Source organism: Ruegeria sp. HKCCD4315 (assembly GCF_013112245.1).
GTDB lineage: Bacteria > Pseudomonadota > Alphaproteobacteria > Rhodobacterales > Rhodobacteraceae > Ruegeria.
In genome coordinates this window covers 461144-518814 of record NZ_WVRN01000002.1, presented here as the reverse complement: position 1 = coordinate 518814, position 57671 = coordinate 461144, and the positions used below count along the sequence as shown (strand labels likewise).

Below are 57671 nucleotides of genomic sequence, written 5' to 3'. Positions count from 1 at the left end.
TGGACGGTAATTGGTCAGCCGCTGCAACAAACGGTTGTCAGCCCATGTCGCATGAACGTCGCCCATCTGCATCGGCATAAAGTTCTTGATTGCCTTCTGTCCAACCGCCTCTTCGATAGCTTCGATGAAATCCATCAAGCGCACTTTGTCGCCGTTTCCAATATTGACGATACGATAGGGTGCTACGGGTGACAGGCTGTCGCCGTCCTCAATGTCTTCACGGCTGGCCGGCCGGACCGGGGGCACATCGATTAGCAATCTGATCCCGCGCACAAGATCCTCAACATGGGTGAAGTCCCGATACATGTCTCCATGATTGTAGATATCAATGGGACGACCTTCCAAAATGGCGGCCACAAACTTGAAATAGGCCAGATCGGGCCGCCCCCAGGTGCCATAGACCGTAAAGAACCGAAACATCGTGGTCGGCAGCTTCCACAGATGCGCATAGGAATGCCCCATCGCCTCATTCGCCTTTTTGGTGGCAGAGTAGATGGTCAATTGCGTGTCCGCTTTTTCCGTTTCGGTAAACGGCATTTCTTCGTTGGCACCATAGATGGACGAGGTCGAAGCCATCAACAGATGCTCGACCTCATGCTGACGCGCGATTTCCATTACGTTGAACGTGCCAACGACGTTAGATTCGATATAGCTTCGGGGGTATTCGAGGCTGTGCCGAACACCGGCTTGGGCCGCCAGGTGGACGATGAAATCGGGTTGGAACTCGTCCGCCACTTGCACCAGACGGTCATAGTTTTCCAGCCGATCTTCGGTCGCGGTAAACCCTGGGGTTTGCAATAGGATCTGATGTCTGCGCTGTTTCAGGGTCACATCGTAATAATCGGTCATTCCGTCATAGCCATGCACCCGGAACCCTTCTGCCAGAAGCAGCTTGGCCAGGTGGAAACCGATGAACCCCGCAGAGCCCGTAATCAATACCCGCTTCATAAAACCCTCTGAACGCTCTGCAAAACCATGGCTGACCAAACGGCTTTGGTCCATGAACCAGACCAATGGCGTTTGACGACTTTCAAGGCCATATCGGACAACCTATGGCCGTTGGTCAACACTTTGCCTGCTCAATCAGTTGTTCATTGCCGCCAATAGGCGAGAAGGGTAGGGAACAGACCGTATGATAAGCAATTGGATCAGACAGCGACTTCAACGCAAAACAGGGCGAGCAACCGATACCTTCCCCTGTGACATCGCCCCCACCACGCGAGTGACGGCGGTGGCTGATATTCATGGCCGTCTGGATTTGTTGCATGCGTTGTTGCCACGCTTGGATGATCAAAGCCCTCTGGTTTTTGTTGGAGACTACATTGACCGGGGGCCTTTCAGCGCGCAAGTGTTGCGCCATCTGCACCATCTGAGCGACGCATCAGATCGGAACGTCCATTGCCTCCTTGGTAACCATGAAGAGATGTTGTTGCATTTCTTGGATGATCCAGAACGCCATGCACGGCTCTGGTTTCGAAACGGAGGTCTGCATACGCTGGCGTCATTCGGGCTCAAACCAACTGGAGACCTGGAAGAAAGCCGGAAAGTCAAGGAACTGGCCGAAGGCCTACGACAAGCGATGGGTCAGGAATTGCTGGAATGGCTGACAAAGCGGCCCCTGACCTGGACCAGTGGCAACGTCACTATTGTTCACGCGGCTTTGGACCCTCGTCGCCCTGTCGAAGCTCAGGATCGTCAGATCTGCCTTTGGGGACATCCCATGTTCCCAAGAACCGCGCGCGGCGATGATCAATGGGTGGTGCACGGTCACACAATCGTAAACCAGCCCCGTGTCAGAAACAGGGTCCTGTCGATTGACACGGGCGCTTTTGCCTCAGGCCGGTTGACGGCCGCGGAGATCGAGGACGGAGGCGTCAGGTTCCTTTCGACGGGCTGATCCTAGCCGACAATCATCTGCTTCATTCGAAGGGCTTCGTATTCCAGCTCTTTCAATCGGAAATGCACGACGTCTCCGATAGTGATGACGCCACTCAAATGGCCGTCACGCAGAACGGGCATATGGCGGAAACGACCTTCGGTCATTGTCTTCAGCACATCGTTTAGCAGATCGTCTGGTGTACAGGTCTTGACCTCTTTGGTCATCAGGTCTTCGACCGCTTGCGGCAAGGTCTGGCCGGGTGTGTCTGCCATGCGCCGCACAATGTCGCGCTCTGACAGGATGCCTTGCAAGGCTCCGTTTTGATCTGTCACCAAAACGGCCCCGATCCGCTTGTCCTTAAGCGTGTTGACCACCGAATGGATCGTATCGTTTGGCCGCACCGAAAATACCGCGTCCCCTTTTCCCTCAAGCAGTTTGGCCACGGTGGTCTGTGAGTGCGACAAGTTCGATTCTGCCGATTGGCTATACGTCGTCTTGTCTGCCTTGTCGCCGCGTGTTGGTGACTGGTAAGAGGTTGGGGCCATGGGCAATCTCCTTATGGTTCTTGCAATGTCTTTCCCTTTCACCTTAGCGCAGCTAAACGACCTGTATAGGGTGCAAATGCCCGAATGCACGAAATCTGGGTCAACAAAGGACGATCAAGCTTGTGAGTGGACTCTACCTTACACCGCCTGTGGCCGCTTTGATCTTCTTTGCGGTTGTCGTGTGTGGTCACAACTTTCGCATGGCCTGGAAGCACCAGGCCCCGGGGTGGCAGAAGCGAGCGTGGTTGTTTGGAGTTCCGGCTGGGGTTGGGCTTTTGGTATTGGGTTTTCTGCCGTTAAAACTCTGATGTCGATTTGACTCTGACGAGGGTCACTGGCATATGCCGGGCACAGAAATTCCCGGAGCTCGCCCTATGCGTCTTTTGCCTTTTGTGGCCCTTGTTGCCCTTCTTTCCGGCTGCTTTTTGGACAAGGAGCCCGAAGTGGTTCGCCTGTCCGGTGAAACGATGGGGACAACCTTCAATATCACTGCCATAGGCGACGATCTGGACGAGGCCAAACTTGCAGCCTCGGTCGATGAGACATTGGCTGAGGTCAACGCGAAGATGTCGAACTGGGACTCGAATTCCGAGGTCTCTGTCTTTTCGGCGTCGGCCAGTACAGAGCCGATGACTATCTCGGACGAATTCGGTTTGGTCATCGCTGCTGCCAACGACGTGCACGAAAAAACCGGTGGAATTTTCGATGTGACCCTTGGCCCACTGATCGAATTATGGGGGTTTGGCCCTCGTAAGCCCGAAGATCCGGTGCCGTCTGACGCTGACATCCAGGCCGCGTTAAACGGCGTCGGCCAAAGCCGTCTGCTGACGCTGGATGACGAAGCCGGAACTCTTGCGAAATCTGACGCCAGCGTCGGTATCAACCTGTCTGCAATTGCCAAGGGATATGGCATCGATGCGGTTGCCGAAACCTTAAGGGACGCCGGAATCGAGAATTACCTGGTTGAAATTGGTGGTGATCTGGTTGCCATGGGTCAGAACGAAAAGGGCGAAGCTTGGCGCATCGGCATCGAAAAACCGGAAACGGGCAGTCAGAGCATTCAGCTGATCGTGTCAGTGAATGACCTGGGCATGGCCAGCTCGGGCGACTACAAGAATTTCTTCGAACAGGACGGCGTGCGCTATTCGCATATTATCGATCCCACGACCGGACGCCCGATCACGCACCGGACGACCTCTGTCACTGTTTTGGCCGAAAACGCGATGATGGCCGATGCATGGGCCACCGCGATGCTGGCCTTGGGTCAGGAAAAGGGCCTGAAACTGGCGGAAGAGCATAAACTTGCCGTGTATTTCATCTCGCGGGATGTGACAGGCGGTGAAGAAGCTTATATTACTGCCCATAGCACCGCGTTCAAAGACGCGCTGGAATCGAACTGACTGGAGGAGCTGAGATGAGCACTTTTATTCTGGCTTTTATTCTTCTCGCCCTCGTTATGGTGGGTATGTCACTCGGCGTCATGCTGATGGGCAAGACCGTCAAAGGCAGCTGTGGTGGTCTGAATGCCATATCGGGTGCTGATAAATGCGTTGTCTGCCAAAAAGACGTGGATCCCAACAGCCCGTTGCGCGATCAGCTGCAATGCAAGCGCGCCAAGAAGATGCTGGAGCAGATGGAACGTCAGGCCTGAAGCAAAGTTTTGCTTCGCACTGCGGACGGAAATGGCTAACTAAGTTTCCGTAAGGTTTAGGGGCGTCGCGTTGGCCAAGGCAAAAAACATCCTGTTCATCATGTTCGACCAGCTACGCTGGGACTATCTGAGCTGTTACGGGCATCCGCACCTGCACACGCCAAACATAGATCGCCTGGCAGCCAAAGGCGTGCGGTTTAACCGGGCTTACATTCAGTCACCAATCTGCGGCAGTTCGCGCATGTCGACCTATACCGGGCGCTATGTGCATTCGCATGGGGCGTCTTGGAACGGTATTCCGCTCAAAGTCGGCGAGATCACGATGGGTGATCATCTGCGCAAGGCGGGAATGGACTGCTGGCTGGTCGGCAAAACCCACATGCGCGCCGATGCCGAAGGCATGGCGCGGTTGGGGCTGGAACCCGACAGCCTGATTGGTGCCCGGGTTGCCGAATGCGGCTTTGACGTGTTCGAACGCGATGACGGTATGCTGCCCGAGGGTCCCGACGGGTTTTACGATCCGCACGGAGCGAAGGAGTACAACAAGTTCCTCAAGGCCAAGGGGTACGAGAGCGACAATCCATGGCATGATTTTGCCAATTCAGGTCTGGATGCCGAGGGCAACGTGCTGTCCGGCTGGTTTCTGAAGAACGCGCCCGAAGCGGCCAACATCGCCGAAGAAGACAGTGAAACGCCTTATCTGACAGGGCGCGGTATTGAGTTCATGGAATCACATAACGGACCGTGGTGCTGCCACTTGAGCTTTATCAAACCGCATTGGCCTTACATCGTGCCAGAACCTTATGCCTCAATGTTCGGTCCAGAACATGTTTTGCCCGTAGTGCGATCCGAGGCTGAACGGCAAAATGCGCATCCGGTGCTCAAGGCGTTCATGGACACAAAGATTGGTCAGACCTTTTCGCGACAGGATGTGCGTGAGGCGGTGATCCCAGCCTATATGGGCTTGATCAAACAAGCCGACGACCAGATGGGGCGTCTGTTCGACTGGATGGAAAAAACCGGGCGGATGGACGACACGATGATCGTTCTAACCTCGGATCACGGTGACTTTCTTGGTGATCATTGGATGGGTGAGAAGACGTTTTTTCACGATGCTTCGACCAAAATGCCGCTGATCATTTATGATCCATCGCCTGAAGCAAATGCGACCCGTGGGACGGTCAGTGATGCGCTGGTCGAGTCCATCGATTTGGCTCCAACCTTTGTTGATCTGGCAGGCGGTGACGTTGCCACTCATATCCTTGAAGGTCATTCGTTGCTGCCCATCCTGCATGGGACCGCAGAAGAGGTGCCCCGGGACTTTGTCATCTGCGAATATGATTACTCAGGCTCACCGATCGCTGATATCGTAGGAGTGTCGGTTCGCGAAGCGGTGATGTTCATGGTGGCCAACAAAAAGTGGAAACTGATCCATTGCGAAGGCGGGTACAGACCGATCCTGTTTGATCTGGAAAACGATCCTCAGGAACTGAATGATCTGGGCAACAGCGCAGAGCATGCAAACGTGATCGCTGAAATGTATGATCACCTGTTCGCATGGGCGCGGCGACCGTCACAACGCACCACGAGGTCGGAACAGCAATTGATCGACATGCGTACCAAAAGTAGAGGCCGAGGCATTGTCTTGGGTGTGTATGATGAAAATGACGCGCCTTTGGACCTTACTGTGAAGTACCGAAATCAAAAGGCACGTCCATACAAGAGCTACCTCAAGGAATAGCGCCTCTGCGTCTATTAAATCTTTTTCACCTGCCCAAAGGTGGTTCACCCGCCGAAGGCAAGGCGATAGAAGAAGCGCACGAGCAGTAATCGGAGAAATTCTATGGCCGCGCCCAAACCTGTTGTCTTGTGCATTCTCGATGGGTGGGGTCTGTCCGAAGACACCAAAGCCAATGCGCCGTTTCTGGCAAATACGCCGACTTTTGATACGATCATGGCCAATGGCCCTCATGCAACGCTGATCACCCATGGCCCCGATGTAGGTCTGCCAAGTGGACAAATGGGCAATTCAGAAGTTGGCCACACCAATATCGGCGCAGGTCGCGTTGTCGCCATGGATTTGGGTCAGATCGATCTGGCGATCGAAGACGGCTCATTTTTCGAAAATGAAGCCCTGCAACAATTTATCTCCAAAGTGAAAGCGGCGGGCGGGACAGCGCATCTGATGGGGCTGGTCTCGGACGGTGGCGTGCATGGGCATCTGAACCATATCGTCGCCGCGGCGACTGCGATCACCGATGCTGGCGTCCCTGTTGCGCTGCATGCAGTCACCGATGGGCGGGACGTAGCGCCAAAATCGGCGCTGACCTATATCGCGGAACTGGAAGAGCGCCTGCCTGAAAACGCGCGCATTGTGACCGTCTGCGGACGCTATTTTGCCATGGACCGGGACAATCGCTGGGAACGTGTCAGCGAAGCCTATGTCGCAATGATCAAAGGGCAGGGAAGGGCGGCGCAAAGCGCCCATGGTGCGGTCGATCATGCCTATAACCAGTCCGAGTCAGACGAGTTCATCACCCCGACTGTTCTTGATGGTTACACGGGCGTTCAAGACGGCGACGGGTTTTTCTGCCTCAATTTTCGTGCTGATCGGGCACGGGAAATCCTGCGCGCCATTGGAGAGCCCGGGTTTTCCGACTTTGACACAGGGCCGCGGCCCTCTCTCTCGGCACTGCTGGGCATGGTAGAATATTCGGACGGTCACAACGCCTACATGACCACGGTTTTTCCCAAACGGGCCATCATGAATACTCTGGGGGAATGGGTGGCCAAACAAGGGCTGCGCCAGTTCCGGTTGGCCGAAACCGAGAAATACCCACACGTAACTTTCTTTCTGAACGGCGGCAAAGAGACGCCTGAACAGGGTGAAGACCGTTTTATGCCGAAATCGCCAAAGGTTGCGACCTATGATCTGCAGCCCGAAATGTCGGCGGCTGAGGTGACGGCCAAATTTGTTGAGGCTATCGAAGATGGGTATGACCTGATTGTCACGAACTATGCCAATCCTGACATGGTGGGCCATACCGGTGATTTGAAGGCGGCGATCAAAGCGTGTGAGGCTGTGGATCAGGGTCTGGCGCAAGTTGTTGCTGCACTGGAAAAGGCCCGCGGTGCGATGATTGTCACCGCAGATCATGGCAATTGCGAAATGATGGTTGATCCCGAAACGGGTGGTCCACATACCGCTCATACACTGAACCCTGTGCCTGTGGCGCTGGTCGGTGGGCCAGAAGGGGCGCAGTTACGGCAGGGGCGTTTGTCGGATCTGGCTCCAACCTTGCTTGAATTGATGGGCCTGCCAAAACCACCAGAGATGACCGGAGAAAGCCTTTTGTCATGAAACTGGCGACCCTTGCGGCTTTCCTGATTTCAGCCGTTCCGGCGCTGGCCCAGTCAGATTCATCGCTGGCGGCATTGAAAGCCGCAGAGATGTTGGAGGACGCCTCAATCTCGCTAAGCGAGGCTGACGGTGCCCGAGACCGCGTACGTGCGCTTACCCAAACGATCCAGGCCTACGAGGCGGGATTGAGCGCGATGCGGGAAGGGCTGCGCCAGGCCGCAACCCGCGAGGCGCAGCTGAGCGCCGAGTTGCGGGCGCGCGAAAAGGACGTCCGGCAGTTGATCGGCGTTTTGCAAACCATTGAAACAACGGCGCCTCCGGTTTTGATGTTGCATCCATCGGGCCCATTGGGCGCGGCGCGGGCCGGTATAATGCTGTCCGAGGTCACTCCGGGCTTGAACGCCAAAGCGCAGGCTCTGGCAGATGATTTGAACGAAGTGCAGACACTGCGTCTGTTACAACAAAGCGCTTCGGAAACACTAACCGAAGGTCTCAGCGGGGTGCAGGATGCGCGCACGCGTCTGAGCGAGGCCATCGCCGATCGCACAGATCTGCCCAGACGATTTGTCGAAGATCCGGTACGCACGGCCATTTTGATTTCTTCAACGGAAACGTTGGATGGGTTTGCTAGCGGTCTGTCCGAAATCTCGGAAGGTGAGATTGTTGAAACCGATGCGGATATTTCGGGTCAGAAAGGGCAGATTTCTTTGCCGGTCCAGGGCGTCTTGTTGCACAAGGCTGGAGAAACGGATGCTGCGGGGGTGACACGCGCCGGTTTGGTGCTGGGAACCCGCCCGCGCGCCTTGGTCACATCACCCACTGCAGCGACGATCCGATACCGAGGCCCCCTGTTGGATTTGGGGAATCTGGTCATTCTTGAACCGCAGCCCGGGCTGCTTTTTGTGTTTTCCGGCTTGCAAGAGGTCTATGGCAACCCCGGGCAAGTGATCCCCGAAGGCACTCCGGTGGGGTTGATGCCCGGTGAAACGCCCGAAATTGGCGCAATATTGTCAACAAGCGGTGATGGCACTGGAACTGATCGCTCAGAAACGCTCTATATAGAGGTAAGAGAAGACAATAGCTCCGTGGACCCGGAAACATGGTTCCGGACCGACAAGGATGGATAAGCGAGTATGAAGAGATTTGTGATGGCCGGTCTGGCCGGAACTTTGGCAGGTATTCTTGCAACGACACAGATTGCAGGACCCCTGCTGGCGCAGGAGGCCGAAAACAAGGCCAGCGTCTATGAACAACTGGATCTGTTTGGCGACATTTTTGAACGCATCCGCGCGCAATATGTTGAAGAGGTCGAACCCGAAGAACTGATCGAGGCCGCCATTGACGGCATGTTGACCTCGCTTGATCCGCATTCCAGCTATCTGTCGCCCGACGATGCCGAACAGATGCGTGTTCAGACGCGGGGTGAGTTTGGTGGGCTTGGCATCGAAGTCACGCAGGAAGACGGTTTTGTCAAAGTCGTATCGCCGATTGACGACACTCCTGCCGACGCAGCCGGAATTGAAGCCGGGGACTTCATCACTCATGTCGATGGCGAAAGCATTCTGGGCCTTACGCTGGATAAGGCTGTTGACCTGATGCGTGGCCCGGTGGGGTCCGAGATTGTGATCACCGTCGTTCGTGAAGGTGAGCCGGATCCTTTCGACGTTACAATCATCCGGGATACGATCAAACTGACGGCTGTTCGTGCGCGCACTGAAGGCACCAGTGTGGTTCTGCGTGTGACTACGTTCAACGACCAGACCTTCCCGAACCTTAAAGAAGGTTTGCAGGAACAGATCGAAGAAGCCGGTGGCATTGACAAGGTCAATGGATTTGTCCTCGACCTGCGCAATAACCCGGGCGGTTTGCTGACGCAGGCGATCAAAGTGTCGGATGCGTTCCTGAACGAAGGCGAAATCGTTTCGACTCGTGGCCGCGACCCGGAAGAGGGCGAGCGCTTTAATGCCGCGCCGGGCGATCTGGCCGAAGGCAAACCAATCGTTGTTCTGATCAACGGCGGTTCGGCCTCGGCGTCCGAAATTGTGGCAGGCGCCTTGCAGGACCACCGACGCGCAATCGTGGTGGGCACAAAAAGCTTTGGTAAGGGGTCTGTGCAGACAGTCATGCCGCTGCGCGGTGACGGGGCCATGCGCCTGACAACGTCGCGTTATTACACTCCATCGGGTCGTTCTATTCAGGCCCTGGGTGTCAGCCCGGATATCATCGTGGAACAACCGCGTCCGCAGCCCGAGACTGAAGAGGAAGAGGACAGCCGCTTTACCCGGTCCGAGGCCGAGCTGCGTGGTAGCCTGGACAATGACAGCCTGAGCGAGGATGAAATTCGCCAAATTGAAGAAGACCGTGCCAAGGCTGAAGCGACGGCTGAACTGCGGGAAGAGGATTACCAACTGGCTTATGCCATTGACATCCTCAAGGGCCTGTCCGCGTTCAATCCGAATGGACCTTCTCAATAACTCAATCAGGGCCGCGATGAACGCGGCCCTTTTTATTTGAATGCGCAGTTGGTTGCTTTTCTGAATAGGGCGCTGGTCGGGATCGCGAGAGTCAGCGGGTCTTGAAAGCGCCCTAGCTCTCGATCTTGTGCAGTTTCTTTTCGTCCAACAACAACGCCAGCACGATACCCACCGATACGGATATTGTCGAAAAAACAAACGCCATGCTCATGCCACTGTTAAAAGCATCGGACAAGGCGGATTGAACCTTTGCCAAATCGCCGGCGCTCAAACGGCTGATCACCGCATGTGCAGAAGCCGTATCCAGTGTACTGCCGTTGATTGCCCTTAAATCGGTCTCAGATAGTTTGATACCGGCGGCATGCAGGCCATCACGCAGTTTGGACAAGCTGACGACGTACATAACAGCAGTGGCACAGGCGACGGAAATGGCTCCGTAAACCAGATGGGTCATAAAGCTTAGCCCGCCGACCAGTCCGGCCCGCTCAGGCTTGACGGCGCAAACGGCAGCTGTACCCGATGGTCCGACGGTCAGGGTCGCTCCCAAACCGATCATCGCCATGCCCGGAAGAATGCGGAAGTAACCCAGATCGCTTGGCAGAATGACAACGGTCGCGGCACCGATTGTGGCAATCATATAACCCCAGAACAGCAGCCGTTTGGGTCCGAAATCATTGTACAGCGTGCCTGAAACAATCGACCCCACCGCCAGCAAAACGGTCAGCGGAGCAAGCCCCAATGCGGATTCAAATGCCGACCAGCCCAGCACTTTTTGCATGTACTGAGGAAAATAGAGCAACCCAACAAAGGCGGCTGAAACGTTGAACATATTCAGGCCAAGCGTGATCTTGAATTGACGGTTCTGCATCATTTGCGGCAGCAGCAAAGGCTCGGTAACGCGTTTTTCTACCTTGGGGAACAAGAGGAAAAGCACGGCGCTGATGAAGAAAAGCATCAACAACGGTACCGACGTCCATCCCCAATCCGCGCCAACATCCAACCCATACAGCAGGAACAGAACGGCAAACGCCAACAGGCCCATGCCAGCCAAGTCGAGATGCTCGTCCTGTTTGTGCTGCGTTTCGCGCTCCATCAGGATTAGGGCGGTGGCCATCGAAATGCAGGAGAAGACGACGTTGGCCAGGAAGAAATACCGCCATTCGCCCAAGTTTACAGCCAATCCGCTAATCATTGGGCCAAATACATTGCCGGTGGTCACACCTGCCAGAATGAGCCCCATTACAAGAGCCCGATGTTCAGGTTTGGACACTTTAGTCGCCCCAAACGCAAGTGTGCAGGGCCAAACACAGCCGGCGCCGATGCCTTGCAACGCACGCGCCAGGATCAAAAAATCAAGGTTGGGCGAAAAAAAGCACATCACCGACGAAAACAGGAAAATGCACAGGCCGATGATCATCATCTTTCGATGACCGTACATATCGCCCAGTCGTCCTCCGGCTACCATGGTCATCGCAAAAAACAGGGCGTAGATATTCAAAACCCATTGGGTGCTGGTGATATCGGCATCAAAGCTGTTTTCAATCGCGGGGACCAGCATCAGAGCACCGGTAAAATCGATGCCGATGCCAAACCCTGTCACCATCAACGCGATGACTTTAACAATACTACTGCGATCCATATCGGGCGCGATCCGTTTTGAATATGCCCATGATGCACGGAAATTGGTATAAAAGATAGAGACTTGGCTTAGTCGGGCTTAGTCGTCGCCCCGACAAACCCGGCGGAACGCGCGTTTCAGCATGTCCAGTTCAGCCCGCAACAACGCGACTTCGGTCCTCAGATCATCTGCTGCGGGTTCACCGGCGATGACGGTGAAATCTCCAAGCTTATCCGATGTTGCCAGATCGGTTATGACGAAGCTGTGGACGCCTTCAGACAGAGCTGAAACAGGCACCGTTATGTTCAAATCCCACCCGTTTTCGTTGGGTGCCAGATTAACGTTTTCCAGCAGTTCGCCGCGATACCGCACCTCAATCGTAGGTTCCTGTCCAGCCCGAACATGTGCTTGCCAGAGTCCATTTTCGAACCGGAGGAAGGTCAAGTTGGTTTGTGTCATATCCGATTGCCTCACAAATCGGCACGATGGAAGCGGCAGAACGCCAGGTCCCGCACCACCATCCGGTTCATGCTTGGGGTCTCAAAGATCAAATCTACCCAGATCTTTTCGATCCGGCGTTCATTCAGGGGCAGATGGGCCAGATCGAAATCTACGGTGTTTCGGGCGTCAGACGCGCTCAACTGGCGCAGTACCTGTTCAGAATTGGGACCGTGTTGAATATTGAGGCGCGCGAACAGCCCGGTGGATCGTTCGCAGTCAACTACGGTCTCCATCCGTATCAAATGCTCACGCGTCAGATTCTGTGTTGCATCGCCCGGCAGATCCACGGACACCGAAAGAAATGAGCCTTCAAAACTAAAGACTTCAACGGCCAGACTGAACGGGGCCAGATCGCCTGTATCCCGATTTCGGATTTGGCGCACTGTAATCTCGGACAGGGGGCAGTCATGAAACAGGCTGACGTGCGCATCAAGTGCCGTTTTGCGCGGGGCCGAAGCAACGCCGGGTTGCGCCAACGGTCCGCGCCACAGGTCCGGTCTGCAACTCCAGTCCGTGCCGACAGGCTTGGCAAACTGCATGGACCCGATCTTTGGGCGAATAAGACGAGAATCTGCTGTTTGGATCAACTGATCAAGATGGCTTCGCAATGCGCGCGCCTGATCACGCTGTTGCCGCAGGTCCGCTTGTCCTGCGTCTTGCACACGCTGTGCAGCCCGTCGCCAACGTTCCAGTGTCTTGCGATAAAGATAGCGATTCAGAATCCTGCCCATGGCCTCGTCGTCCGATACACAGCCTCTTTAGTCAAGACGCCTTCGGGAACAAACCCGCAATAACGAAATTGCGATCTTCGATCCGCGTTTTTCAGTTGGGTGCAAAGCAAAATTCGGTTAGGCGCGAACGGATGCGTGCGTGCCTGTCTTGCCTTGCAAAGCGCAGAGTCAGAGCGTACCGTCGGGCCCTGCAACATGGGTCACCCAGTTTTAGCCACACATCCGTTTAGCTATCGATAAGGCCAGTAAATGGAGCCCACTTTATTTTCTTTTATTTGGAAGTACTCGAAGAAACAGCAATTGGTCTTGTTGTTGCTGACAGTGCTGTCATTTCCGTTCCTCTATGCTTCGTTGGAACTGCCCAAGCAAATCATCAATGATGCCATCGGTGCTCCGGGTGATACGGTTACCATTTGGGGTATAACGGTATCGCAGGTCCACTATCTGCTGATACTGTGCGTAGCGTTTCTGGGCACGGTGATCGCCAGCGGCTTGATGAAGATGCGCATCAATACGATGAAGGGCGTCCTGGCCGAGCGTATGCTGCGTCGATTGCGTTTTACGCTGATTGAGCGGTCGATGCGCTTTCCAAAATCCTATTTCGCCACGACCAGTCAGGGTGAATTGGTTTCGATGATCACATCCGAGGCTGAGCCGATGGGTGGACTGATGGGCGATGCGATTGCTCAGCCCGTGTTCCAGTTCGGCCAGATGATGACCATTGTCACGTTCCTGTTCATGCAAAGCGTGTGGTTCGGGTTGGCCAGTATCGCATTGATCCCGTTACAGGCTTGGCTGATCCCCAAATTGCAACGACAAATCAACCTGCTGAATAAAGACCGTATTCAGGAAGTCCGGCGTCTGAGTTCGGAAATCGGTGAAAGCGCTGCGGGGATCAGTGACCTGCGCACCAATGGCGGCTGGCGTTATCGTCTGGCCCAGTTCAGCGACCGTTTGGGGAAATTGTTCGAGATCCGCTTTAAGATCTACAACAAGAAATTCTTCATGAAGTTCCTCAACAATCTGATCACTCAGATGACGCCGTTCCTGTTCTATTCTGTGGGCGGATATCTGGCGATCACGGGTGAGGTGACGGTGGGTGCTCTGGTAGCAGCACTTGGGGCCTATAAGGACCTCAGTGGCCCATGGAAGGATTTGCTGACCTATTACAATCAGGTTCAGGACATGTCTCTGCGGTGGGAGGTCGTGACTGAACGGTTCGCCCCCGACAACATGATACCCGAAGAGCTGTTTTCCGGAGAACCCGAAGCGATTCCGCGCTTGGATGGGGCAATTGAGCTGCGCAACGTGACGGTGCGCGATAGCGACGGCAAAACTATTCTGGAAGATCTGGATCTGACTATCCCGCACGGGGCGCGCGTTGCGATCCAGTCTTCTCACGCCGCGGAAAGAAGTGCCTTGGGTCAGCTTTTGACCCGCGAGATTTTACCTGTACAGGGGGACGTGATCGTTTCCGGGCACAACTTGAATGACTTGCACCAAGCTGTGATTGCGGCCCGGATTGGCTATGCCTATTCGCGGCCCTATCTGTTTGATGGAACGCTGGGCGATAACCTGATGATGCCGTTGCGGACACATCCCCAGCATGGCGCTGAAACTCAGAGAACGCCGTCCCGCAAGCAAATTGAAGCAGTCCGGTCTGGCAATCCCCCAGATTCGCTGGACGATGAATGGATCGATCCCGGTCTCGCAGGTCTGGACGGTATCGAGGATATTCGCGATTGGTGGTTCCAGCTTGTCGAAGCCATGGGCATCGACGAGTTCATGTTCCGTCGTACACTGCGAACGCAGTTTAATCCTGAAATTCACCCCGTTTTGGCGCGGGAAGTGGTCAACCTTCGGGAAACGATTGCCGAGCGTTTGAAAGCCAAAGGTCTTGACCGGTATGTCTATCGTTTCGATCCGGAACGATTTAATCCGGCGGTTCCATTGGGTGGTAACCTGCTTTTTGCCGCGCCGTCCCGCGATATTTCTCCTGACTTTCTGGTCGAGGACGCCCGTTTTGTAAAAATGCTCAGCGTACATGATTTGGCGGACGAGGCTCTGAGCATTTCCAACGCGGTTCTGGACACACTCGGTAAAACATTCGGACGGGACGGCGCGGATCACCCCCTGTTCCTGCGGCTTGGCATGTCGAAAGACATGTTTCACCGGTTGCTCGACATAGAAGATCAGCGCAAAGCCAAAGGTGAAACGGAACTCAGCCAAGAAGACCACGCCTTGCTGCTGACTGTGCCTTTCCTGCTGACAGCCGAGCAGATCGGCCCGGATTTCCCCGAAGAATACAAGGACAAGATCCTGACGATCCGCAAAAGCCACGCCGAGCGGTTGCGGGGCGCAATGGATGGGCTGTTTACGCCTGTCACTCCTGATCTATATGTCCCGCGGCTGACAGTAATGGAAAATGCGATCTATGGGCGCGTGTCCTTGTTGGCGGGCGCACATGCGGAAGAAATCGAAGATGTGGTGGCCGAGGCTATGAACGAAGCGGGCCTGCGCCGCAGAGCTGCCGCCATTATCTATGATCTGCCCTCTGGTCTGGGCGGTAACAACCTGCCGACCGTCTTTCAGGAACGCGCTGCATTTTCACGCGCCGGAATCAAGCGCCCCGATGTTTTGATTCTGGACAAGGCGCTGGCCAGCCACGATTCAGAAAGCCGGTTGCGGACCCGCCTGAAACTGCGAGAGCTTTTGCCGGACTCAATCATGATCTTCATGGAAGATCATTTTGCCCATCCCGAAGCCTATGATCTATTTGTAGAAATCAAGGAGGGAAGGATCGACGGAGTATCCCGAACCAAACCTGAAGATACTGGTGGAACAACTGATGATCTGAGCCGGAAGCTTGAAATTCTATCAGCCACAGAATTGTTTTCAGGTCTGGACGGGCGCAATCAACGGCTGCTGGCTTTCTCGGCCCAATGGTATGAAGTCAAGGCCGGGCAGGTCATCTTCTCGCGTGGTCAGGCCCCGGACGCCGCTTATCTATGCATTACGGGTCAGGCTCGTTTGGATTGGTTCAACGAAGACGGAACACGACGCCCGATCTCGATCATTGAACCTGGTCGCCTTATTGGTGACTTGTCAATCATCACGGGTGAAGATCGTCAATTGGATCTTGTCGCGACAGAGGATTGTCTTTTCCTGCGTATCGGGGCCGAAGAGCTGCGTGCTGTGGTGGAAAGCGACGCAACCGTTGCCACGCAGTTGCTTCGGACAGTTGCGGGTTACCTGACAACGCTGTCCAACAGGATTTCCGCTGCCCAAAACCCAGAGGAATTGCTGCCTACAGTCACTCAGGAAGAAGAGCCAGAGAGTTCGAATAACCATGCCTAAGGCTTATTTCCCGCATGCTTATTTGACGGAAACCGCGCGTAGGCGCCCAGAACTGTGGCGCCTGCTTGTGGGTCTCTTGCTCATTGGTGTTTTGGTAAGCCTGCTGAACATGGTTTTCTTCGCTGCACTCGTGGCGATGGGCCCGAACGAATGGGCGCAGGAGCTTTTGGCGGGAAGCTCGCCTCTGGCGTTGATTCTGTTGTTGGTCAGTTTCGGGTTCATAACGTTTGGGGTCGCCGTGGCGGCACGCAAGATGCAACACCGAACACTATGGTCCATCTTGGGTGAACGACGTCTGGCCGAGACCCAGTTTGTAAGCGTTTTGAAAGCCTTGCTGATACTCGGTGTCATCGGATTTCTGCTGCCTCCCTACAGCATGGGAGGGGAACTGACCCAAAAATTGCCGCTGACCACATGGGTGCTTTTGCTTCCAGTTGCGGCATTTGCTGTCCTGATTCAGGTCAGCGCCGAAGAAATCCTGTTTCGCGGCTATATCCAGCAAACCCTTGCCGCCCGGTTCAACTCACCGATCATTTGGATGGGTGTGCCATCGATCTTGTTTGCGGTGGGTCACTATGCGCCCGACGCGGCGGGTGGAAACGCGCTGTTGATTGCGCTTTGGGCCTTCGTTTTTGGCCTGTTGGCTTCGGATCTGACGGCCCGAGCAGGAACATTAGGTCCTGCCATAGCCCTGCATTTCTTCAACAATGTCATCGCTTTGCTGTTCATCTCTCTACCCGACAGTCTGAGCGGGCTAGCTCTGTTTGTCTTGCCCTTTGACACGTCCGACGCAGAACAGCTGCGGCCTTGGCTGTTGGTGGATCTGGTCATGATGTTCGTTTGTTGGCTGGCCGCGCGACTTGCGCTCAGGCGCTGATTGCATTTCCTTCCGTTGCGTCTTATTTGACGTCAACACCGTAAAAGCCAAGGTTCCGACATGAACTGGATCACAAACTACGTCCGCCCCCGGATCAACTCGATTTTCTCGCGCCGTGAAGTGCCGGAAAACCTCTGGCACAAATGCGACGAGTGCGGGACGATGCTGTTCCACCGCGAACTGGCCGAGAACCAGAACGTCTGCACCCAGTGTGGCCACCATATGGCAATTACCCCGCGTGACAGGTTCAAGCACCTGTTTGATGGCGGTGTTTTCACTGAAGTTGACGTTCCGGCCCCCAAGGACGATCCGCTGCAGTTCCGCGATCAGAAAAAATATCCCGACCGCATGAAAGCAGCCCAGAAGAAGACCGGCGAAAAAGAAGCGATGCTGGTTGCTTTGGGCGAAATTGGCCGCACCCCAATTGTCGCAGCAGCGCAGGACTTTTCTTTCATGGGCGGGTCGATGGGCATGTATGTCGGCAACGCGATCATTGCCGCCGCGCAAGAGGCCGTAAAGCTCAAGCGCCCGCTGATCCTGTTTTCTGCCGCAGGTGGCGCTCGGATGCAGGAAGGTATCCTCAGCCTGATGCAAATGCCGCGGACAACCGTAGCTGTTGAGATGCTGAAAGAGGCGAACTTGCCTTACATCGTCGTTCTGACCCACCCCACCACCGGGGGTGTAACCGCGTCTTATGCCATGTTGGGCGATGTCCATATCTCAGAACCCAACGCGCTGATTTGTTTTGCTGGCCCGCGTGTGATTGAACAAACGATCAGGGAAAAGCTGCCCGAAGGGTTCCAACGCGCCGAGTACTTGTTGGATCACGGCATGCTGGACCGTGTTACCAAACGCACCGACATGCGCGAAGAGCTGATCACCATCACACGGATGTTGATGAACCAGCCCCCGGCGATCAAGGGTGATCTGCCTGCGCCGGAACCGGCAATAGCCGAAGAAGTCGCTGCTGAAGAGACCGGCCAGAAATGACCGCTCAGACATCTGACGCCATTCTTGATCGAATGATGGCGTTGCACCCCAAGATCATTGATCTGACCCTGGACCGTGTATGGCGTCTGCTGGCGGCGCTGGATAATCCACAGCTCAAACTGCCCCCGGTTATCCATATTGCCGGAACCAATGGCAAAGGTTCGACCCAGGCCATGATCCGCGCGGGGCTCGAAGGGGCAGGGCTCTCGGCACACGCCTATACCTCGCCCCATTTGGCGCGGTTTCACGAACGCATTCGTCTTGCCGGAGACCTGATTTCAGAAACCGATCTGACTGCAGTTCTCGATGAATGTTACGCCGCCAATGGCGGCGAAAACATAACCTATTTCGAAATCACGACCTGCGCGGCTTTGTTGGCCTTTGCCCGAGAAAAAGCGGACTATACTCTTCTTGAGGTCGGCCTGGGCGGGCGTCTGGACGCTACCAACGTGGTCGAAAACCCTGCAGTGACTGTGATTACGCCGGTTTCGATCGATCATGAGCAGTTTCTGGGCAACACGTTGGGCAAGATCGCCGCCGAAAAGGCTGGGATCATAAAACCCGGCGTGCCCTGCATCGTTGGGCCTCAACAGGACGAAGCCCTCGAAGTCATCGAATACACGGCCGCACGGCTCGGCGCGCCTCTGTTGGTCCATGGTCAACATTGGCACGTGCATGAGGAAAACGGACGCTTGATCTATCAGGACGAAACCGGATTGCGGGATCTTCCATCGCCCAACCTTCTGGGCGCGCACCAAATTCAGAATGCGGGCGCAGCCCTGGCCGTTTTGCGCCATCTGGATATGGGCGATGATGCCTATGAGGCTGCCGTGACCAAAGCCGAATGGCCCGCCCGTATGCAGCGTCTGAAAACCGGCCCGTTGATCGAACAGGCACCGCAGGCCGAGCTGTGGTTGGACGGCGGTCATAACGCGGCTGCAGGAATTGCGCTGGCTGATGTGCTGGCCAAACTGCCACAGAAACCGACGCATATGATTTGCGGTATGCTCAACACCAAAGACGTGACAGGCTATCTCGCACCGCTGGCCGGACAAGCCGCAAGCCTGACTGCGGTATCAATTCCGGGTGAAGCCGCGACACTCAGCGCAGAAGAAACGGCGACTGCTGCGGCAAAAGTTGACTTGCCCGCGTCTACGGCAGGCAGCGTGTCAGACGCGCTGGCGTCAATTACAAGCCAAGACCCTCGAGCTCGTGTGTTGATCTGCGGCTCGCTCTACCTTGCAGGCAATGTTTTGCGCGAAAACGGCTAAAACTTCTTCTGTTTGAAAATACCTTGGGGGAGGCGCGCGTAGCGCGGCGGGGGCAAAGCCCCCTAGGAGCCCCAATCTTTGTCCTGCATCTCTCGCAGGCGTGAGGCTGTGCGTTCAAATTCGAACGTCCCTTCACCTTCCACATACAGCATTTCGGGCTCGGCCGCTGCGGAACAGATCAAGCGGACCCTGGCCTCATAAAGTGCATCGATAAGGGTTACGAACCGTTTGGCTTCGTTGAAGTTGTTCCGCGACAAGCGTGGGATGTCTTCCAGCACCAGCACTTTCACAGCGTCGGCAATTGCCAGATAATCAGCAGGTCCCAACATCCGCCCGCACAGATCGTAAAACGAAGCCCGTGCAACCCCGTTGCGAAAGGCTGGCAGTTCTACCGCGCGGCTATTGACTTGTAACACAAGCGGTTCGGCAGCGCCGCCCGCAAGATCTTTCCAGACCTCCCGAATGTTCTGCCGGGCTTCCGGGCCTATTGGTGCAAAATAAACCGGCGCGCCTTCCAACCTGTTTTGGCGGTAATCGGTTGGGGAAACCAGTTCCCAAACCCGTAGCTGTTCTTTGATATGCGCAATGAAAGGCAGGAACAACTGCCTGTTCAGCCCGTCTTTATACAGATCGTCCGGGTGCCGGTTTGACGTTGTAACGACAACGACACCGCCCTCGTGCAACAGATCGAACAGACGTCCAACAATCATCGCATCGGTGATGTCGGTGATCTGCATCTCATCAAATGCCAGCAAACGGACGGATTTGATCACGTCCTTCGCCACTGGAGCCAGAGCATCTTCGACATTCTCTTGCCGGGCTTTATGCATACCTGCGTGGATTTCCTGCATGAACGCGTGAAAATGGACACGTCGCGCCGGAGTATCGCCCAACGTTTCGACGAACATGTCCATGAGCATAGATTTCCCACGCCCGACTCCGCCCCATAGATACAACCCCTTGGGGGGTGGGGGTGCCTTACGGAAAAAACCACGTTTGACGGGCTCGGACAGCGCCGCACGGATGCGTTCGAATTGGGGAAGAACGGCCTCTTGCGCGTCGTCGCGGGTCAGAGTTCCATCCGCGACGCGGGCCTCGTATAGCGATATCAGATCCGTCATAACCCCGAGCCTTACCCGCCCCACCGCGCGTTGAAAAGAAACCATTTTCTCAACACATCAAATTTGGTTATCCGTGACCACAAATCTGCTGAATTGACGCCATCCGGAAAAACGATACGGTCCATCGCGAGAAACGCCCGAGGTCTGAATGCCGCAATCCGCCCGCCTGCTGAATCCGATCCTTATTGTCGGATGTATCATCATCACGGTCAGCTTTGCCGTGCGCGCCTCTTTCGGCGTGTTTCAGATTCCAATCGCGGATGAGTTTGGCTGGCTGCGTACTGATTTCTCCTTGGCGATTGCCATTCAAAACCTCGCTTGGGGAATTGGCCAGCCGATCTTTGGTGCAATTGCCGAAAAAGTCGGCGACCGCAAGGCCATCATACTGGGTGCTTTGACCTATGCTGCTGGCATGGTGCTATCGGCGTGGTCCGTCACACCTTTTGAACATCAGATCTACGCCTGGTTGGTGGGTTTCGGCATTGCCGGAACCGGGTTTGGCGTGGTTCTTGCCGTGGTCGGGCGTGCATCTTCTGATGAAAACCGATCCATGTCGCTTGCCATTGTCACAGCCGCAGGTAGCTTTGGGCAGGTGCTCGGGGCACCTACCGCTGAATGGTTGATGACCTTCTTGCCCTGGCAGCAAGTCTTCATCGTGTTTGCGGTTGCGATTTTGGCACTTGTTCTTGTTCTGCCTTTCATGCGCGCCCCTCAGACGGCAAGCAAGGCGGAACTGCATGAAAGCATGGGAGAGATTTTAGGGAAGGCATTCCGTGATCCTTCCTATGCGCTGATCTTTCTGGGTTTTTTTAGCTGCGGGTATCAGCTTGGGTTTATCACCGCTCATTTCCCGGCATTTGTGACCGAGATGTGCGGCCCGATCCAACCTGGTGGCGTTTTGCATTCCGTTGGCATCACCTCAACCTCAGCGCTTGGGGCCGTGTCGATTTCGCTGATTGGTCTGGCCAATATCGGTGGTACGTTGCTGGCCGGCTGGGCAGGAAATCACTTTCCCAAGAAATACCTGCTGGCTGCAGTGTATACAGGCAGAACATTGGCTGCGGCCTTATTCATCCTGCTGCCGATCACCCCAATCTCGGTTATTGTGTTTTCTCTGGTAATGGGATCACTTTGGTTGGCCACTGTGCCACTGACCTCGGGCCTTGTGGCGCACCTTTATGGCTTGCGGTATATGGGCACGCTATACGGCATTATCTTTTTCAGCCATCAGCTTGGCAGCTTTCTGGGTGTCTGGCTGGGCGGTCGTATGTATGACCAGTTCGGCGACTACAGCATGGTTTGGTGGATCGGCGTGGCAATTGGCGCGTTCAGCGCGATCGTGCATTTGCCCATCCGTGAGAACCGCACGGCTGTTCCGGCCTGACGCTTTTTGTCCTGATCTGCCAACGGAAAGAGAGCCGGGGCAGATCAAGAACCTTTGTGTTTACGCTGACAAGCGACATACGGCTTGTGCGGGATTAGCTAGCCAGCCCTGTCCGGGAACAAGCCTGCCAAACCTTCTGCAGAGGCTTCGCACACGCCACGTTCGGTAATCAGCCCGGTTACCAATCGGTTGGGGGTGACATCAAAGGCAGGATTACCCCCTTCTGTCCCTACCGGAGCCACGCGAACATCTGTTATGGCCGAATTCTCATCCACGCCAAGGACATGCGTCACTTCCCCTGCATCGCGTTCCTCAATTGGGATTTCAGCCACACCGTCGCGCACCGTCCAGTCAATGGTTGGGGAGGGTAAGGCGACATAAAAGGGCACTCCGTTGTCATGCGCGGCCAAAGCTTTGAGGTAGGTGCCGATCTTGTTGCACACATCGCCCTGAGCTGTTGTGCGGTCCGTGCCTGTGATGACCAGATCAACCAACCCATGCTGCATCAGGTGCCCCCCGGCATTGTCCACGATGTAGCGATGGGGGATGCCATGCTCTCCCAGTTCCCATGAGGTTAGCGCACCCTGATTGCGGGGCCGAGTTTCATCCACCCAAACATGCAGAGGGATGCCTTCGTTATGCGCATGATACATCGGGCTTGTGGCTGTGCCCCAATCTACCGTCGCCAGCCAACCCGCATTGCAATGGGTCAAAAGCCGTACCGGTTCGCCAGCAGGCTTGCGCGCGGCGATCTCCTTGATCAACGCTAACCCGTGTCGACCAATCGCCGCGTTGATTTCGACATCTTCGTCCGCTATGTCTTGTGCCAAGGCCCAGGCGTGTTCGGCGCGATCTGACGCAGCCAGCGGCATCAGAACCTCTCGGCATCTGTCCAAAGCCCAACGTAGGTTGATTGCGGTGGGCCGCGTTGCGTGCAGAACATCATATGCAGCATCAAACGATGCTTCTGAACTGTCACGGGACATCTGTTCAGCTATGCCAAAAGCGGCCGTCGCGCCGATCAAAGGTGCACCTCTGACCCACATATCCCGAATTGCCGCTGCAAACTCGTTCAGAGTTTTCAGGGTCACGACACAGAAATCATGCGGCAACCAGCGTTGATCGATGATCCGAACCTCACCCTCCGACTTGTCCCACCAAATCGATCGATAGTGAGTGTCCTGTACTTGCATAATGCAGTCTCCGTGTTCGAATGGTCTGATCAGAATTCAAACACAGGGTGCGTTCATACGCGGGACTTGTAAACGGTCGTTTCTGATTTCGTATCAGTAATTTGGATCGGCTTCTGTTACAGTCAGCCGCGCGTGGCTGCGCGTATTTCCCGTTCCAATGCATCCAGAAACCGCGACCGGTCGGCTTTGCTGAAGGGTCGTCCACCACCACCCGTTCCAAGCGGGTTGGCGGCGCGTAGGTCAGCCATCAAGTCGCGCATCGCGAGTTGCTGACCAATATTGGCTGCGGTGAAGGCTTCACCGTTCGGGCGCAGAACCCGCGCGCCTGCCTCGACACATTTGGCAGCCAGAGGGATGTCGGATGTAATCACGACATCTCCTGCGCCGCAGCGCTCGGCGATCCACTTGTCGGCCTCATCAGCGCCTTCCGAGACGATGACAACCTGGACTAGCGGATTGGCCGAAGGGCGCAGCCCGCCATTGGACACCAGGGCCATGGGCATTTTGTGTCGCGTTGCAACCCGCTCAGCTTCGGCTTTTACGGGGCAGGCATCGCCATCGACATAAAGCGTGGTCACGCCTTCTTGGCCTCTTTCCTGGCGGGTTCAGCCGGTTTTTTGCGCACCTTGAACTCTTCAGGGATCGGCATCCGATTGAACGCATCCAGCCCGGCGATCTTGTAAGCCTCGGCCAGGGTCGGATAGTTGAACGTGTTCTGAACGAAATAATCCACGGTACCCTTAAGGTTCAACACAGCCTGCGCGATATGAATCAGTTCGGTCGCGCCTTCGCCAACAATCTGGACACCCAAGACCCGGCGGGTCTTGAGAGAGAACAGCATTTTCAGCATCCCGTGCTCCAACCCCATGATATGCCCGCGCGATGTTTCGCGGAACCGGGCGACGCCGACCTCATAGGGTATACCGCGTTCCTGCAGTTCTTCTTCGGACATGCCGCAGGTTGAAATCTCGGGAACCGAGTAGATGCCGTAGGGATACCACGGGCTTTCCGGCAGTGTGGGTGTTTCAAGTGCGTGACAGGCCGCCACGCGTCCTTGTTGCAGAGACGTCGAGGCCAGAGATGGGTGTCCGATCACGTCGCCGGTCGCATAGATATGCGGCACTGCTGTCTGGTATGTCTTACGATCCACCTTGATCCGGTTGCGGTGATCTGTTTCCAACCCAACAGCATCGAGATTGAGTTTTGATGTCGCGCCCATGCGTCCGGCAGCAAACAAAAGCATTTCTGCCCGAACATGGCGGCCGTTATCCAATGTCACTTCCACATGTTCACCGGCATCTTCGATCTTTTCAACAGCCGAACCCAATCGCAGGTCAACGCCATTTTCTCGGATCTGATGCGTGAAATCATGGATCAAACGGCTGTCGATGAAGTCTAGGAACGTGTCGCGCGGTTCGATCAAAGTCACCCGCACGTCCAGGGCGGAAAACATCGTGGCGTATTCGACCCCGATAACGCCCGCGCCAATGACAACCAGCGACCGCGGGATCTCGGCCATTTCCAGAAACTCGTCCCCGTCAACCACGGTCTTGCCGTTGAAGGGTACGTATTCGGGGCGATAGGTTTTAGTTCCTGTGGCAATCAGAAACTTGTTGGCCGTCACCCGCGTGGTCTCACCGGCATCGGTGGCAACTTCAACCTCATGGGGTCCGACGAACTTGGCCAGACCATCCAATGTATCGACGTGATTGCGGTTGAACTGGTGCTCAAGCACATCGACCTCATGGTCGAGTGTCATATGCAGACGGGCTTTCAGATCTTCGGCGCGGATCTGGTCCTTGACCCGATAGGAACGGCCGTAAAAGCTGCGTTCGCGCCAGCCCGAGAGGTTCAAAACCGTCTCGCGCAAGGTCTTGGACGGGATGGTGCCGGTATGAACCGACACGCCGCCGAAGCGATCCTTGCGGTCGATGACCAGAACGCGACGTTTTAGTTTTCCCGCCTGAATGGCCGCTGACCGACCCGAGGGGCCAGACCCGATGATGATCAGGTCGTAATCGTATTTGCTCATGCCTCAGTCTCCGTACAGCGCTTCAGCATGGAATGTGATGTGGTCTTCCATAAACGTGGAAACGAAGAAGTACGAATGGTCATAGCCGGGCTGGAAGCGATAGGTTGCCTGCTGACGGCGTTCGGCGATGGCTTGGGCCAGCGCTTCGGGGCGCAGCAGGTCCATGAACTGGTCATTAGCGCCTGTGTCGATCAGGATCGGACCGTCGAAGCCTTTGTCCTTCATCAACAACGACGCATCATGCTTGGCCCATAGGGTCTCGTCGTCACCGAGATAAGCGCTCAACTGTTTGCGCCCCCAATCTGCACCCGTGGGGTTCGAAATCGGAGCAAAGGCCGAAACCGAGCGGAACCGGCCGGGCAGGTTCATCGCCAATGTCAGGGCTCCATGACCGCCCATGGAATGCCCGGTGATGGCCTGGCGTTCGCTGTCGATTGCGAAGTTTTCAACCAGCAAGGCGGGCAGTTCTTCTGCGATGTAGTCCCACATCTGGAAATGTGGGGCCCATGGATCTTGCGTCGCGTTCACATAGAAACCTGCGCCCTGTCCCAGATCATAGTCTTCATGGTCCGCGACCCCCTCGCCACGCGGGGAAGTATCAGGGAATACGATGGCGATCCCTTGTTCTGCAGCCCAGGCCTGTGCACCCGCTTTGGTCATGGCGTTTTCATGTGTGCAGGTCAGGCCGGACAGATACCACAGGATGGGAACCGGCCCATCCTTCGCTTCAGCCGGAAGAAAAAGGCCAAAAGTCATGTCGCATTGGCAGACCGAAGAGGCATGGCGGTACACGCCCTGCACTCCACCGAAACAGGCGTTTTCCGAGAGGGTTTCCATCAGGCATCGTCCTTACATTAGAGTCGCGACATGGCTAACGATCCAGAGACGCGGCGTAAAGTCCGCGACCGCTGGTCGCGAGAGTATTTTTCGAAAAGGTGAAGGTTAGAGACCACTCAGCCAAGCGATGACCAAGGGTACAGTTAGGATGCTGGTTGCAGTCGAGAGCAGAATGGCCGCCGAGACCCGCTGTGGCGCGACGCCGTAATGGGCGGCCAGCATGTAAACATTGCCGGCAACAGGCAAAGCGGCTGCCGCGATTGCAACGGTGGCTGGAAAGATATCGATCGGCATCAGCCATAACAGGACAACGGCAACGCAAACCGGGTGTATCACCAGCTTGCAAAAGCTCAACCAAGCGGCGATTTCGATGCGTTCGGCCGACTTACCGGCCAGAGACGCCCCAATGGCGAACAAAGCGCCGGGGGTGGCTGCGCCGCCCAGAATGGTCAGAAAGTCGTAGAAAGGTCCGGGCACAGGGATTTCCAAAGACGACCAGACCAACCCGGCCGAGATGGACACGATCATCGGATTTTTAACCAGCCCAAGACCGATCAGCTTGAACGTGCCCAAGGTAAGCTTACCGTCGCGGCCTCCGTTGATCAGGATTACAATGAGCGAGGAAAATACAACGAGATCCACGGTAAGGACCACCATCACTGGTCCGATGGCAGCTTCGCTGAACAAGAGCGCCAGCATCGGTAGTCCCAGAAAGCCTACGTTGCCAATGGCTGCGCATTGTGCCTCGACAGCTGCTGTTGGAACATCTAGCCCTCGCAGCCAGGCAACGCATGTTGCCAAAACGTAAACAGCAACTGTACCGCCCAGATATCCAAGCACCAGACGCGCATTGAAGATTTCGGCAAACGGCAAGGTGGCTGCAAAGCGAAACAGCATGGCTGAAAGTGCAAAGAAGAAGACAAATTTTGTAAGGTAAGCAGTAGCCTCGGCGGTGAAAAACCGAGTGCGACCCGCCCAATATCCCAGGCCGATAATCGCAAAAAAGGGAAGGGTGCGCAGAAAAACTTCGACCATGGACAGACTCCTAACATGGTTTGTCTGCGCCGCAAGCCTTTGACACCACGGCGCGCGCCCTGGGTTACGGTTTCATGGAGTGCGAAAATCGTTGTATCTGAACTGAACGGTTTATAAACTACAGCAAAGACCAATCCCGGAGATGACATGACCCAAACTGCCACCATCCTGCGCACAGGCCGTAAGTTCGATCAGGTTTTGCGCGGGGCCCGAGAGGTTTTCATGGCAGATGGGTTCGAAGGTGCAAGCGTAGACGACATTGCCCGCGCAGCAGGCGTGTCAAAGGCAACGTTATACAGCTATTTCCCGGACAAGCGCCTGTTGTTCATGGAAGTTGCGCAAACAGAATGTCGTCTGATGTCTGAGCGCATTTTGTCAATGATTGATGAGAGCAAACCTGCGCGCGAGGTGCTGCAGATCGCGGCCACGCAGCTCACTGCTTTTCTTGTATCCGAATTCGCACAACAAGTATTTCGGATCTGCGTAGCCGAGCGGGACCGGTTCCCCGAATTGGGCCGCGCCTTTTATGAGGCAGGTCCGCAAAACGGCCAAAGGCAGATGGCAGCGTATCTTGAAAAGGCGGTGGCAAAAGGCGAACTGTGCATCGAAAATGTGAACATCGCGGCGGAACAGTTTTCCGAGCTGTGCAAAGTACGCATCTGGGCGCGTGCTGCATTTGGAATTCAAAACAGCTTTAACCAGAGTGAGATCGATGAGGTCGCGACGCAAGCGGTGGATATGTTCTTGGCCAGCTACGGCTGCGAAAATATGAAAAAATGATGGCCCGCGGCCCGAACAGGCACGCAGACCATCGCTCACTCACCAAAGCACTCGATACTAATAGGCTTTATTCCAAAAGTCTTTTGAAAGCCTTTACTCGATAAATGTTCGCGCAAGGCGTTCACTTATGGGCTGGGCCAGATAGGCAATAACAGAGCGTTCGCCGGTGGTGACAAACAAGTCTGCCGGCATGCCGGGCACCAGATCCAAGGCCGCTACCTCTTTGGATTGCTGATCATCCAGTTTGACCCGCGCTTTGTAGTAGGCCTCGCCCGTGCGTTCGTCTTCCAGCGCGTCGGCAGAGATATCGACAATGGCTCCTTGCGCTTCGGGAACGTCGGCTTGGGCGAAGGCAGACAAACGGATACGCGTGGCCTGACCGATCTTCAGCTTGTCGATGTCGCCGGGTTTCACGCGCGCTTCGACAATCAAAGCTTGGTCTGCGGGCACGATTTCCATGATGTGTTCACCGGGTCTGATCACCCCTCCTGTGGTCGAAGCGGTAAGGTTCACGACACGGCCACTGACTGGCGCAAGGATTTCGATCCGTTTACGGCGCTCCACGGTCCCTGAGAACTGCGGGCGCAGCAGATCAAGCTGGGCATCGACGACAGCCAGTTCTCCGGCCAGAACTTCATCGCGCAGCTTTTTCTGACTGATCATTGTCAGCTTCAACTCGCTGACCTGGTTTTCTGCTTGGGCTATCTGTGTCCGAAGCGACGCATCGACGCCCGAAAGCCGTTCAACCTCGATCTGGCGGGCGCTGACCCGGGTGATCGCAACCAGGCCTTTGTCCAGAAGGGTCTGCAGGCTTTCCAACTCTGCAAGTGTGATGGACATCTGGTTTTGCGTACTGATCCGCTGCTCGTTCAGACCTTCAATCTGATCCCGCAGCGCCGAAATGCGCTGTGCGTTGATCTCCGCTTCGGTCGCGCGGGCGCGATGTTCGGCGTCAAACAGTTGTTTTTGTGTCAGAAAAGCTGAAGCCCAGTGAAGACGATTCATATCTTCTTCAAAGTTCTGGAGGGCGGCGGCTTCGTCAAACTGAGACTGTCCCTGTAGCTGCGCAATCAGTCGCGCGCGACGGACAGAAAGCTCGCCGATCTGGCTGCCCAGCACGCTGAGGTCGACGTCAATCTCGGTGCTGTCCAGCCGGATCAGAGGTTGCCCCTGTTCAACGGCCTCACCATCGGCGACCAGAATGGACCGGACGATGCCACCGTCGAGATGCTCAACCGTTTTGCGATCCCCTTCGACGACAAATGACGCAGGGGCCACGACGGCGCCGTCAAGTCTGGATGCGAAGGCCCAGTAGATGCTGCCGCCAACAAACGCGAGCAATGTGAAGAGGCCAAATAGTACATACAGCCGGATGCCGGGTGTCGCTTCGGTCACGTCAACAACCCGCGCACTGTAAAGGTCTGGTGTTGTGTCGTTTGAAGCATAGGGAACGATACGGGTCATTGTGCGGCTCCTGTAATGCGGGCGTTTTCTGATAGTTGCAGGGTGGGCTTGCAGGAGGTTGCGCGTTGTGCGGGCGATTTGAGAACGTGTTGAGTTTTGACCTTCAAAACGTCACCCTTGTCGCCAAACTGGGCTTGTGATCCGTTGCGAAGAACCATGACCTTGTTGGCCGCCTGCAATGTGGCCGGGCGGTGGGTCATCACGATACTGATTGAGCCCCTGGCCTGAGCTGCCAGAATGGCGTCACGCAGAGCCTTTTCGCCATCTGCATCCAAATCCGAGTTCGGTTCGTCCAGCACCAGCACAAACGGATCACCATAAAGCGCGCGCGCCAGGGCAAGGCGCTGTCGTTGTCCGCCAGACAGGAAGAATCCCTGACCGATGCGTGTTTCATACCCATCTGGCAGGCTGCTGATCAGCTCATGCACTCCGGCCTCGCGCGCGGCGCGCAGAACCTCGGCATCATCGATGGCAGCCGCAAAGCGACCTATGTTTTCACGGATCGTGCCGTCAAACAGGTCCACATCCTGCGGCAGATAGCCGATCTGCTTGCCCAGATCCTCATGGTTCCATTTCGACATCGGGCTGCTGTCCAGCAGAACCTCACCCCGTTGCGGGTGCCAGATGCCTGTCAGCATCTTGCCCAGTGTTGTTTTCCCGGAACCGCTGGGGCCGATGATTGCCAGCACATCGCCAGCAGCCAAACTGAAATCAATGCTGCGCAGAGTGGCATTGACCGCGCGTGGCGGACCCGCTTGCGCAATTCTGACATCCAGAGATTTGAACGCACGAGGCAGGTGTAGATTGGCAGGCGTTTCCGCGAAATCCTCGGTGAGTTTTGTGATTTTGGCGTACGAGCCGCGTGCGGCAAGGAATGTGCGCCATTGCCCAATCAACTGATCGATTGGGGCAAGAGCGCGGGCCAAAACAATGGTCGCCGCGATCATGACGCCAGCTGTGGTTTCACTAGTAATCGCCAGCGCCGCGCCAAGGCCAAGAGCCGCGGATTGCAACCCCATGCGCAGAGTTTTGGACATGACCGAGAAACTGGCGATCCGGTCGGCTACACGGGTCTTCTGACGATGCGCATCGACCTGAAGGGCAGTCCAGCGCCGAACCAGATCGGACTTCATGCCCAGCGCGTGGACCAGTTCGGCATTGCTGTCTCCGGTTCGAAACAGTGCCTCTGCACGGCCGCGTGCGTGCGCTGCCTGCTGCATCGGCTTGTGTGCACGGGCGTTGTTGATCAGGGCCATTACGGTCAGTGTCAGAGCTCCGGCCAGTCCAAGCAGCCCAAGAAGGGGATGCAAGACATACAGGACCAACAGATACAGCGGTATCCACGGTGCATCGAAAAAGGCGGTCAGTGTTGTGCCTGATATGAACTCGCGAAAGCCGTTTACGTCTTCGACCAGATTGTCGCCGGGGGTGGATTCCCCCTGCACACGACGTTTCATCGCGGCCCCCAGAACGGGCGCTCCGACTTTCATCTCGAACCGGGCAGCTAAGCGGCCCAGGATGCGCATCCGTATCAGATCAAGGCAGGCAATCACCACAAAGACCCCCGCCAGCAGAAGCGACAGGGCGATCAGTGTGTCGGCATTCTGGCTGGTCAGGACTCGGTCATAGACCTGCAGCATATAGATCGGTCCGGCCAGCATCAGCAGGTTCAGAAACAGACTAAAAAAGGCAACTGTGACAAATCCTTTGCGTAGCGACCCCCAGGCGGCTTTGACGGGATTGGTTTTCTGCAACATCGTGTTGATCCTTTCCGGTTTGGAAAAACGGGGCGACCACGAGCCGCCCCGCCAACTATTTGCTTATGCAACGAAATCGTCGTCGTTCAGTTCGGCGACATTGATGCCAACCAGGCGGACCGAACCCTTATCTCCGAAGCTGATTACGGCATCGCCACCGTCCTGAGCCACGTTGACTTGCGCCCCAAAGTCAGGACCGAAGTCGCCAAATTGCAACTGATCCAGACCTACTTCGAAGTCCTCGATGACGTCGTTTCCGAAGTTCGCGCCAAACTGGAACGTGTCCGCCCCAGCGCCGCCGATGAGGACGTCGTCGCCGCCTTCACCGTTCAGCAGGTCATCACCGTCCGAACCGTTCAGCACATTGGTCTGATCGCTGCCGAAGATCACGTCGCCATCATCGGATCCGACAACGTTTTCAATGGACTGCAGGATGTCGGTTTCGATCTGATTTTCGATGACGTCCTGCCCAATGACACCAGTTCCACCCTGCGCATCCACATCAAGTGTGGCACCTGCATCGACCAGCGTGTCCTGCACGACCGGGCCATTCTGACCGGCAGGTGCGTTGTGCAGATGGATGGCGGAAACGACACCGGGGATCGGCGTGTTCAGGTCGGCTTCGTTCAGGCCCACAACACTCAGGTCGCTGGAATAGCTGACTTCGCCCGTTGCCAGATTTTGAGTGATGACAACAGTTGCCTCGCCCGTCGCTAGGCTGTCCGAAGTTGGCCCAGGCTCCTGTGCCGCGTCCAGACTGCCGCTAAGAGACACTGTGCGAATACCGTTTTCGGTTACATCGCTGTCGACCAGCAACTGTCCACGGATTTCACCAGCAGGGAAATCGGTCGTGTGGATGTTGTAGTACAGGTTGCCCTGAACCGCTTCCTCTACAAACCAAGCGCCATCCGGAATGTTTGCTCCGAATTGGTCCGGCGCCGCGACTACCGCATCCGTGATTGACACGTTGAAACCGGTATCGCGTGTGGCGGTGCCGTTGCCATTGGCGTCCAGACGAACATTGACTGCGACATCCAGATCCGAAAAGTCTGCGGTGTCGATGCCTTCTCCACCGTCGATGAAGTCATTGCCCAGACCACCGGTCAGAACGTTGTCTGCATCGCCGGCGATCAGAACATCATCGCCTGCGCCACCGTCGATATCGCCATTGGTGGTGCCCAGATCAACAAAGATGTCATCACCGTCGCTCAGTAGAACATTGCCGTTGATCACACCTTCGTCGTCGTTGACGATTGTAACGGTGCCTGCATCAGACGCATCGATGGCATTAACCGTACCACGGATTTCACCTTCATTCAGGATTGCACCCAGCAGATTCAGGCCGCCATCCACGCGGATACCGGCGGCGGCATCCGAACCTTCGGCCCCTGCGATCAGACCTTCGTTGACCACAATACCGGCAAAAGAAGCGTCATCCTGGCTGGTGAACAGGCGCAGGCCATCGCCGACCTGATTGCCTTCGGCCGCGTCACCACGACCTTGCAGCGTACCTTCGTTCACAACAACCGCCGATACAACGTCGCCCGACACGTCACCGGTTTGCAAAGACACGGCAGAGCCATTGTTGCCTTCGCCCGCATCCACCAAGCCGGTGTTTGTGAACGCGTAGTTGTCGGCTGTGCCATCCGCATAAACAGTGCCATTGCGCTGATTTCCGGTGCCAATGATTTGGCCTTCGTTGAGCACCTCAAGCCCAACGCCATCGATGTTCAGCGCGCGGCTGTCCGAGGTGACGAGACCGCGGTTAACGAACGATCCGCCGGAATGGTCACCGGTTCCAAAGTAGACGCCGTTCTGACCGCCTGCGAACACACCAGTTTCTTCATTGATCAACCGGCCTTGGAAATTGACATTGTTCACTGCCCGGAACGCGCCAACCGTACCGTTTCCACCTTCGGACGTGACACTCCCGCTGTTGGTGATGGTGCCAGTAAACGAGGCAGGCGCAAAGCCACTGTCCTGACGCACACCTTCCAGACGAATGCCGTCGCCCGCCGTGCCCAGCGCGGCACCCGCGTTGCCACGTCCGGCGATGACGCCTGCGTTCTCGATTTCAATGTCACCATTGCCGTCTTCAGCCAACGACAGAGAGATACCCGCACCGTTATTGTGCTCACCTGCATCGATCGCGCCTGTCGCCAGGTTGTTGATCGAAAAATCGCGTGCAGTATCATCTGCGTAGACGGTGCCGTTGCGCTGGTCACCGGTGCCAAGGATATCCCCGCCGTTGATCAGATCGACACCAGATCCGTCGATATTAACCGCGCGGCTGCCCGACTGGATGGTGCCAAAGTTCAGTACGTCCAGATCATGTTCACCATTGCCAATGTAAAGGCCGTTGCGAGGGCCTTCGATCACACCGGTTGAGGTGTTCAGGATCTCACCTTCGGCATTTGCGCCATCTGCGATGCGAATACCAGCCGCTGTGCCCTGATTGCTTTCGGTCGAGATCAGGCCGCTGTTAATGATCTCGGTTTCCAGGATGGTGCCTTCAGCGCCGTCGTCGATCCGGATGCCGTCGCCCGCCAGCGGGGTGTTGGCAGCCGCTTGACCGCGACCCTGTATGGTTGCGCCAAAGCCGTTGAATACATCGGTTTGCACGCGGTCACCGGCTTCATCACCGATCTGCAGGGAAATACCTGCGCCCTGGTTGCCTTCGCCAGCATCAATCGTACCGCCGGTGAAGTTCGAGATCGAGATGTCCTCGGCCGTTGCGTTGGTATAGATGGTGCCATTGCGCTGGTCGCCAGTGCCAACGATGTCGCCAAAGTTGCGCACATCTATGCCCTGGCCCTGAATATCAACCGCTCGGCTGTCGGAAGAGATGACAGCACCGCGGAAATTGTCCAGGCTGCCCGAGCTTTCGGCACCAGCAAACTGCACGCCGTTAAACTCACCCGCGATCTCGCCGAAATTGCGAACCGCAGCGCTTCCGGTGACTTGGACACCAGTGGCCAATGCGTCAGGCCCATTGTTCGCTTCAATCCGGCCCGAGCGGAAGTTGAAGACATCGACGTCCTGCCCCTGAGCCTGAACAGCGGCAACAGCGTTATTGGTGACGATCTCGCCAAAGTTCAGCAGGCGCGAAAAATCATTTGCTAGAACAAAGGCGGGTGTGTCGTCCACGACAGTGGATTGAAAGAAGTTGTTGATGAGGGTTTGGCCATCGCGGGATGTCTCTTGCGCCAGGGTTGACGTAGTCAAGAGACGGGCGCGCAGGCTTTCTGCGAATTGGGACAGCATGGATCACTCCGTCATTAGGTTGCGTTTGTGCTGGCGGCCCATCTGTCCGGGCTACCGACGCAACAAAGGACTAGGCCGCCCCGCGCGGCGGCTGAAATTCATGGTTCAAATCGGGTGTATAACCGGCGCGAATACTCACGAATTTCGTGAGGTGGGCGCAGGCATTTTCACAACAAACAAAGGGGTTACGCCAACGGCACCACCGATCGGAAAGCTATTCAATTTCGAATTCTGACAGATTTGTTAGCGGATGTGAGCGATAAGCGGGCCTGATTGGCCCCGGTGACCTTCTGAAATCTGTCGCCAAATCGTATCTTGATAGCTGATCAAATCGTGAAATTTGCCTCAGGATTGGATGTCCGTTGAACCTCAGAGATTTGGAATATGTCCTTGCTATCGCCAAACACGGCCAGTTCAGTCAGGCGGCTGCTGCGTGCAACGTGTCTCAGCCGGCGATGTCGAACCAGATCAAAAAGCTGGAACAGGAGCTGGGCGCTGACTTGTTCCTACGTCTGAACAACGAGGTGCGCCCAACGCTGTGCGGCGAACGCATTGTCGAGATTGCGCACCGCATTCTGAAAGACGCCCAGAAAATTCGCGATACAGCGATTGAATTTCGCGACCCCGAGGCGGTTCCGCTGACCATAGGCATGACGCCGACGCTGGCCCCATATCTGACGGGGTACTTTTCAGAGCTTTTCAACAAGCTTTTTCCCAGGATGCGCGTCACGCTGATAGAAGATCTGCCCCAGAACATGTTGAATATGGTCGAAGACCACACATTGGACATGGCGCTGGTGGCCAAGGTCAACAACAGCGCCAGTTTAGACTTCACTTCCATCTGGTCCGAACCAATGTTTTTGGCTTTGCGGCAAGGGCATCCGCTGTGCACGCTTACCTCGATTATCCCCGAAGAGGTGCCGCCGCATGATTTTATCCGGCTGCCGCACAGTTTTGGCTACGATCTTGAGGATCGGCTTCCACAGCAGGACGGTACAACCCGGATCAGCAAGCGCTTTGATCTGACCGCTTTGCGGTTTGAGACAATTTGCCGTCACATTTGCCATTCAGACGATTGTACAATTGTCTCGGCATTGGCGGCAGAACAGTTCAAGCGGGACAACTGGCCTTTGCACTTCATTCCGTTTGAAGCACCAGGGCACCTGCGCGATCTCGGCGCCGCGACGCGCCCCAATTGCCCGAGAAAACCAATGCTCGCGCGCATCGGAGCCTATATTCTGGAAAATCCACCTCAGGGCGTGATCCCGACTTATCAGCCGGATGGTCTAACTGAAGGTAAAACCAAGCCCTGCGTCCCAGTGCCTGAGAAAGCCTGACAGTTTAATAATCGCCCGCGCTGCCCGAGCGGCCTATTGACGTAGGGCAAAGGGCGGTTCTATCGGTTGGCGTGTCGAATGCCGCAGATGTCTTAGCTGTGGCTCTTGGGGCAAGGGATCGGAGCATGACCAAATCGGAAATCCGTCACGACGGAATGCGCATCGGGGGACAGGTCGTGTTCACCGAAAACACTGTTCCGGTTCACTACCCCTATACGAATGCCCTGATTGGAACTGTTCCGGCTGGCACTGCCCAGCACGTGCGGCACGCTTTTGAGATCGCGGCGCACTACACCCCTAGTTTGACGAGGTACGAGCGCAGTCAAATCCTGCGGCGTGCCGGCGAGTTGATTGGAGAAAGGCGGGATTATCTGGCCAAGTGGCTGACGCTTGAGCTGGGGATTTGCCTTCAGCACTCGATCTATGAAACCAAACGCGCACAAGACGTATTTCAATTCGCCGCTGCGGAAGCTTTGAAAGACGATGGCGAGGTGTTCTCCTGCGATCTGACCCAAAACGGCAAGGAACGGAAAATCTTCACCAAGCGTGAACCTGTCAAGGCGATCAGTGCGATTACTCCGTTCAATCACCCGCTGAACATGGTCAGTCACAAAATCGCTCCGTCAATTGCGACCAATAATTGTATGGTTTGCAAGCCAACCGAGCTGACACCGCTGACAGCACTGACACTGGCCGACATTCTATACGAGGCGGGCCTGCCGCCCGAGATGTTCCAGGTCGTCACCGGTTGGCCACAGGACATTGGCGACGAAATGATCACCAATGAAAATATCGACATCATCACGTTCACCGGTGGTGTCCCCGTGGGCAAGCTGATCGCCTCAAAGGCAGGCTACAAGCGGCAGGCGCTGGAGTTGGGCGGAAACGATCCGCTGATCGTGCTGAATGATCTGGGCGATGCTGATCTGGAACGCGCAGCAACGATCGCAGTTGCGGGGGCCACGGGGAATTCAGGTCAGCGATGCACCGCCATAAAACGCATTCTGGTGCAACACAGCGTGGCGGATCGGTTTGTTCCGTTGGTGCTGGAAAAGGCCAAGGCTATCCGGTTCGGGGATCCTCAGAACCCCGAGACCGAGCTGGGTTGCGTCATCCATGCCGAAGCGGCAGCGTTGTTTGAGAATCGTGTGCGAAAAGCGGCAGAGCAGGGGGCCAACATCCTGTACCACCCAGCGCGGAAGGGCGCGTTGTTACCGCCAATCGTTGTCGACAATGTGCCCCATGACAGCGAGTTGGTGATGGAAGAGACGTTCGGTCCGATCATACCCATCGTTCGTGTGCCGGATAACGACGTGGATGTGATGCAGATTTCGAACAGCACTGCCTTTGGGTTGTCCTCTGGTGTCTGCACCAACGATTTGAACCGGGCTATCGCTTATATAAATGGGCTGGATGTGGGCACCTGCAACATCTGGGAACAGCCCGGTTATCGGATCGAGATGTCACCCTTTGGCGGGATTAAGGATAGCGGAAATGGGATAAAGGAAGGCGTGATCGAAGCGATGAAGTTCTTCACCAACGTCAAAACCTATTCGTTGCCCTGGCCTCAGTAGGTGGTGCGCATCTGGTACCCCTGATGAAACGTCATACGCACGAAAGTCACGGGGTCGTTGCGGAACCATGTTGTGCGCTCCAACTGAAACAGGGGTGTTCCGGGGGGAACAGAAAGAAATTCCTGCAAGGGTGCTGTTGCGGGAACGGCAGTAAAGGCGATTTCGGCGTTCGAAAATGGCACTTCTGACAACAGCCACTCATTTGGGCCGGTGGTCAGAAAATCTTCGTTTACGACCTGAGGCACAGTGCTGATGTTGATCCAGCGTTCTTCGAACTGAAATGGCCGGTTGTCAGCATGGTGCATACATCGCAGATGCACGACCTGCGCGCCTTCTGGAATGCTCAACTTGGCCTGAAGCCAAGCGGGGCAATCAATCACGCTTCTGCTGACAAGCGCATAGCGATATTCGGCGTTCATCTCTTCGATGGTTTGGCGCACCACTGTGATCGGCAGTTTGGCTTGCTTTACAGGCGTGGTCACGACACGCGTGCCCCCCTTGCGCTTTCGGGTCACGATACCTTGTTCTGCCAACTCGCGCAGGGCGCGGTTAACCGTAGCCCGCGCAACGCCAAATTCGGCCGCCAGTTCCAGTTCCGTTGGCAACAGACTGCCCTGCGGCCAGACGCGGGTTTGAATTCGGTTGATGACCTCATCCCGAATATCCTGAAAGCCGACATGTTTTTGATCGGTCACGCTGTGGTTTTTCCGTTAAGCATATTCATAAACTTGTTATGAGCGTTTTTGGTGTGCTGCGTAAAGGGCAGAGCGACCCGTTACAGTTTTGCAAGAAGATCCGCCATGGTTCGTTGATAATTTGATACGATCTGATCCCGTGCAACGTGGCGACCCCCTCGCACCTGATGGCGGCCCGCCGACCACACATCGGTGACAACCTCGTCCTTTGCTGAAAACACCAGCCCATCAAACAATTGTTCAGATGTCAGTGCACAAAGCGCTGGGTTCTGGCAGTCGATGGCTATCAGGTCGGCCAGTTTGCCTTTGGCTATCACACCGGCATCGCGGCCCAGAGCCTGTGCTCCGCCTTTGGCTGCGCCACAATACAGCGTCTGTCCCACAGACCCTTCTCCGACCACCATCACGTTGCGCGCCAAATCCCGCAGACGCTGTGAATATTCTAACGTCCTCAGTTCCTCGGTCAGCGAAATCAGGACGTTTGAATCCGACCCTACGCCAAACGACCCGCCTGCGTTTAAAAATGTGGGGCCATTGAATGGGCCGTCCCCCAGGTTGGCCTCGGTCACAGGGCACAGTCCCGCGACGGCACCGCTGGCGGCCATGGCCTGTGTTTCGTCTTCGGTCATATGCGTGGCGTGAATCAGGCACCAGTTGGCATCGACATGAACATTGTCCAACAACCACTCAACCGGGCGGGCGCCCAGACCGGCCATCACCTCGGACACTTCCTTGGGTTGTTCGGCGATGTGGATATGAACAGGACCTTCACCTTGCGTCGCTAAAACCCGCGCGAGATCGCCAGGACAGGTCGCGCGCAATGAATGCGGCGCGAAGCCGACCCGGCAGTCTTCGGGCAAATTTCCGAGCGCGTCCTTGGCCTGATCCACCAACATGCAGAAACGATCCACATCGTTACCGAACCGAGCTTGCCCCGTCTCTAGAGGTTTTTTGCCCACCCCGGCATAGGAATACAGCACAGGAAGATGGGTCAGTCCTATCCCTGTCTCGACAGCGGCTGCCATGATCCGGTCAGACAACTCGGCCAGTCGGTCATAGGGCGAGCCATCTGGTTGGTGATGCAGATAGTGGAATTCTCCAACTGAGGCGTATCCGGCCTCTTGCATCTCCATATACACCAAGCTGGCGATCTTCTGGATCTGGTCTGGTGTAAGGTGCGTCGTAAAGCGGTACATCAGATCACGCCATGTCCAGAAGCTGTCGCGACCTGCCATGCGGTATTCGGTCATTCCGGCCATGGCGCGTTGAAATGCATGGCTGTGCAAGTTGGCCAGGGCAGGCAGCAAAGTATCCACAGACACATCATCGGTCTGGGCCGATGTCTCGGCGTGCAAGGCTGCGATTCTGCCGTCTTCAATCTCGACCCGCAGGTTATTTGTCCATCCCGTACTCAACAGAGCACGTTTCGCAAAGATCGCCATGAATTTCACCTCATTTTATGGATAGACATATTACATATAGAAATGTACGAGAAAAGAGAGAACTGCAAGGAGGCGCAGAGTCGGATGCACTCGCAAGATCGGGTATTTTCAGATCTGAACGCGACAACGATGATCGCGGGATCTACGGCCTATGGGCTGATCGAAGATGCGGCGATTGCAGTCGAAGACGGCCGTATTGCCTGGGTGGGTCCTCGGGTTGAACTGCCCAGCAAATTTGCCGCGCTGCCCCGAACCGACTTTGAAGGTCGTCTGGTGACGCCCGCGCTGATCGATTGCCACACCCATGTGGTGCATGGTGGCCACCGCGCCGTCGAGTTTGAGATGCGATTGAACGGTGCAAGCTATGAAGAAGTGGCGCGCGCGGGTGGGGGTATCATCTCGACGGTAAAAGCCACGCGTAACGCCAGCATTGATGACCTTATTGCACAGGCGTTGCCTCGCGTGGACGCAATGCTGGCCGAGGGTGTATCGGTGATCGAAGTCAAATCCGGCTATGGTCTGGATCGTGATACGGAATTGAACATGCTGCGCGCTGCCCGCGCGTTGCCGGATCATCGCCCGGTACGTGTCGTAACCAGTTTTCTGGGCGCACATGCAGTGCCAGAGGAGTACAAAGACCGGCCCGAGGCCTACATTGCAGAGGTCTGCATTCCAACCCTGCGCGCAGCCCATAAAGAGGGTCTGGTGGATGCGGTGGATGCCTTTTGCGAAGGTATCGCATTCCTTCCCGATCAACTTGTTCCGTTGTTTGATGTGGCGAAAGAACTTGGCCTGCCGGTCAAATGCCATGCCGAGCAGTTGTCCAATCTTGGGGGCGCAAAACTGGCCGCCTCTTATGATGCGTTGTCCGCCGATCACATCGAATTCTTGGATGAAGAAGGCGTTCGGGCCATGGCCGATGCCGGTACTGTCGGGGTAATCCTGCCGGGGGCCTTCTACACTCTGCGCGAAACGCAGGCCCCGCCAATAGATCTGTTGCGCAAACATGGTGTGCCAATGGCGCTTGCCACCGATTGCAACCCCGGATCAGCTCCGGTCACTTCACTGTTGCTGACCATGAATATGGGCTGCACCCTGTTTCGTATGACACCCGAAGAGGCTCTGGCCGGGGTCACCGCCCATGCGGCGCGCGCGTTGGGTCTGCAGGATTGCGGGCGGATCGTCGCTGGATTGCGCGCGGACTTGGCTGTGTGGAACATCACCCATCCGGCGGAACTGGCCTATCGCGTTGGCTTCAATCCCCTTCACACCCGAATACTCGGAGGCGTAATTTGACGACCCTCACGCTCATCCCCGGCGCTGTTACTCTGCTGCAGCTGGAACAGGTTTTCCGAGAAGAGTTTGCCGTGCGGCTGGATCCGGGTTGCCGGCCCGGTATCGACGCGGCGCATGCCCGTATTGCCGATGCAGCGGCGGGCGCCGCTGCGGTTTACGGGGTCAATACCGGTTTTGGCAAGCTGGCCAGCGTCAAGATCGCGGCCGAGGACACCGCGACGCTGCAACGCAATCTAATTCTGTCCCATTGCTGTGGTGTTGGTCCCGCCATTCCACGCGCGGTTGCGCGGCTGATGATGGTGCTGAAACTGCTCAGCCTCGGACGCGGTGCCTCTGGCGTGCGGCTGGAACTGATCGACCTGCTTGAGGCTATGCTGGACGAAGGTGTGACCCCGCTGATCCCCGCGCAAGGATCGGTTGGTGCGTCAGGCGATCTGGCACCGCTGTCGCATATGGCCGCCGTTATGATGGGCGAGGGAGAGGCCGAATTCGGCGGAAGTGTTTTGCCCGGTGGTGAGGCGTTGGCGGCGGCGGGTTTAACACCCGTTGAGTTGGGCCCTAAGGAAGGGCTGGCACTGATCAACGGCACTCAGTTCTCGACGGCTTTCGCACTGGCAGGGCTGTTTGGTGCGTGGCAAGCGGCGCAGAGCGCATTGGTCACTTCGGCTCTCACCACAGATGCAATCATGGGATCTACCGCGCCATTGCAGCCGGAGATCCACACACTGCGCGGTCATCGCGGCCAGATCGAGGCAGGCGTAACGATGCGTGCCATTCTGGCAGGCTCGGTAATCCGAGAAAGCCATCGAGAAGGTGACACCCGCGTACAGGACCCGTATTGCATCCGCTGCCAACCTCAGGTGGTAGGTGCCGCCATGGATGTGTTGCGCCAAGCAGCAACCACGCTTGAGATTGAAGCGAACGCAGCCACCGACAATCCTTTGGTTCTGTCCGAGGCCGGGCTGATCGTCTCGGGTGGAAATTTCCACGCCGAGCCGGTGGGATTCGCAGCGGATATGATCGCACTGGCCGTGGCCGAAATCGGGGCGATTGCGCAACGCCGTATTGCGCTGATTGTCGATCCGGCACTGAGTTTTGACCTGCCGCCTTTCCTGACGCCAAATCCCGGCCTGAACTCGGGCTATATGATAGCTGAGGTGACAACCGCCGCGTTGATGAGCGAGAACAAGCACTTAGCCAATCCCTGCGTTACAGATTCAACGCCCACATCGGCCAATCAAGAAGATCACGTCTCGATGGCCGCCCATGGCGCGCGGCGATTGGGACAGATGGTCACCAATCTGGAACGTATTCTGGGTGTCGAATTGCTTTGCGCGACGCAAGGTGTCGAGTTCCGAGCGCCATTGCCCACAAGCGAAACGCTACAAGGCGTGATGGCGCGCCTGCGGGCGGTCGTTCCAGCCTTGGGCGATGATCGATATATGACGACCGAGATCGAAGCAGCCTCGGCCCTGATTGCAAGTGGCGAGATCGCCCATGGCACAGGTGTCGCGATGCCGGAGCTTGGCGCGTGAGCGGCCCGGTCGAAGTCACGCGGGGCGATGGCCCTATCGTTCTGGGCCTGCCACATACCGGCACCGATGTGCCCGCCTCGATCGAAGCCAAGTTGAATACACGGGGCAGGGAGTTGGCGGATACGGATTGGCACATCCACACGCTTTACGAGGGGCTCCTGCCCGGTGCGACCACTGTGCGGGCAACTTTTCATCGTTATGTGATTGATGCAAATCGCGACCCGGGCGGCGTATCGCTTTATCCCGGTCAAAACACGACGACCTTGGTGCCGCTTACAGATTTTGACGGGCAAAACATCTGGGATATCCCGCCAGCAGAGAAGGATATTGTCGAAAGACGCGAGGCGTTTCACGCGCCTTATCATGCCGCGCTGCTGGCCGAGCTTGAGCGGGTCAAGGCGATCCACGGGATAGCCATTTTGTATGATTGCCACTCGATCCGCAGCCACATTCCGTTTCTCTTCGATGGCATTCTGCCTGATCTGAACATCGGAACAAACAATGGCGTGACGTGCGCGTCAGTTATTGAAGCCATCTCACATGAGTTCGCGTCATCCTCACCTTATAGCACCATTTTGAATGGCCGTTTCAAAGGCGGATGGACGACTCGGCATTATGGCCGCCCTACCGAGGGCTTCCACGCCATTCAGATGGAACTAGCGCAGTCCACCTACCTGAGCGCTGAAACTGCGCCTTGGACATATGACACCACCAAAGCCAACCGGCTGCGCCGATGGCTCAAAGATATACTGGACGCCATCCAGGACACCGCATTGGAGATTGCTGCATGACCGATCCTCGCAAGAACACCCGCGACGTCTATCCGCCCACAGGGCCGGAACTGAATGCCAAAAGCTGGATGACAGAAGCGCCGATGCGGATGCTGATGAACAACCTGCATCCGGATGTGGCCGAGAACCCGCATGAGTTGGTGGTCTATGGCGGCATCGGGCGCGCAGCGCGGACGTGGAACGATTTTGATACCATCGTCGCCAGCCTCAAGGATCTAGAAGAGGATGAGACGCTTGTCGTGCAATCCGGCAAGCCGGTGGCCATTGTGCGCACGCACACGGATGCGCCTCGGGTGCTGATCGCGAACTCAAACCTTGTGCCGCATTGGGCCAATTGGGATCACTTCAACGAGCTCGATAAGAAGGGTCTGATGATGTATGGCCAGATGACCGCTGGCTCGTGGATCTATATCGGAACGCAAGGCATCGTGCAGGGAACTTATGAGACCTTTGCCGAAGCCGGGCGTCAGCACTATGACGGCGATCTGACCGGCAAGTGGATTCTGACTGGTGGTCTGGGCGGCATGGGAGGCGCGCAGCCTCTGGCGGCTGTCTTTGCCGGGGCCTGCTGTCTGGCGGTCGAATGCAACCCGGACAGCATCGATTTCCGTCTGCGTACCAAGTACCTGGATGAAAAGGCCGAGACGCTGGACGAGGCGCTTGCCATGATCGACCGCTGGACAAAAGCGGGCGAGGCTAAGTCCGTTGGTCTATTAGGCAATGCGGCTGAAATTTTCCCCGAGATTTACCGGCGGATGCAGGCCGGTGGGATGCGTCCCGATATCGTTACCGACCAGACCAGCGCCCATGATCCGCTCAATGGCTATCTGCCTTTGGGCTGGACCCTGGCCGAAGCTGCCGCCAAACGTGAAAGCGATCCCAAGGCCGTTGAGAAAGCCGCACGCGCCTCGATGAAACAGCACGTCGCTGCAATGGTCGATTTCTGGAACGCAGGCGTACCGACGCTGGACTATGGCAACAACATCCGGCAGGTGGCGCAGGATGAAGGGTTGGAGAACGCATTTGCCTTCCCCGGCTTTGTCCCCGCCTATATCCGCCCGCTCTTTTGCCGCGGCATAGGCCCGTTCCGTTGGTGCGCGCTTTCGGGCGATCCTGAAGACATCTACAAGACCGATGCCAAGATGAAGGAACTGTTCCCCGAGAACACCCATCTGCACAATTGGCTCGACATGGCGCAAGAGCGCATCGCGTTTCAGGGCCTACCCGCGCGTATTTGCTGGATCGGGTTAGGCGACCGCCATAAGGCTGGGTTGGCATTTAACGAGATGGTCAGAAACGGCGAACTGAAAGCGCCCGTTGTCATCGGCCGAGACCATTTGGACAGCGGCTCGGTCGCTTCGCCCAACCGCGAAACCGAGGCAATGAAAGATGGCTCTGACGCTGTCAGCGATTGGCCTTTGCTAAACGCTCTGGTCAATACCGCGTCAGGTGCCACTTGGGTGTCGCTGCATCACGGCGGCGGTGTTGGCATGGGCTTCTCTCAGCACGCAGGTGTTGTCATTTGCGCCGACGGCACGGATGCAGCAGCCAAGCGGTTGGAGCGAGTGCTTTGGAACGACCCGGCCTCGGGCGTCTGGCGTCACGCGGATGCTGGTTATGAGGATGCCAAGGCCTGCGCACGTGAACATAGGCTGCGTTTGCCGGGCATTCTGGGCTGAATTGCTCATCCATCTTTGAATTTGTCTGCATGGCTTAGCGCTAACGCCGAAATTTCCGGTTTCGAACCGGGTGTCTTTCGGCTAGGGCTAAGCCGTTAAGCAGCCAGCAAGGCTAACGACAACTGACAAAGGTGGCTCGCCCGTTGCTCGATATTACACATGTCCGCTCGGTTCTTTCGGACGTCTATGACCTCGCCCCATCGGCCACGCTGGCCAATGAGATGAATGACACGTTTGCCCGTATGGACCGCGTGGTCAGCCCACCGGACTGGGCAATCTATGCGCCCTATGTGCGTGCCATCAATGCGCTTAAGAAAGAGCGTAACGCTGTGATCCTTGGGCACAATTACATGACGCCCGAGATCTTCCATGGTGTGTCTGATTTCGTCGGCGACAGTTTGCAATTGGCGATCAAAGCCAGCGAGGTGGAAGAGGATGTGATCGTCCAGGCCGGTGTACATTTTATGGCCGAGACGTCGAAAATCCTGAGCCCTCAGAAAACCGTTCTAATGCCCGATATGGAGGCTGGCTGTTCGCTGGCAGAATCGATCACCGCGGACGGAATCGAAGAGATGCGGGCCAAATATCCCGGTGCACCGGTTGTGTCTTATGTGAACACCACAGCCGAGGTCAAAGCGGGTTCCGACATTTGCTGCACATCATCCAACGCGTTGCAGATCGTGAACGCGATGGAAAGCGACACGGTTATTATGACGCCGGATCAATATTTGGCGCAGAATGTCGCAAATCAAAGCCACAAGAACGTGGTTTATTGGCCTGGGTCCTGCATCGTGCATGAACAATACACAGCTCAAGACCTGCGCGATTTCCGCGAATGGAATCCAGGCACACGGCTGATCGCTCATCCCGAATGCCCGCCAGATGTGGTGGCCGAAGCGGATTATTCGGGTTCGACCAGCGGTATTATCAAATACGTGCATGACGAGAAGCCCGAAAAGGCGATGCTGATCACCGAATGCTCGATGGCGTCGAATATTGCCGACGAGCTGCCCGAGGTCGATTTTGTGGGCCCCTGCAACATGTGCCCGTACATGAAGAAGATCACGCTGGAAAAAATCCTCTATGCCCTGCACACGATGGAAGGTCAGGTCGAAGTTGCAGAAGACGTGGCGGAAAAGGCACGCAAATCCGTTCAGGCCATGATCGATTTGTCCCGCAAGCTGGGCATCTGATTTCAAATGACCGACGTTACCACGGATCGGGTCATCATTGTCGGGGCCGGTATCGGCGCGCTTTATGCGGCGTTGAAGCTGGCACCGCGCCCGGTGGTGGTGATCTCGCCTGATCCGTTGGGGCAGGGGGCAAGCTCAGCTTGGGCGCAAGGGGGTGTCGCGGCGGCGATGGATTTGGCGGACAGCCCGGAGAGGCACGCCGTCGATACCGTGAATGCCGGTGCAGGCACCGTCGAGCCTGATGTGGCCGACCTGGTCACTCGCGAAGCACGAGAATACATCTTTGACTTGACCGAGATTGGCACGCCCTTCGACCGCACTGAAGATGGCGGTTACGTTCTTTCGCGAGAAGCCGCGCATAGTTTCGCCCGTGTCGTGCGCGTGAAAGGCGATCAGGCGGGCAGTGAAATCATGGCTGCCCTAATCGAGCGCGTGCGCGAGACTTCTTCGGTTCAGATATTGGAAGGCGTCCTTGCGGTGGCTTTGGACGTGGACGAGGGCAAAGTCTCGGGGGTGGTGCTGCAGGAGGCAAGACAGACTGGCTCTGCACCCATTACTTTACGTGGACCTGCGGTGCTGCTGGCGGGTGGCGGCTCGGGCGGGCTTTATGCGCTGACCACAAACCCGGCACGCATTCGGGGGCAGGTTATTGGCATGGCCGCACGCGCCGGGGCGCTTATTGCTGATGCCGAGTTTGTTCAGTTTCACCCTACAGCTATGGATGTGGGTGAAGATCCTGCGCCTTTGGCCACCGAAGCGCTGCGTGGGGAAGGCGCGATCCTGATCAACAAGCGGGGCAGCCGGTTCATGCAGGCCGTTCACCCGGACGCTGAACTGGCCCCGCGCGACGTCGTGGCGCGTGCGATCTTTGCCGAAGTGCAGGCAGGCAATCGACCTATGCTGGACACACGCGACGCCTTGGGTGCGCGAATTCATAAGCTGTTTCCCGCAGTGGCAGCCTCCTGCGCGCGCAACGGTATTGACCCCGCAAGCGACCCGATCCCGGTCGCCCCGGCGGCCCATTATCATATGGGCGGCATTGCCACGGATACAGATGGTCGGGCCAGCCTGGACAGGTTGTGGGTCTGTGGTGAGGCGTCTTCGACGGGTCTGCACGGGGCCAACCGTCTGGCATCGAATGGGTTGCTCGAAGCGCTGGTCTTTGCCCGTATCTGTTCTGAGAGCATAGCGAAGTCGCTGCCCGCCGGTACAAATACCGACCCGATAAACTTGCAGTTCGCTCCCTGCGAGGCATCTGATACGGCGCAAGCAGTCCAAGAGTTGCGCGATACCATGACCCGTGATGTCGGTGTCGTCCGGGAACGTTCAGGACTGACCCGCGCATTGAAAACCATAGCCGAGTTAGAGGCGCGCCATGGTGATTGTCCCTCGTTCAGGAACATGTGCGCGACGGCGACGCTGATTGCGGCCTCTGCTTTGCAGCGCGAAGAAAGTCGCGGTGCGCATGAACGCTCTGACTTCCCTGACACCGGTGGCCAACCCGGTGAACGGTCCAAAATGTACCTCTCTGAGGCCCTGCGCATTCGGGCCGAAGCTTGCAAGGAACCGACATGACATTTGCAACCCTGCCAGATCTGATCCTTGAACCTGTGATCCGCGCTGCGCTGATGGAGGATTTGGGAAGCTACGGCGACGTGACCACCCGAACCGTGATCCCGCAGGAGACCACATATACGGCCCGGCTGAACGCACGCGAAGATGCTGTCGTGTCGGGTATGCAGGTCGCCGAAATCGCGTTCCGCCTTGTGGACCCCGCGCTTGAGGTTGAAGTGCTGGTCAAAGACGGCGCGCCCTGTCGTCGTGGAGACACGCTGATGACCATTAAGGGATCTGCTGCCTCAATCCTGTCGGGTGAGCGGGTCGCCCTGAACTTTGCCGGTCGTCTGACCGGCATTGCCACCAAGACCGCCGCATTTGTGGGGCAGACCAAGGGCACCAACGCTCGTATTACCTGCACGCGCAAGACCACGCCTGGCCTGCGTATCGTTGAAAAGCAGGCCGTGTTGCATGGAGGCGGTTACAATCACCGCTATTCCCTGTCCGACGCGATCCTGATCAAGGACAATCATATCGCTGCTGCGGGCGGTATTCGTCAGGTATTGGAAGCCGCCAAGGCCCAGGCCAGCCATATGATGGCGGTCGAGATCGAAGTTGACCGTCTGGACCAGTTGGCAGAGGTCCTGAAAGTTGGCGGAGCCTCGGTCGTGTTGCTGGACAATATGGACAACGACATGCTGCGCGAAGCTGTTGCCATGGTAGATGGTCAGATGAAAACCGAAGCCAGCGGGAACGTAACCCTGGAGCGGGTGGCGTCCATCGCCGCAACCGGCGTGGACTATATCTCGTCCGGTGCCTTAACGCATTCTGCGCGCACTGTGGATCTGGGGCTGGATTTCTGAAGGCGCGGCATTTCCGCTTGATTTGGGTTCGTTTGCGCCAACACGGTTGCGCAATTCAGTTTTATCGATAATAAATCTGCAGCAACGCAAGCTGCAGGAAGTTTTATAGATAAAATGATCATCCCTCATTCCGGCTGGACCCGAAAATCTGCGCAAGCTGTTCATGATCTTCCCTTGATGGATCTTCTGTTCCGGGCACAAACCGTGCACCGTGAGAACTTTGATCCCAACAAGGTCCAGACCTCGAAGCTGCTGTCGATCAAGACCGGTGGGTGCGCCGAGGATTGCGCCTATTGCTCGCAATCGGCCCGCAACGGATCGACCCTGCCAGCGTCCAAGCTGATCGAGGTTCAGCGTGTTCTGGCCGAGGCTAAGAAAGCCAAAGATGGCGGAGCGACCCGGTTCTGCATGGGGGCCGCATGGCGCGAGCCCAAGCCGCGCGACATGCCGGCGCTGGTCGCCATGGTTGAAGGCGTTAAGGCGATGGGCATGGAAACCTGCATGACGTTGGGCATGCTGGATGACACTCAGGTGGTTCAGCTGCGCGACGCCGGGTTGGACTATTACAACCACAACATCGACACCTCCGAACGTTATTACTCCGAAGTGATCACCACCCGAACATTCTCGGATCGGATCGACACGATGAACCGGGTGCAGGAAGCCGGTATCAAAGTTTGCTCGGGCGGCATTCTTGGTATGGGCGAACATACCGGCGATCGTATCGACATGCTGCTGACACTTGCCAACATGACCCCTCCGCCGAATTCGGTGCCAATCAACATGCTGATGCCGCAGGCGGATACACCATTGGCCGATGCAGAGCCGATTGATCCTATCGACTTTGTGCGGATCATCGCAACCGCACGAATCCTGATGCCGAAATCCTATGTTCGCCTGTCCGCCGGGCGCAGTGACATGAGCGATGAGATGCAGGCGATGTGCTTCTTCGCCGGAGCGAACTCGATCTTTGTTGGCGATACGCTTCTGACGGCGGAAAACCCCGAGGAAGACACCGACTCAATCCTGTTTGCGAAACTTGGCATTCAGGCTGAAACTGCGGAAGAGCATAAGCGCACGGAAGCTGCCGAATGAAAGCAGTCGATCGGCTGGAATCCATGCTTGATGCACTTGAAGCCCGGCACCGCCGCCGGGCTTTGATCCCTGCGCAGGGTTTGGATTTTGCGTCGAACGATTATCTGGGTTTGGCGGGGTCAAAACTGCTACAAGATGCAGCGCAGGCCGCCTTGGCGCGCGGTGTGCCGGTTGGGTCCGGAGGCTCGCGCCTGCTGCGGGGCAATCACCCTGAACATGAGGCGCTGGAACAGGAAGCTGCCGCGTTCTTTGGATCTGAAGCCGCGCTTTTCATGGGCGGAGGGTTTCAGGCCAATCAGGCGATCTTTTCCGCCCTGCCGGCAGCTGGAGATCTGGTGCTTTATGACGCTTTGGTTCATGCCAGTGCCCATGAAGGGATGCGTGCCAGCCGCGCGGATCTACGTGCCTTCCGCCACAATGACTTAGAAGATGCGCGCAATGTTTTCGCCGAGTGGCGGGCAACGGGTGGTGCGGGCCACATCTGGATTGCTGTGGAAAGCGTGTATTCCATGGAAGGTGATCTTGCTCCGCTGGAGGACCTTTCGTCCCTGGCCCGTGAGTCCGGCGCCGTTCTCGTCGTGGATGAAGCGCACGCTACTGGTATTTTCGGCCTAAACGGCAAAGGTTTGGCGCATGACCTGAATGCGGATCTGCTGACCCTGCACACCTGCGGTAAGGGTCTGGGCGTTGCGGGCGGTCTGATCTGTGGTCCGCGTGTGATGATTGAAACGCTGATCAACCGGGCACGACCTTTTATCTTCGCAACCGCGCCCTCACCTTTAAACGCTGCTCTTGTGCGGGCCACTCTGCAAGAGTTGGCTGCCAATGATCGTTTGGTTGCTGCTGCACGTGAACGCGTTGGCCATGCGCATGATGTAGCCCGGGAAGCGGGATTGCCGGATTCGGCGCTCACCAGCCAGATCATCCCGGTTATTTTGGGGGACGAGGCCAGAACGATGGCGACGGCCTCTGGCTTGCAGCAGCAGGGCTTTGACATTCGCGGCATTCGCCCCCCCACCGTTCCCAAGGGAACGTCCAGACTGCGTGTGTCGATCACCGGAAATATCGCCCACGAAGACATCTCGGCATTGTTTGAAACTATCGCCAGCTATCAATCGGAGGCCGCATGAGCGCGCTGATCGTTGCCGGAACCGACACAGGCGTCGGGAAAACCGTTTTTTCCGCTGGTCTGGCGGCGGCTCTGAATGCCCGGTATTGGAAACCCGTTCAGTCGGGCCTGGAAGGTGCGACGGACACAGAAACCGTTCTAAAATTGTCGGGCGCCGAAGTGCTGCCTGAGGCGTATCGCCTGAACTTGCCTGCATCACCCCATCTGTCTGCCGAAGACATGGGCGTCGAAATTGATCTCTCACGCCTTGCTGTGCCGCAGGTTGACGGGCCGCTGGTCGTTGAGGGGGCAGGGGGCCTGATGGTGCCGCTGAATCGTAAAAGCTATTACCTGGACCTGATCGCGCAATGGCGGGCTCCGGTGGTTTTGGTCGCACGCACGGCGCTGGGAACGATTAACCACACCACATTGTCCTTAATGGCCCTGCGTGTCAGGGGATGTGAGGTCGTGGGTGTTGCCTTTGTCGGTGAGGCTGAGCCGGATGTTGAACAAACTATCGTTGAGATGAGTAATGTTCGTCACCTTGGGCGGCTTCCGATGCTCGGCGATTTGACACAGCAAAGCCTGGCAGATGCCTTTTCAGCGATAGACGTTGCCACCATTCGGAGGTTCCTGTGACCCCGCTCGAGTTTGACGCCCGACACCTGTGGCACCCTTACACCAACGTGGCCAACCCCGGCGCGATGCACCTGATCGACCGGGCCGAGGGCGTTTATCTGTACCGGGAAGACGGCGTGAAGATGATCGACGCCATGTCCTCGTGGTGGTGTGCAATCCACGGCCACAAACACCCTGCGATCACATCTGCGATGCAGAAACAGCTGGAGAAGATGCCCCATGTGATGTTTGGGGGGCTGACACACCAACCGGCCGTAGATCTGGGGCGCAGGATGGTCGACATGCTGCCCGAGGGACTGGACCGCATTTTCTACTGTGACAGTGGCTCGGTCTCGGTCGAAGTGTCGATGAAGATGGCGGTGCAATACCAAATGGCCCATGGCCGCACCGGTAAATTCGAGTTCGCCACCATTCGGGGCGGCTATCACGGCGATACCTGGAAGGCGATGAGCGTCTGCGACCCGGTCACTGGTATGCACGGGTTGTTCCGCGGGGCTTTGTCGATCCAGCACTTCCTGCCGCGCCCTCATGTGCGGCTGGGTGACGAATGGCCCGCAGATTCTGCGCAGAACGGGTTGGAGCCGCTGGAACGGTTGCTTGCCGAAAAAGGCGACCAATTGGCGGCCCTGATCCTTGAGCCTGTGGTTCAAGGCACAGGTGGCATGTATTTCTATCACCCTCAATGGCTGCGCGCGGCCCGCGCTTTGTGCGACGCCCATGACGTGCTGATTATCTTCGATGAGATTGCAACCGGCTTTGGCCGTACCGGCAAGTTGTTCGTCATCGATCACGCTGACGTCAAACCCGATATTCTGTGCTTGGGCAAAGCGCTGACCGGTGGACATATCTCGTTCGCGGCAACGGTTACCAGCGAGCAGGTGGCTTATGGCATCGGCAACAGCGAAGCGGGCGTGTTCATGCACGGCCCGACTTATATGGCCAACCCTCTGGCCTGTGTTGCGGGATCGGCCAGCCTCGGTCTACTGGCCGAGGGAAATTGGGAGCGCCAGGTGTCTGATATCGAGGCCCAGATGCGCGCCGAACTGGAGCCAGCCCGCAATTTGCCCGGCGTAGCGGATGTCAGAGTCCTTGGTGCCATCGGCGTCATCGAAATGAAGGATACGGTTGATCCTTCTGTTGCCCATCGGCTGGCCCCAAAGACCGGAGTGTGGCTACGCCCCTTCGCGCGCAACATCTACTGTATGCCCCCTTACGTCATCTCTCCTGATGAGCTCAGCCAGGTCACGAGTGCAATGGTCGCGCTGGCCGGGGGGCAGGGATGAAGCACAGGTGGCTGGAGCAATCAGACGACGGCGCTCTGATCCTTGTGTTCGGGGGTTGGGCGCTTGGTGCTGCACCGTTCCAGGGTCTGACCGGTGACGCGTCTGTTTTGCTGATTGATGACTATACCCGGCTTGATGATTCCTTGCCTGATTTGACAGGGTTTGACCGTGTCGACATGCTCGCGTTTTCCTTTGGCGTCGCATCCGCTGCGCATTGGTTGGCCAACACTTCGTTTCGTCCCGACCGGCTAGTTGCGGTCAGCGGCACATTGCACCCGTCTTGTCTTGACCGCGGAATAGCGCCTGACATGATCCGGGCTACGGCGGATCAGCTTACGACCTCCAGCTTTGCCAAATTTTGCCGCCGCGCTGGCTTGCGCGGCGACGCTCCGGAACTGGACATATCCACCGCACAAAAAGAGCTGCATTCGGTGATTCAACGCGGACCGGCATCGGACCCTGGGTTTGATCTGGTGTGGATACCCGAGCGTGACCGCGTCATTCCGACGAAGGCGCAAAAGGCGGCCTGGGCTCATTCGTCCGGCGATGTCAGATCTATCGCCGGGCCCCATGTGCCTTTCCAATCGGGTCAGACCTGGGCGGAGTGGCTGTCATGACCTTGCAATTGGCGGATAAGGTGCAACGAAGCTTCAGCAGAAGCTTCGAAACCTATCACGACACAGCCAGTCAACAGGCTTGGGTCGCGGAAAAACTGGTTTCTGAACTCTGCCGTGTCGGTGCTCCGGCTCAGTTTCACACAACGTTTGAAATGGGATGTGGTACCGGGCACCTGACCAGAATGCTGCGGCAAAACTTCGATCTTCCCGATTTCATCGTGAACGACATCGCGCCACAAGCCCAAGTGACGGCAGAGGCCGAAGCAGCAGCATTTATCTCAGGCGACGTGCGCTCGGTAAAATGGCCCGATCAGATTGATCTGGTCGCTTCGGCCTCGATGATCCAGTGGATGGAAAACCCGGCCCGATTGTTGCAGCAGGCCGTCGATGCCTTGGCCCCCGGTGGTTGGTTGGCCATTTCAGGATTTGGACCGCAGCAATATCAAGAGTTGTCCCGCATCGGTTCAACTGCACACGCACCCGGCCTTTGCGAAGCCCGTTCATTAGTCGCAGCTGTCGAAGGGTCGATGCAGGTTCTGGCCGCTGGAGAATGCATACGGCCATCTTTCTTCAAAACACCAAGGGACGTTTTAAAATATCTGCGCAGAACCGGGGTGAATGGGCGTGCAAAAGGGACATGGACCAAGTCCACTCTGGCCCGGTTTGAAGAAGACTATGTGCGAAATTTTGGAACGGCCAACGGGGTGTCTTTGACATATCACCCGATCTGGATTGTCGCTCAAAAGCTATAGGCACCTATTCGGCGACAACAAGATCAATTTCGTTTGCAGACAACATCTGGCGGATATCCTCTGACGGACGGGTGTCCGTAAAGAACAGATTGATCTGTCTGGCAGAGTCCAAAGTGACCGGCGCGCGCTTACCCAGCTTTTCTCCGTCAGCGACAACGATGCGAACCTGGGCATTCTGAGCGGCGATACGCGCCAGGTTGGCCTCCTGCAGGTCATGCAGCATAAAGCCGGACTCGGCATTGACCGCCCCAACCGACAGAACAGCAAACCGGACGTTCAGACGTTTGATTAGGTCCTGTGCCTCAACGCCAAACGCGCCGCCGTCATGGGGGCGCAGTTCACCGCCTGCCATAAACACCCGGTTATTGTTCCGGGACGCCAGAGTCTGGGCAACAAAAACCGAATTCGTCACCACAAACAGGTTGTTATGGTCACACAGAGCCTGCGCCACATAAGCTGTTGTCGAGCCAATATCCAGAAAGACCGAGTCTCCGTCGCTGATGACTTCGGCCACTGCTTTGGCCAGCTTTTCTTTTGCATCAACCTTTTTGTCTAGCCGACTTTCCAGCGACGGCTCCAGGATGTCCTCCAACAGATGGACGCCACCATGAACCTTACGCACAATGCCGCGTTCTTCTAGATTGCGTACATTGCGCCGAATGGTCTCCAGCGTAACGCCCAGCTCATTCGCCAGGATGCTTACGCGACAGGATCCGCCTGTGCGAAACAGCGCGCGCAGAATCTCTTCTTCTCGTTGGTTGGTGGTTTTAAGGTTCATGTTTTTCGCTCTGATAGTCCCGTCATACGGGTAGTTTAGGGATACCACAACACCCACAGAAAGCAACATTACGCCAAAACATAGTAGAATATTTGAGCTCAGAATTAAAAATATGTGGCTTTACTTGGTTTTTATTGACACAAAACCCCACAGTGTGTTGGTCTGTCTTCAATGCCACCGATTCATCAAAAAATTCACGACAGGGAGATGGTGTTATGAAATGCAAACTGGGACTTTCGGTACTTGCCGTTGCGGCTGCTACGTCAGCCTGGGCGGTGGAATCCACTGATCCGATCAAGCTTACGCTGCACGACTGGTCCGGTCAGCTGATCAATACCAAGATCATGGGTTCGATCCTTGAAGAAGCGGGCTACAACGTCGAATACGTTCAGGCTGACTACATTGCCCAATTCGCTGGCCTGAAAACGGGCGACCTGCATCTGGCGATGGAAATCTGGGAAACAACCGGCCGCGAGGCATTGGACGAAGCGACGGCTTCGGGCAATGTTGTGAATGTCGGGGAAACCGGTCTGATGGCCATCGAAGAGTGGTGGTATCCCAGCTACATGAAAGAGCGTTGCCCGGGGCTGCCGAATTGGGAAGCTCTGCGCGATTGCGCGGAAGAATTCTCGACCGCTGAAACCGCTCCAAGCGGCCGCTATGTCGGTGGACCCGTGACCTGGGGCGGCTTCGACGAAGAGCGTGTCGAAGCTCTGGAGCTGGATTTCGAGGTGGTACATGCGGGTACCGATGCCGCTTTGTTCGCCGAGCTTGAATCTGCCTATCAGCGGCAAGATCCGATCGTTCTGTGGGTTTACGTACCCCATTGGGCGCCGGCCAAGTATGAGGGTGAATTCGTAGAATTCCCGCCATTTTCGGCCGAATGCTATAGCGACCCTTCGGTTGGTGTGAACCCCGACATGGCTTATGACTGCGGCAAACCGCGTGGGCCAATCTGGAAGGCCGCCTGGTCCGGCTTGCAGGAAAAATGGCCCGGCGCTTATGACATCATCGAGGCGTACAACATCAACAATGACGAAATGAGCGCGATGGTCGGCAAGGCCGATCTGGACGGCGTGGAAATTGACAGTGTTGTTTCAGAGTGGATGGAGACCAACAAAGACCGCTGGTCGGGTTGGATCTCAAAATAATCCACTGGCCAGAGCGGCCCTTTCGCTCTCTCGGACCGCTCTGGCCATTTTTTGCAAACTTACCGGACCACACCGATGCCCCCCAAGACGAAACTGTCCTGCCGCAACGTTTGGAAACTATACGGGCCAAACGCTGAAGCGCTGTTGAAGCAAAACCCCAACCCGTCGGCGGATGACATCCGTGATGCAGGTTTGATTGGGGCCGTGCGCAACGCCAATATCGACATCGCGGAAGGCGAGATCTTTATCATTATGGGGCTGTCCGGGTCGGGGAAATCGACTTTGGTTCGTTGCCTGTCGCGCTTGATTGAACCCACTGGTGGTGAGGTCATTTTTGACGACGCTGATCTGTTACGTGCAAACGACAAAGAACTGATTGAAATTCGACGCCACAAGATCGGCATGGTGTTCCAGCATTTTGCATTGCTGCCACATCTGACCGTCTTGCAGAATGTGATGTTCCCTCTGACCATTCAGGCCACACCAAAAGCCGAGGTCGAAACGAAGGCTCGCGAAGTGGTGGAACTGGTTGGTCTGAAAGGGCGCGAGGATTACTATCCGCGTGAGCTGTCCGGCGGCCAGCAACAGCGTGTGGGTATCGCCCGTTCGCTGGTGACCGAACCCGATCTGTGGTTTCTGGATGAGCCGTTTTCGGCCCTCGACCCCCTGATCCGGCGCGAGATGCAGGACGAGTTTCTGCGGCTTCAGGAACGCCTGCACAAGACCATCGTCTTCATCACGCACGACTTTGAAGAGGCTGTCCGCCTGGCAGACCGCATCGCCATCATGAAAGATGGCGAAGTGATTCAGATCGCCACTCCGGAAGAGCTGGTGATGCACCCTGCCACGGAATATGTGGCTGAGTTCACAAGACATATCCCGCGTTCGAAGGTTCTGACCGTCGGCGGCGTCATGACCCCCGGCGCCGCAGGTGAAGGAGAGCCAATTGCGCAATCTGCCCGCGTTTCTGACGTGGCCGAACGCATCATCGCCGCCGATGCGCCGATCCCTGTTGTGGATGCGGAGGGGCAACCCGTGGGAGCGATTGATCGCAAAGCTGTTGCGCATGTACTATTCGGCGACGGAGATGCGGCATGATCCGGTTGAACCGGGCGCAGGCCATTGCTCTGGCCCTTGTTCTGATCACAATCGTGCTTGGGTACTATGGCCGCGATCTGGGCAAAGCGCTGGATGCGCGTTGGCTGACCAAGTTCCCCTCGGCCTGGGTGATCCCGTTCAAGACCTATATTTCCTCGGCGATGACGTGGCTGATCGAGGACGCTGCCATCGGGCCCGTCTCGTTCACCGATGTCACCCGCGCCATCGCGTGGATGATTGAACAACCTTATAATCTGGTGCTTGCCTTATTGGCGGACGGGTTTGTCAGCGGTCAGGGCAATGACGCGCAGGTCATCCTGCCTGCGATCAGCTGGATCGTTGTGATCACCGCTGTCATCGCTTTGGGACAATATTGTCGTGACTGGGCACTTGCCGCATTGGTCGGGGCCTGTTTCATCTATCTCGCTGTCTTCGGGCAATGGGAAAGCGCGATGGTGACGCTGGCCTCGGTCCTGATCGCGGTGCCGATTGGAGCGGGCGGAGGGCTGCTATTGGGTATCCTCGCCTATCGCCATCCGCTGTTCGAAAAGATCATCTCGCCCATTCTGGACCTGATGCAGACGATTCCGATCTTTGCCTATCTGGTGCCGATCCTGTTCATGTTTGGCTTTGGTCCGATCTCGGCTTTGGTTGCCACGATTATCTACGCCACGCCGCCAATGGTGCGGATCACCACGCTGGCGCTCAAGGGCGTGGACCCCGAGATCCTCGATTTCGGTCGCATGGCTGGCACGACCCAGCGACAGTTGATGTGGCGCGTGTTGGTGCCATCGGCCAGCCACAGCCTGATGGTGGGCGTCAATCAGGTGATCATGCTGACGTTGAACATGGTTATCATCGCGTCGATGATCGGGGCTGGGGGGCTGGGCTTTGACGTGCTCGCTGCACTGCGCCGTCTGGACATTGGCGCGGGGTTCGAGGCCGGGATTGCCATTGTAGTATTGGCCATCGCTGTCGATCGTCTCAGCCAGGCATTTGCCGAACGCATGGGGCAGGTGCATCACGAACAACCGGGCTCGTGGGTTGCGCGCCATCGCCGGACTGT

At 56.6% G+C, this 57671-nt stretch carries 48 protein-coding genes (2 of these 48 running past the window's edge); 31 read left to right on the top strand and 17 right to left on the bottom strand.

The features are described 5' to 3' along the window. Nucleotides 1-948: the 5' portion of an NAD-dependent epimerase/dehydratase family protein gene (locus tag GS646_RS20220; RefSeq protein ID WP_171185348.1), read on the bottom strand. Its footprint begins 66 nt before the window's first position; the window shows 948 of its 1014 coding nt (coding positions 1-948); it begins with the start codon at nucleotides 946-948; its stop codon lies beyond the left edge, outside the window. Nucleotides 949-1231: 283 nt separating this feature from the next. On the opposite strand from GS646_RS20220, the gene GS646_RS20215 reads away from it, so the two are divergent. Continuing rightward, nucleotides 1232-1897 (top strand): metallophosphoesterase, encoded by a 666-nt coding sequence (locus tag GS646_RS20215; protein ID WP_371732117.1) that lies wholly within the window; start codon nucleotides 1232-1234, stop codon nucleotides 1895-1897. A 2-nt stretch (nucleotides 1898-1899) separates the two neighbouring features. Here GS646_RS20215 and GS646_RS20210 read toward each other — a convergent pair whose 3' ends face one another. Beyond that, the gene (locus tag GS646_RS20210; protein WP_171094924.1) at nucleotides 1900-2424 is read right to left on the bottom strand and encodes a CBS domain-containing protein; all 525 of its coding nucleotides are present in this window, start codon (nucleotides 2422-2424) and stop codon (nucleotides 1900-1902) included. A gap of 374 nt (nucleotides 2425-2798) precedes the next feature. On the opposite strand from GS646_RS20210, the gene GS646_RS20205 reads away from it, so the two are divergent. The 6 genes from GS646_RS20205 to GS646_RS20180 all read left to right on the top strand — a co-directional run bounded on the left by GS646_RS20205 (nucleotide 2799) and on the right by GS646_RS20180 (nucleotide 9910). Next, nucleotides 2799-3824, top strand: a complete 1026-nt coding sequence (locus GS646_RS20205) for an FAD:protein FMN transferase (RefSeq protein WP_253746462.1) — start codon at nucleotides 2799-2801, stop codon at nucleotides 3822-3824. Nucleotides 3825-3838: 14 nt separating this feature from the next. After that, nucleotides 3839-4075 (top strand): (Na+)-NQR maturation NqrM, encoded by a 237-nt coding sequence (nqrM, locus tag GS646_RS20200; RefSeq protein WP_171647157.1) that lies wholly within the window; start codon nucleotides 3839-3841, stop codon nucleotides 4073-4075. 70 nt (nucleotides 4076-4145) lie between these two features. Further along, on the top strand, nucleotides 4146-5816 hold the full coding sequence (locus GS646_RS20195) for a sulfatase-like hydrolase/transferase (protein WP_171647159.1): 1671 nt from the start codon (nucleotides 4146-4148) through the stop codon (nucleotides 5814-5816). A 102-nt stretch (nucleotides 5817-5918) separates the two neighbouring features. Continuing rightward, nucleotides 5919-7436 carry a 2,3-bisphosphoglycerate-independent phosphoglycerate mutase gene (gene gpmI / locus GS646_RS20190; protein ID WP_171185356.1) on the top strand — a complete coding sequence of 506 codons (1518 nt, stop codon included), beginning with the start codon at nucleotides 5919-5921 and terminating at the stop codon, nucleotides 7434-7436. Next, complete coding sequence (locus GS646_RS20185) at nucleotides 7433-8563, top strand: murein hydrolase activator EnvC (protein ID WP_171185358.1); 1131 nt, start codon at nucleotides 7433-7435, stop codon at nucleotides 8561-8563. Before gpmI ends, GS646_RS20185 begins: the two co-directional genes overlap by 4 nt. Before the next feature lie 6 nt (nucleotides 8564-8569). Next, complete coding sequence (locus GS646_RS20180; protein WP_171185360.1) at nucleotides 8570-9910, top strand: S41 family peptidase; 1341 nt, start codon at nucleotides 8570-8572, stop codon at nucleotides 9908-9910. 112 nt (nucleotides 9911-10022) lie between these two features. Here GS646_RS20180 and GS646_RS20175 read toward each other — a convergent pair whose 3' ends face one another. From GS646_RS20175 to GS646_RS20165, 3 genes are all read right to left on the bottom strand, one after another. Then, complete coding sequence (locus tag GS646_RS20175; RefSeq protein ID WP_171647161.1) at nucleotides 10023-11549, bottom strand: MFS transporter; 1527 nt, start codon at nucleotides 11547-11549, stop codon at nucleotides 10023-10025. A 78-nt stretch (nucleotides 11550-11627) separates the two neighbouring features. Beyond that, the gene (locus tag GS646_RS20170; protein ID WP_171185364.1) at nucleotides 11628-11987 is read right to left on the bottom strand and encodes a hypothetical protein; all 360 of its coding nucleotides are present in this window, start codon (nucleotides 11985-11987) and stop codon (nucleotides 11628-11630) included. Between the two features lie 11 nt (nucleotides 11988-11998). Beyond that, nucleotides 11999-12760, bottom strand: coding sequence for a DUF6478 family protein (locus GS646_RS20165; RefSeq protein ID WP_171185366.1), 762 nt, complete (start codon nucleotides 12758-12760; stop codon nucleotides 11999-12001). 249 nt (nucleotides 12761-13009) lie between these two features. Here GS646_RS20165 and GS646_RS20160 point away from each other — a divergent pair, with 249 nt between their 5' ends. From GS646_RS20160 to GS646_RS20145, 4 genes are all read left to right on the top strand, one after another. Further along, a complete protein-coding gene (locus tag GS646_RS20160) occupies nucleotides 13010-16117 on the top strand; it encodes an ABC transporter transmembrane domain-containing protein (RefSeq protein WP_171647163.1) in 3108 nt (1035 codons plus the stop codon). 67 nt (nucleotides 16118-16184) lie between these two features. Continuing rightward, nucleotides 16185-16994, top strand: coding sequence for a lysostaphin resistance A-like protein (locus GS646_RS20155; protein ID WP_371732116.1), 810 nt, complete (start codon nucleotides 16185-16187; stop codon nucleotides 16992-16994). Between the two features lie 60 nt (nucleotides 16995-17054). Beyond that, entirely contained in the window at nucleotides 17055-17984 is a 930-nt protein-coding gene (gene accD / locus GS646_RS20150; protein WP_171185372.1) for an acetyl-CoA carboxylase, carboxyltransferase subunit beta, read from the top strand. After that, on the top strand, nucleotides 17981-19255 hold the full coding sequence (locus GS646_RS20145) for a folylpolyglutamate synthase/dihydrofolate synthase family protein (protein WP_171647165.1): 1275 nt from the start codon (nucleotides 17981-17983) through the stop codon (nucleotides 19253-19255). Before accD ends, GS646_RS20145 begins: the two co-directional genes overlap by 4 nt. A gap of 62 nt (nucleotides 19256-19317) precedes the next feature. On the opposite strand, the gene zapE is transcribed toward GS646_RS20145, so the two are convergent. Next, nucleotides 19318-20376: a cell division protein ZapE gene (gene zapE, locus GS646_RS20140; RefSeq protein ID WP_171185377.1), complete on the bottom strand. Its 1059-nt coding sequence runs from the start codon at nucleotides 20374-20376 to the stop codon at nucleotides 19318-19320. Between the two features lie 148 nt (nucleotides 20377-20524). Between zapE and GS646_RS20135 the strand changes: the two genes are divergently transcribed. Continuing rightward, nucleotides 20525-21760 (top strand): MFS transporter, encoded by a 1236-nt coding sequence (locus GS646_RS20135; RefSeq protein WP_171185379.1) that lies wholly within the window; start codon nucleotides 20525-20527, stop codon nucleotides 21758-21760. Nucleotides 21761-21858: 98 nt separating this feature from the next. Here the strand turns inward: GS646_RS20135 and mtnA are convergent, their stop codons facing one another. The 5 genes from mtnA to GS646_RS20110 form a co-directional block, all read right to left on the bottom strand. Beyond that, nucleotides 21859-22953, bottom strand: a complete 1095-nt coding sequence (gene mtnA, locus GS646_RS20130; protein WP_171185381.1) for an S-methyl-5-thioribose-1-phosphate isomerase — start codon at nucleotides 22951-22953, stop codon at nucleotides 21859-21861. Nucleotides 22954-23075: 122 nt separating this feature from the next. After that, a complete protein-coding gene (locus GS646_RS20125) occupies nucleotides 23076-23531 on the bottom strand; it encodes a YaiI/YqxD family protein (RefSeq protein ID WP_171185383.1) in 456 nt (151 codons plus the stop codon). Next, nucleotides 23528-24985 carry a Si-specific NAD(P)(+) transhydrogenase gene (gene sthA, locus GS646_RS20120; protein ID WP_171185386.1) on the bottom strand — a complete coding sequence of 486 codons (1458 nt, stop codon included), beginning with the start codon at nucleotides 24983-24985 and terminating at the stop codon, nucleotides 23528-23530. The genes GS646_RS20125 and sthA overlap by 4 nt, the downstream gene beginning before the upstream one ends. A 3-nt stretch (nucleotides 24986-24988) precedes the next feature. Continuing rightward, complete coding sequence (gene fghA, locus GS646_RS20115) at nucleotides 24989-25822, bottom strand: S-formylglutathione hydrolase (RefSeq protein ID WP_171094884.1); 834 nt, start codon at nucleotides 25820-25822, stop codon at nucleotides 24989-24991. A 105-nt stretch (nucleotides 25823-25927) separates the two neighbouring features. Next, a complete protein-coding gene (locus GS646_RS20110) occupies nucleotides 25928-26857 on the bottom strand; it encodes an AEC family transporter (RefSeq protein ID WP_171185387.1) in 930 nt (309 codons plus the stop codon). 147 nt (nucleotides 26858-27004) lie between these two features. Here GS646_RS20110 and GS646_RS20105 point away from each other — a divergent pair, with 147 nt between their 5' ends. Continuing rightward, on the top strand, nucleotides 27005-27637 hold the full coding sequence (locus tag GS646_RS20105; RefSeq protein ID WP_171185389.1) for a TetR/AcrR family transcriptional regulator: 633 nt from the start codon (nucleotides 27005-27007) through the stop codon (nucleotides 27635-27637). Between the two features lie 93 nt (nucleotides 27638-27730). On the opposite strand, the gene GS646_RS20100 is transcribed toward GS646_RS20105, so the two are convergent. The 3 genes from GS646_RS20100 to GS646_RS20090 form a co-directional block, all read right to left on the bottom strand. Next, nucleotides 27731-29101 (bottom strand): HlyD family type I secretion periplasmic adaptor subunit, encoded by a 1371-nt coding sequence (locus GS646_RS20100; RefSeq protein WP_171647167.1) that lies wholly within the window; start codon nucleotides 29099-29101, stop codon nucleotides 27731-27733. Further along, nucleotides 29098-30858 (bottom strand): type I secretion system permease/ATPase, encoded by a 1761-nt coding sequence (locus tag GS646_RS20095; RefSeq protein ID WP_171185394.1) that lies wholly within the window; start codon nucleotides 30856-30858, stop codon nucleotides 29098-29100. The genes GS646_RS20100 and GS646_RS20095 overlap by 4 nt, the downstream gene beginning before the upstream one ends. A 63-nt stretch (nucleotides 30859-30921) precedes the next feature. Beyond that, complete coding sequence (locus GS646_RS20090) at nucleotides 30922-34122, bottom strand: S-layer family protein (RefSeq protein ID WP_171647169.1); 3201 nt, start codon at nucleotides 34120-34122, stop codon at nucleotides 30922-30924. A gap of 362 nt (nucleotides 34123-34484) precedes the next feature. On the opposite strand from GS646_RS20090, the gene GS646_RS20085 reads away from it, so the two are divergent. Both GS646_RS20085 and phnY read left to right on the top strand, forming a co-directional pair. Then, a complete protein-coding gene (locus GS646_RS20085; RefSeq protein WP_171185398.1) occupies nucleotides 34485-35459 on the top strand; it encodes a LysR family transcriptional regulator in 975 nt (324 codons plus the stop codon). 125 nt (nucleotides 35460-35584) lie between these two features. Then, entirely contained in the window at nucleotides 35585-37033 is a 1449-nt protein-coding gene (phnY, locus tag GS646_RS20080) for a phosphonoacetaldehyde dehydrogenase (protein ID WP_171185400.1), read from the top strand. Here the strand turns inward: phnY and GS646_RS20075 are convergent. Both GS646_RS20075 and GS646_RS20070 read right to left on the bottom strand, forming a co-directional pair. Then, the gene (locus GS646_RS20075; protein WP_171185402.1) at nucleotides 37027-37728 is read right to left on the bottom strand and encodes a GntR family transcriptional regulator; all 702 of its coding nucleotides are present in this window, start codon (nucleotides 37726-37728) and stop codon (nucleotides 37027-37029) included. The two genes, phnY and GS646_RS20075, sit on opposite strands and share 7 nt — an antisense overlap. Nucleotides 37729-37808: 80 nt before the next feature. Continuing rightward, on the bottom strand, nucleotides 37809-39170 hold the full coding sequence (locus GS646_RS20070) for a formimidoylglutamate deiminase (RefSeq protein ID WP_171185403.1): 1362 nt from the start codon (nucleotides 39168-39170) through the stop codon (nucleotides 37809-37811). An 84-nt stretch (nucleotides 39171-39254) separates the two neighbouring features. Here GS646_RS20070 and hutI point away from each other — a divergent pair, with 84 nt between their 5' ends. The 13 genes from hutI to GS646_RS20005 all read left to right on the top strand — a co-directional run bounded on the left by hutI (nucleotide 39255) and on the right by GS646_RS20005 (nucleotide 53578). Beyond that, nucleotides 39255-40466 (top strand): imidazolonepropionase, encoded by a 1212-nt coding sequence (hutI, locus tag GS646_RS20065; RefSeq protein ID WP_171094864.1) that lies wholly within the window; start codon nucleotides 39255-39257, stop codon nucleotides 40464-40466. Continuing rightward, a complete protein-coding gene (gene hutH / locus GS646_RS20060; RefSeq protein ID WP_171647171.1) occupies nucleotides 40463-42001 on the top strand; it encodes a histidine ammonia-lyase in 1539 nt (512 codons plus the stop codon). Before hutI ends, hutH begins: the two co-directional genes overlap by 4 nt. After that, nucleotides 41998-42792, top strand: a complete 795-nt coding sequence (gene hutG / locus GS646_RS20055; protein ID WP_171094860.1) for an N-formylglutamate deformylase — start codon at nucleotides 41998-42000, stop codon at nucleotides 42790-42792. The genes hutH and hutG overlap by 4 nt, the downstream gene beginning before the upstream one ends. Beyond that, complete coding sequence (gene hutU / locus GS646_RS20050; RefSeq protein ID WP_171185411.1) at nucleotides 42789-44471, top strand: urocanate hydratase; 1683 nt, start codon at nucleotides 42789-42791, stop codon at nucleotides 44469-44471. Before hutG ends, hutU begins: the two co-directional genes overlap by 4 nt. Nucleotides 44472-44614: 143 nt before the next feature. Then, on the top strand, nucleotides 44615-45664 hold the full coding sequence (gene nadA, locus GS646_RS20045) for a quinolinate synthase NadA (protein ID WP_171185413.1): 1050 nt from the start codon (nucleotides 44615-44617) through the stop codon (nucleotides 45662-45664). A 6-nt stretch (nucleotides 45665-45670) separates the two neighbouring features. Then, entirely contained in the window at nucleotides 45671-47239 is a 1569-nt protein-coding gene (locus GS646_RS20040) for an L-aspartate oxidase (protein WP_171185415.1), read from the top strand. Next, on the top strand, nucleotides 47236-48084 hold the full coding sequence (gene nadC, locus GS646_RS20035; RefSeq protein ID WP_171185416.1) for a carboxylating nicotinate-nucleotide diphosphorylase: 849 nt from the start codon (nucleotides 47236-47238) through the stop codon (nucleotides 48082-48084). Before GS646_RS20040 ends, nadC begins: the two co-directional genes overlap by 4 nt. Before the next feature lie 114 nt (nucleotides 48085-48198). Further along, nucleotides 48199-49179: a biotin synthase BioB gene (gene bioB, locus GS646_RS20030; protein WP_171185418.1), complete on the top strand. Its 981-nt coding sequence runs from the start codon at nucleotides 48199-48201 to the stop codon at nucleotides 49177-49179. Further along, nucleotides 49176-50309 carry an 8-amino-7-oxononanoate synthase gene (locus GS646_RS20025; RefSeq protein WP_171185420.1) on the top strand — a complete coding sequence of 378 codons (1134 nt, stop codon included), beginning with the start codon at nucleotides 49176-49178 and terminating at the stop codon, nucleotides 50307-50309. Before bioB ends, GS646_RS20025 begins: the two co-directional genes overlap by 4 nt. Then, on the top strand, nucleotides 50306-50926 hold the full coding sequence (gene bioD, locus GS646_RS20020) for a dethiobiotin synthase (protein ID WP_171647173.1): 621 nt from the start codon (nucleotides 50306-50308) through the stop codon (nucleotides 50924-50926). The genes GS646_RS20025 and bioD overlap by 4 nt, the downstream gene beginning before the upstream one ends. After that, nucleotides 50923-52209 carry an adenosylmethionine--8-amino-7-oxononanoate transaminase gene (gene bioA, locus GS646_RS20015; RefSeq protein ID WP_171647175.1) on the top strand — a complete coding sequence of 429 codons (1287 nt, stop codon included), beginning with the start codon at nucleotides 50923-50925 and terminating at the stop codon, nucleotides 52207-52209. Before bioD ends, bioA begins: the two co-directional genes overlap by 4 nt. Then, nucleotides 52206-52826, top strand: a complete 621-nt coding sequence (locus GS646_RS20010; RefSeq protein ID WP_171647177.1) for a DUF452 family protein — start codon at nucleotides 52206-52208, stop codon at nucleotides 52824-52826. Before bioA ends, GS646_RS20010 begins: the two co-directional genes overlap by 4 nt. Then, complete coding sequence (locus tag GS646_RS20005) at nucleotides 52823-53578, top strand: methyltransferase domain-containing protein (protein ID WP_171647179.1); 756 nt, start codon at nucleotides 52823-52825, stop codon at nucleotides 53576-53578. Before GS646_RS20010 ends, GS646_RS20005 begins: the two co-directional genes overlap by 4 nt. A gap of 4 nt (nucleotides 53579-53582) precedes the next feature. On the opposite strand, the gene GS646_RS20000 is transcribed toward GS646_RS20005, so the two are convergent. Beyond that, nucleotides 53583-54356 (bottom strand): DeoR/GlpR family DNA-binding transcription regulator, encoded by a 774-nt coding sequence (locus GS646_RS20000; RefSeq protein ID WP_171094839.1) that lies wholly within the window; start codon nucleotides 54354-54356, stop codon nucleotides 53583-53585. Between the two features lie 215 nt (nucleotides 54357-54571). Between GS646_RS20000 and GS646_RS19995 the strand changes: the two genes are divergently transcribed. The 3 genes from GS646_RS19995 to GS646_RS19985 all read left to right on the top strand — a co-directional run. Further along, on the top strand, nucleotides 54572-55507 hold the full coding sequence (locus GS646_RS19995) for an ABC transporter substrate-binding protein (protein ID WP_171185431.1): 936 nt from the start codon (nucleotides 54572-54574) through the stop codon (nucleotides 55505-55507). Between the two features lie 75 nt (nucleotides 55508-55582). Further along, nucleotides 55583-56605 carry a glycine betaine/L-proline ABC transporter ATP-binding protein gene (locus tag GS646_RS19990; RefSeq protein WP_171647181.1) on the top strand — a complete coding sequence of 341 codons (1023 nt, stop codon included), beginning with the start codon at nucleotides 55583-55585 and terminating at the stop codon, nucleotides 56603-56605. Then, on the top strand, nucleotides 56602-57671 hold the 5' portion of the coding sequence (locus GS646_RS19985) for a proline/glycine betaine ABC transporter permease (protein WP_171185435.1). 922 nt of this gene lie beyond the right edge of the window; 1070 of the gene's 1992 nt are visible here — the first part of the coding sequence; the start codon lies at nucleotides 56602-56604; its stop codon lies off the right edge, out of view. The genes GS646_RS19990 and GS646_RS19985 overlap by 4 nt, the downstream gene beginning before the upstream one ends.

Excerpts from the sequence above, each read along its gene's own strand:
- GS646_RS20210 (WP_171094924.1), bottom strand. The coding sequence starts at position 2,424 with ATGGCCCCAACCTCTTACCAGTCACCAACACGCGGCGACAAGGCAGAC.
- GS646_RS20205 (WP_253746462.1), top strand. The coding sequence starts at position 2,799 with ATGCGTCTTTTGCCTTTTGTGGCCCTTGTTGCCCTTCTTTCCGGCTGC.
- nqrM (WP_171647157.1), top strand. The coding sequence starts at position 3,839 with ATGAGCACTTTTATTCTGGCTTTTATTCTTCTCGCCCTCGTTATGGTG.
- gpmI (WP_171185356.1), top strand. The coding sequence starts at position 5,919 with ATGGCCGCGCCCAAACCTGTTGTCTTGTGCATTCTCGATGGGTGGGGT.
- GS646_RS20185 (WP_171185358.1), top strand. The coding sequence starts at position 7,433 with ATGAAACTGGCGACCCTTGCGGCTTTCCTGATTTCAGCCGTTCCGGCG.
- GS646_RS20180 (WP_171185360.1), top strand. The coding sequence starts at position 8,570 with ATGAAGAGATTTGTGATGGCCGGTCTGGCCGGAACTTTGGCAGGTATT.
- GS646_RS20175 (WP_171647161.1), bottom strand. The coding sequence starts at position 11,549 with ATGGATCGCAGTAGTATTGTTAAAGTCATCGCGTTGATGGTGACAGGG.
- GS646_RS20170 (WP_171185364.1), bottom strand. The coding sequence starts at position 11,987 with ATGACACAAACCAACTTGACCTTCCTCCGGTTCGAAAATGGACTCTGG.
- GS646_RS20165 (WP_171185366.1), bottom strand. The coding sequence starts at position 12,760 with ATGGGCAGGATTCTGAATCGCTATCTTTATCGCAAGACACTGGAACGT.
- GS646_RS20160 (WP_171647163.1), top strand. The coding sequence starts at position 13,010 with ATGGAGCCCACTTTATTTTCTTTTATTTGGAAGTACTCGAAGAAACAG.
- accD (WP_171185372.1), top strand. The coding sequence starts at position 17,055 with ATGAACTGGATCACAAACTACGTCCGCCCCCGGATCAACTCGATTTTC.
- GS646_RS20145 (WP_171647165.1), top strand. The coding sequence starts at position 17,981 with ATGACCGCTCAGACATCTGACGCCATTCTTGATCGAATGATGGCGTTG.
- zapE (WP_171185377.1), bottom strand. The coding sequence starts at position 20,376 with ATGACGGATCTGATATCGCTATACGAGGCCCGCGTCGCGGATGGAACT.
- GS646_RS20135 (WP_171185379.1), top strand. The coding sequence starts at position 20,525 with ATGCCGCAATCCGCCCGCCTGCTGAATCCGATCCTTATTGTCGGATGT.
- mtnA (WP_171185381.1), bottom strand. The coding sequence starts at position 22,953 with ATGCAAGTACAGGACACTCACTATCGATCGATTTGGTGGGACAAGTCG.
- sthA (WP_171185386.1), bottom strand. The coding sequence starts at position 24,985 with ATGAGCAAATACGATTACGACCTGATCATCATCGGGTCTGGCCCCTCG.
- fghA (WP_171094884.1), bottom strand. The coding sequence starts at position 25,822 with ATGGAAACCCTCTCGGAAAACGCCTGTTTCGGTGGAGTGCAGGGCGTG.
- GS646_RS20110 (WP_171185387.1), bottom strand. The coding sequence starts at position 26,857 with ATGGTCGAAGTTTTTCTGCGCACCCTTCCCTTTTTTGCGATTATCGGC.
- GS646_RS20105 (WP_171185389.1), top strand. The coding sequence starts at position 27,005 with ATGACCCAAACTGCCACCATCCTGCGCACAGGCCGTAAGTTCGATCAG.
- GS646_RS20100 (WP_171647167.1), bottom strand. The coding sequence starts at position 29,101 with ATGACCCGTATCGTTCCCTATGCTTCAAACGACACAACACCAGACCTT.
- GS646_RS20095 (WP_171185394.1), bottom strand. The coding sequence starts at position 30,858 with ATGTTGCAGAAAACCAATCCCGTCAAAGCCGCCTGGGGGTCGCTACGC.
- GS646_RS20090 (WP_171647169.1), bottom strand. The coding sequence starts at position 34,122 with ATGCTGTCCCAATTCGCAGAAAGCCTGCGCGCCCGTCTCTTGACTACG.
- phnY (WP_171185400.1), top strand. The coding sequence starts at position 35,585 with ATGACCAAATCGGAAATCCGTCACGACGGAATGCGCATCGGGGGACAG.
- GS646_RS20070 (WP_171185403.1), bottom strand. The coding sequence starts at position 39,170 with ATGGCGATCTTTGCGAAACGTGCTCTGTTGAGTACGGGATGGACAAAT.
- hutI (WP_171094864.1), top strand. The coding sequence starts at position 39,255 with ATGCACTCGCAAGATCGGGTATTTTCAGATCTGAACGCGACAACGATG.
- hutU (WP_171185411.1), top strand. The coding sequence starts at position 42,789 with ATGACCGATCCTCGCAAGAACACCCGCGACGTCTATCCGCCCACAGGG.
- GS646_RS20040 (WP_171185415.1), top strand. The coding sequence starts at position 45,671 with ATGACCGACGTTACCACGGATCGGGTCATCATTGTCGGGGCCGGTATC.
- nadC (WP_171185416.1), top strand. The coding sequence starts at position 47,236 with ATGACATTTGCAACCCTGCCAGATCTGATCCTTGAACCTGTGATCCGC.
- bioB (WP_171185418.1), top strand. The coding sequence starts at position 48,199 with ATGATCATCCCTCATTCCGGCTGGACCCGAAAATCTGCGCAAGCTGTT.
- GS646_RS20025 (WP_171185420.1), top strand. The coding sequence starts at position 49,176 with ATGAAAGCAGTCGATCGGCTGGAATCCATGCTTGATGCACTTGAAGCC.
- bioD (WP_171647173.1), top strand. The coding sequence starts at position 50,306 with ATGAGCGCGCTGATCGTTGCCGGAACCGACACAGGCGTCGGGAAAACC.
- GS646_RS20010 (WP_171647177.1), top strand. The coding sequence starts at position 52,206 with ATGAAGCACAGGTGGCTGGAGCAATCAGACGACGGCGCTCTGATCCTT.
- GS646_RS20005 (WP_171647179.1), top strand. The coding sequence starts at position 52,823 with ATGACCTTGCAATTGGCGGATAAGGTGCAACGAAGCTTCAGCAGAAGC.
- GS646_RS20000 (WP_171094839.1), bottom strand. The coding sequence starts at position 54,356 with ATGAACCTTAAAACCACCAACCAACGAGAAGAAGAGATTCTGCGCGCG.
- GS646_RS19995 (WP_171185431.1), top strand. The coding sequence starts at position 54,572 with ATGAAATGCAAACTGGGACTTTCGGTACTTGCCGTTGCGGCTGCTACG.
- GS646_RS19990 (WP_171647181.1), top strand. The coding sequence starts at position 55,583 with ATGCCCCCCAAGACGAAACTGTCCTGCCGCAACGTTTGGAAACTATAC.